Genomic DNA, 57671 nt, shown 5'->3' with positions numbered 1-57671 from the left:
CAGGATCGCCATCAATGCATGCATCACTTAGTACGGTTAATGAAAAGTCTTTATCTGCAGCTTCACGCAATGTTGATAGAACGACGCCGCTTGTAGAAATTCCGCTAAGAATAAGCGAATCGATTTGACGTGAGCGGAGGATCAATTCGAGCGTGCTGCCGGTGAACGCACTAAATCGGTACTTGGTTACAACGGGTTCATTTTCCTGGGGCTTAAACAATTCATGAATTTGCGTTGCTTTGTCCGAGGTGGTCATGCCTCCCTGATTGGCAATACTAGTAAACGCCTTATTTCGTGGGCTAACTTCAGGATAGCCTTCGCTAAATCCAACTCGTACAAAAATAACCGGAATATTGTGTTTGCGTGCACTTGCTAATGCCTTCTGAATGGGAAGTAGTACTTCCTTGTTTTCCGCAAAACGTGATACAATGCCGTTTTGCATATCCATGACTAATAATGCAGCTTTTTCAGTATGATTTTGCATGTGTTGAAAACCCCTTTTCCTTACGTTAGTATTAAGCGGAGAACTCTATCATTTATAGTAAACGGAGAAATCTCCGTTTGTCAATTTACTTATCTTAAAATGAAGGGGAGTGAAAATAATGAAGGACGGGAATATCATCTACAAACGGATAGAACGACGAGATGCTGCCGAGAATCGGCAGCGCATTTTAGATACGGCTTCTAGTCTATTTGAACAATTTGGTGTTGAACAAGTTAGTATGAATCAAATTGCCTCAGAAGCTCAAATCGGACCGGGGACGCTCTATCGCCGTTACAGAAATAAAGGAGAAATATGTTTAGATTTAATTAAAGATAATGTTGTTTTATGCTTTGAGGATATGGAAGCGTATTTGGAGGAAAACCAGAAAGAGCCGCCAAGTAAACGATTAAGAGGAATTCTTAGCATATTTATTCGTTTTAGGGAAAGCAAGTCACAATTGCTTAAAGGTGTAGAAGTATTCGAGTCTGCCAAACAATCGAAGTCGGGAACACCAGGCCCGTTATATCATGAGTTGCATCAATATTTTGTTGGTCTATTTGATGAGATGGCTGCAACAAAAGAAGGTAAACCGAATAATGTTTTTAGAGCAGATATGTTACTTGCCGCTATAAAAAGTGATTCCTATTTATTTCAAAGGGAAGTGCGGGGGTATTTACCTGAAGAGATTTTAGAACTGATTTGGGCAACATTTATTTGACATTAAGTGCGATTCTTTCATAACTAAGAATCGCATTTTCTTTTGGTGCTAATATGTAAAGTGTAAAAAAGAACAGAAAACGGTGTTGGAAAACCATATTCTGAATCATTTGCTTTTTTTAATTACAAAATCTATCAAAATGTGTCTGAGGAGACTAAGATATAGGTAGAAAAACAAGGGGTCACTTAAATTGGAAACGTTTACCTCGGTGGGATTATAAACATTGTTAAAACATCGCTACAATAAACTTTTATGGGGGAACATCAAATGTCAACTTTAAGAGATGCAGCATTAAAAATGCATAAGGAAAATCAAGGGAAGCTTGGGATTTATTCAAAAGTTTCCGTACAGAATGCAAACGATTTAAGTTTAGCCTATTCTCCTGGTGTGGCCGAGCCTTGCTTGGACATTCATGCAGATGAAACTAAGGTCTATGATTATACCTCAAAGGGGAATCTTGTTGCGGTAGTTTCAAATGGAACAGCGGTTCTCGGGCTTGGAAAAATCGGACCAAAAGCGGCAATGCCGGTAATGGAAGGAAAGGCCGTGCTATTCAAATCCTTTGCGGATGTGGACGCATTTCCTATTTGTCTAGCAACAACGGATACCGAAAAATTAGTGGAGACGGTTAAACTGCTTGAACCAACCTTTGGGGGAATCAACCTGGAGGATATTGCCGCACCGCAATGCTTTGAAATTGAGGACCGCCTGCGTAAAGTTTGTGATATTCCTGTTTTTCATGACGATCAACATGGGACTGCGATTGTAACAGTAGCAGGTTTAATTAATTCATTAAAGCTGGCAGATAAAAAAATTGGAGACATCCAAGTAGTTGTCAATGGTGCCGGTGCAGCCGGTGTAGCGATCGTGAAACTCTTATTACATATGGGAGTGAAGGATGTCATTTTATGTGATACAAAAGGGATTATCTATGAAGGCCGGACATTGGGAATGAATCCATTCAAGGAAGAAATGGCGCAAATAACTAATCGTGAGATAAAACAAGGAACATTAGCAGATGCCCTTGTGGGTGCTGACGTATTTATTGGTGTATCGGCAGCAGGGGCAGTAACGAAGGAAATGGTTCATTCGATGAAGCGTAATCCAATTATTTTTGCGATGGCCAATCCGGTACCGGAAATTATGCCGCATGAAGCAAAGGAAGCAGGAGCACTTGTAGTAGGAACAGGCCGTTCCGATTTTCCGAATCAAGTCAATAATGTGCTTGCTTTCCCAGGAATTTTCCGTGGAGCATTAGATGTTAGGGCAAAAGAAATTAATGAAGAAATGAAACTTGCGGCAATTTATGCGATCGCCGATTTAATTTCTGATATAGAACTTCATGCAGATTATGTGATTCCGGATCCATTTGATCCGAGGGTTGCAGCGCACGTAGCCGCAGCCGTTGCATCTGCTGCAATGGAAAGCGGGGTTGCTCAAAGAAATATCAATCCGGAAGAAATCAAGCATCGTTTATTAGAGCAGGTTAACGAAAAAGAACCAGTGCTTGTATAGTTTTTTTAGTGGACTATCTCACCTCTGCTGTGGGATAGTTTTTAAAATTATGATTGTAAAATGTTTTAGTATAATAGAAAAATGGTCTATCTTGGATTGATTGACACCAGGATCATAAGGTTGTAACACGCGGAGGGGAAAGAGTTGGCGATTGCGCTTACGATGTTTGGTTTAGGGGGTTTACTAGGATTTGTCGGGGCAGGAGGATCCGGCTTTATCATTGCGATCCTAACGGTTTTGTTTGGAGTTCCGATTCATACCGCTTTAGGTACATCGCTTGCAGCAATGGTATTTACAACATTGTCAGGAGCCTATAGTCATTTCCGTCAAGGGAATATTTCCGTAAAAACAGGACTTATAGTTGGATGTTTTGGGGCAGTGGCTTCCTATTTTGGTTCAAAGCTGGCCAGCTTAATTCCAGTACATTCCATGCATTGGTTAACAGCTGGGATGTTGTTTCTATCCGCCGTTATTCTTTTGGTACGTTTGTTTATGGTTCAAAAAATAACGGGTAATATCAAAAAGACTGTCCCAGATCATCTTCATATTAGGAAAGCCGCCTTTGTAGGAATTATTACTGGCTTGTTATCTGGTACATTTGGGATTGGTGCTGCACCCTTCATCCAAATTGGGCTTTTGGTCATCATGGGTCTCACGCTTAAACAATCTGTAGGTACAACCATGCTTGTGATTTTACCAATTGCATTGGCAGGAGGAGTTGGTTACTACTTCGAGGGGTTACTCGACTTCGGATTGTTACTGGAAGTGGTAGCAGGAACGATGATTGGTTCATATGCCGGGGCAAAGTTTACGGGACTAGCTCCACAACCGGTATTAAAAAGTGCGATGGTTCTTACACCCATTGTGGCAGGGGCCATTCTGCTAATAAAGTAAAGACGACCTAAAAGACTGCGAAGTAACTCCTAACAGGAAGCTTCGCGGCCTTTTTGTGTTTTCTAAGAGATTTACCGACATACTAGAATTAGTATGAAATGTTGGGGAAGCCTGCCAGATGCGATGGAGGGGAATATGAAAAAAGGAAGATGGAGCTTACAGTCGGTCATTATTGTTTTCGTATGTGTGGTGGTTGCACTTTCGCTTTTAATAACGGACATGCTTATTAGTTCGAGGGTGGCCTCAGGGACGAAGGAGAGTCAGGCAGAAAAAGCGGGAAATATAGCACGGATGGTTGCACATAGTCCACTTGTTATTGAGGCAATGAGTGGAAAACGGGATGAAAAGGAAATCCAAAAGTTTGCAAATGAAATGAGAAAGGTAACAAAAGTCTACTTTATTGTAGTGATGGATATGAATGGGATTCGTAAGTCTCATCCTGAATCTAAAATGGTAGGGAAACCCTTTAAAGGCGGGGATCAGGGGCCTGTTCTGAAAGGAAAAGAGTATACTTCTATTTCAAAAGGTTCCCTCAAACCGTCCTTACGCTATTTTACGCCAATAAAAGACGCAGCTGGGAGACAGGTTGGTGCGGTAGCTGTTGGGATTTCCTTGAATAATGTTCAAAAGGCCGTTCATAAGAGCCGAACAGGGGTCTACATCGGGACGGTGATAGGCATCTTAATTGGTATATTAGGGGCGGTTATTCTAGCTAGGTATATTAAAAAAATCCTACTAGGACTTGAGCCGTTTGCGATATCTAAGTTATTGGAAGAACGTAGTGCTATGCTGCAATCCGTACACGAGGGTATTGTCGCTGTTGATCAGGAGTCGAAGGTAACTCTCGTAAATCGGGCGGCTTTAAAGTTGTTTGAAAAAGCAGGCCTTCAAGGAAATCCAATTGGTAAAAGTATAGAGGAGTATATGTCCTCCCACCGCTTAAGCGATCTATTAAAAAAAGGTAAAACCGAGTTGGATGAAGAACAAAATTTAAATGGCATTACCCTATTAATCAATCGGGTCCCCGTTATTGTTGGCAATAAAGAAGTAGGAGCAATTGCGACCTTTCGTGATAAGACAGAAATGCAACTGCTTGCTGAACAATTGACAGGAGTGCGGATATACGCTGATGCACTTCGGGCCCAGGCACATGAGTTCATGAATAAGCTCCATGTAATTATGGGAATGGTCCATATGGGGTATTATGAAAAAGTCGTTGACTACATTAATGAAATGGTAGGTCACCGTAAAAGTGAATTCAGCTTTGTGACAAATAAGGTAAAGGATCCTGTGCTAGCCGGATTTATCATTGGAAAGTTGAGTTACGCTAGAGAGTCAGGCGTGGAATTATCAGTTTCCTGTGATCTCCCGCTTCCGCTGCCGGCGAATGCTAATGTTAGCCATGGACTGATTACCATTGTAGGAAATTTAGTCGATAATGCGATCCAAGCTGTAAATGATTGTCCAACCAAAAAAATAGCCGTAGACTTTGATTATGGAGATGATATTTTAACCATTGAAGTAAAAGATACGGGAAAAGGGATGGGTGAAGAGTTACAAAACCAAATTTTTCAAAAGGGCTTTTCCACCAATGGGGAAAATCGGGGGCTAGGACTGTATCTTGTCACACAAGCAATTAACAAGCTGGAAGGCGAATTAATTCTCTCATCTAAACGTGGAAAGGGAACCGTCTTTACCGTATATATACCGTATAAAGTAAGGGGGGAGCAGCAGAATGATCACCGTGATGATTGTTGAAGATGACCCTATGGTAGCGGAATTAAATAAACGATACCTTGAGCAAGTGGAGGGATTTAGATTAACCGCAATGGCACCATCAGTGAATGAGGCAATACCTTTATTGGAAAAACAAGAGATCGATCTGATTCTATTGGATATTTTTATGCCGGGCAAACAAGGTCTGGAACTGTTAACCTATCTTCGTGAAAAGGATAAAGAGACAGATGTTATAATCATATCGGCTGCATCGGATATGGAGCGGATCAAAAAGGCGCTAAGATATGGTGTTGTTGATTATTTAATTAAGCCTTTTGAATTTGAACGGTTTAACATGGCATTGTCATCTTATAAAGATCAAGTAACGGTTATTCAAACACAGCCTGTGGCCAACCAGGAGGTGCTTGATACACAGCTTTTGCACCGCGAGGATAGAACGCTGATTGAGGAACTTCCAAAAGGGATAACAAAAGATACTTTGAAACAAATTTGGGAAGCGATTGAGGAGCTAAAGGATGCACCATTTTCAACTGAGGATATTGTAAACCTTATTGGGATTTCTCGCGTATCCGTACGGAAATATTTAAATTTTTTAAAAGAAATCGGCATTCTGGATGTAAAAGTGATTTATGGTACTGTCGGCAGACCTGTTTATCAGCATGAATTTAACCGATTTAAAGAACATCTCATCAAAAACTATCTGTAAGCAGTATAAAGACTGCTTACTTTTTTTATATTTCCTGCGCAAGCGTCCAGCACCTCGAGGTTGTAGGGCCGTATCTGCATCATACCTATTTAGTCAACTAGATTGACTTCGAATAGCGGATTTTGTATAGTTGGTGGCGAAGATGATGATTGGAGTGAATCAATTGATTTCAAACTCTGAATTACAAAATTTGGATCTTATAGATTTAATCAGCGAGCGTCATAGTTTGGTTCGGAAAATCGCAGAGAAAGCATGGAACAATAAAAGTGAGATTTATATTTCAAATTCGGAATGGTATATCATGGCCAGGATTTATAAAAAGCGGCCTACCATTTCCTATGTTACAAAAAATGTAGAAATTTCGCGCCAGGCGATCCATAAGTTTATCAAAAATCTGTCTGCAAAAGGATTAGTCGAAATCAATAATGTCGAAAATAACAAGAAAGACAAGTGTATCCAGTTAACGCCTTTAGGGGAAGATTGCTACGAAAAAAATGAGTTTCTAAAAGCCCAACTTGAGAATAAAATTGCAGAAAAATTAGGTGTTGAGCAAGTAAAGATTCTTAAAGATTTATTAAAGTTAGATTGGGGCATCGAATAACAAAGGGTGTTGAAATAAGAAAAACCTCCTCTTTGTCAAGATGATTGACGAAGAGGAGGTTTTTTAGATGGTGAAAATTTTTTCCTGCTTATGTTCTTTAATCAACCTTATGACCATTTCATTTATTTCCTCAAAAGTGGTATTCAATGAAATTGCTAATTCTTTAAATAGTATATTTTGTGTATTGTTCAAAAGTTTACGATCTTGTTCATAAAGTTTTTTTCCATGAAGTTCAGCTTCGATTTTTTTCCCCATGAGTGTATTTACAACTTTAGCAATCTCTTTTCTATCACCTGTATTCACAGTATCGGAATATAAATTTAAACGTGTGCTAGGATTGTCAGCCCATTTTATACCTGGATATTTGAAAGATTCAAGGATTTCATTGGCTTCCTCTTGGCCTTTTTCAATTTTTGTCCTTCCAGCTACTTTGGAAGGACACTTTTACTGGCTTGCTTCTATTTTTGTCCTTCCAGCTGTCTTGGAAGGACATTTTTTTGGGGCTTGCTTCTATTTTTGTCCTTCCACCTGCTTTGGAAGGACATTTTTACTGGCTTGCTTCTATTTTTGTCCTTCCAGCTGTCTTGGAAGGACATTTTTTTTGGACTTGCTTCTATTTTTGTCCTTCCACCTGCTTTAGAAGGGCATTTTTACTGGACTTGCTTCTATTTTTGTCCTTCCACCTGCTTTGGAAGGACACTTTTACTGGGCTTGCTTCTATTTTTGTCCTTCCACCTGCTTTGGAAGGACATTTTTACTGATGGATAATTTCAAGCATAACCACTTTATCATCATTAACAGGAGTACTTATGATTAATTGATGATTATTCTCCATAGGATGTAACACATAATACGTTCTTGTAATACCCGAAACTGTTTTTTCACAAATATTATCAACTCGGCAAATGCCATGTCCGGAATAAATGATTAAATCTCCAATATTAAACATTTGCTCACTCCCTATATACATTGTTAACTAAGTTGATAATAACTGAATAAAAAAATATTGTCAACCTAATTGACCATTTTGAAAAATTTTTGATATAGTTAACAGGTCCGTTAGTATGTGGGGGTGTACTACGGAAATGGATACCCGCTGATAATCGAAATCACAAAAAATCTTTTCAGCAGAAATTTTTATTGAAGGAGTTTAATAAGTGAATACACAAATCAAAACAGAATCGATAGAGAAACATCAAATTCACAAAGTTCTAATCCCGAAACAAGAAATTAAAACAGGCCCGATCATGGCTGCTCTTTTAGTTGCAGGATTTGTTGGTCTTTTTAGTGAAACGGCATTAAATATTGCCTTAGGAGATTTAAGTCAAATATTCCATGTCAATGCAACGACGATTCAATGGCTGGCAACAGCTTATTTTCTTACATTAGGAATTTTAGTACCGGTCACGGGTATACTGATGCAAAAGTTTACAACACGTCAAATGTTTATTACAGCTGTAACTCTATTCATTATCGGTACGATTTTAGCGGCAGCGGCATCCGTATTTAGTTTTTTATTGTTGGGGCGTATCATACAAGCAGCAGGATTAGCGATTACTTTACCTTTAACACAAAATGTTATTTTTACGATCTCCCCTCCAAATAAAAGAGGTGCGGCCATGGGGGTCATGGGCTTAGTGATGTTAGCAGGCCCGGCGCTGGGTCCAACCTTAGCAGGACTAATATTGGATACATTATCATGGCATTGGATTTTCTGGGTTACCGTCCCATTCTTATTGTTCTCGCTTATTTTCGGGCTCGTGTATTTACCGAATGTAAATGAAATCCGTAAGGTTTCGATTGATGCAATATCTGTTATTCTTTCGACGATTGGTTTCGGTGGGATTGTTTACGGAGTAAGTGTATCTGGTGACCTCGGTTGGATAAGTTCAACGGTTATTGGATGCATCGTTATTGGATTTGCGTCACTCATTCTATTTGCGATTCGTCAAACGAAAATGGAAACTCCTATGCTGAACCTAAAAGCATTTCATTACCCACAATTCGTGCTTGGTATCGTTATGAGTTTTATAACATTCTTTAATATGTTGTCCATGCTGGTCATTCTACCAATGTATATGCAAATGGCGTTATTAATTGCTGCATTTACAACTGGTCTTATTCTTCTGCCAGGCAGCTTGCTTAACTGTATTTCAGCTCCAACCATTGGCCGTTTATTTGACAAATATGGTCCGAAAGCAATCATTACACCTGGAACCATTTTAGTTGCGATTGGTTATGTTTTCTATACACAATTCGATTTAGACAAGGCTTTATGGATGGTTGTGATAACACATATTGTTATGATGTTAGGTATAGGGGCGGTACTTGCGAATGTCCAAACAAACACGCTAAATTCTCTACCGAGACAGTATTATCCAGACGGAATTGCTTTAACTCAAACCATCCAACAAGTAGCCGGAGCAGTTGGTATTGCCGTAATGGTATCGATTTTCTCAGCTAAAGAGAATAGTTACTTAGTGGACATTGCGAATGAATCAACACAAGCAGCAGCAGCAGGGTCTTCACTGGTGTTTACAATCAGTTTAGTATTAGCAGTGCTGAATGCTGTACTGTCTTTATTCATCAAAAAGCCCAACTCTTTACATGCTGTTATCTAAGAGCTCTTTCGTAACCATTGTTACTAATGGTACAAGTTAAATGACAAACAAAGTTTTAGCTTATAAAACATTTAAAACAAGGTGCAAAATCGAATGTCACCTTGTTTTTTTGTTGTTTATAATTTGTTTTGCTGTTAATGCTTTCTGCTACCAGGCAAACTAAATTATTCTAGTGATCCCTTTATAATGGCGAGAGCTGGAGATATAATAGTAAGGATTGTATGAGGAGGTTTCATAATGAGTATGACAAATAATGATATCTTAATTCGATTAAGATATGCTCTAGATATTAAAAATACAGATATGGTAGAGATATTTAAACTTGGCGGCATTGAATTAACAAAGGAAGAAGTGCTAAAGGTCCTAACAAAATCAAAGGACGATTACAATGATGGAGATATAGAGGAAGATGAAAATACTATCAAATGCAATAATATCATGTTCGAATCATTTTTAAATGGACTTATAATCTTTAAAAGAGGAAAACAAGACCCAAAACCTGGACAGCCGGACAGACCAGCCATGACTATTAAAGATCATGGAAGTGTTAATAATGTATTGCTAAAGAAGTTAAAAATTGCACTATCGTTAACAAGTGAGGATATGATTGAAATATTAGAAGATGCAGGTGTTACGATTACAAAAGGAGAATTAAGCGCACTATTACGAAAAGAAGGACATAAAAATTACAAAGTGTGTGGGGATAAATTTGCTAGAAATTTCTTAAAGGGATTAGCAATTCAATACAGATAATAAGGTAAAGATCCTCACTAATTGGTGAGGCTTTTTTAATATCATCATATTTCTTTTACCTATAAAATGGAGTTTCCACTACATTTGTGTAACAAATATTTAAAAATTATAAATTATTTAAGTTGTCTTTAAGAGAATATTAAATCATGAACAAACCCCCCTTTTGCCAAAATAAATCTGTTAAGTTAAGGAGGTACTTTAAACTAATTTCCTAGGGAGTGTTGCAAATGGTAGTAGATTGGTTAAGACAAAACAAAATAGCATCGGGTTTCTTAACAGTTCTTCGTATATATATTGGTTCTGTATGGATTACTGCAGGTTGGCAAAAATTATTAAGTGGTGGTTTCGATGCTTCAGGATTCTTAAAAGGAGCGATTGCCAACCCGGTTAAAGGACCGGACGGGGCGGTTGTCTTTGGATGGTATGTTGACTTCTTAAAACATGTAGCGTTGACTAATGTTGATGTCTTTAATAAGGTTATTCCTGCAGGAGAGTTTTTAGTTGGTTTAGGATTAATCTTGGGCTGCTTAACAACTGCTGCTATGTTCTTCGGTCTTTTAATGAACTTCTCTTATCTGATTGCTGGAACCATTTCTTCTAATCCAATGGATATTTTACTAGGAGTTATCATCCTCTTTGCGGGATTTAACGCCGGAAAACTCGGTCTTGATCGCTGGGTGATTCCATTTATTCGCCAAATATCATTTAATAGAAATAAAACGCTGACAATATTAAAGTTGGAGAATGACTAAATTGTAAAACCATTTTATAGAACAAGTTTAATTTTGGAATTAAGCTAAAAAAATCCTCACCTAATTGGTGAGGATTTTTTTTTATTTTGCAGTCGAATATGCTGCTTTGTACGCCAATAAGTTCATTTTTTCATTTTCATCATGATAGGAGAAATAGCTGCCAGGGTTTTTCGTAAAGCCTACTATTTCCTTAATAAGGTTAGTGAGATGATGTTCATGCAATTCTTCTTCCAACAAGTTTAGTTGTAATGCCTTCGGGTTTGGCGTCGGATAGATTGTTTGAATTCTTTTCAATGATTTTGAATTCGCTTCATAAAAAACAGCATTCCCTATTATGTAAGAATTATCTTTTAGATACTTGGTTAAAATTTGAATCGGTGATTCCTTATAAATCAAGGAATACTGAGTAAGAGACAAACTATCGATGAAAAAATCGATCGAATGATGTGCTAGTGGTAGATGTAAATCACTATTGACAATGTATAATACCGATAAATCTGGATGAAGTTTTTCAATGCTTTGCTTTAATGTTTTAATCGTTTCAAGAGAGTAACACGTAAAAATATAGGATGTATTTTTAGAAAGGGAAGAAAGATATTTTGGCAACATCATCAAAATTTCAATATTTGTTTCTAGCACCATTTTATTTTCCATTTGATGTTGGGTTAATTCGTTGTACATCCATAATTTACTTTTTTCAATTAAACTTACAAAACTAGGATTCCATTTCTCGACATCAATCTCATAAATGGAATATTTAAAAGGGGACGACTGGAGGTTGTTTGTGAACAGAATGCCATCTTTGATTTCCGTTTGATAGCCACAGCTGCAATACAGATTCCCTTCAAAGATTTGATTCACAAGTATGGAGGCATTTTGCAAACTTAATCCACTTTGGCAATAGGGACAAGAAAGGACTGGAACAAAAAGTAATGGAACACCCTTTTTCTTATTATCTTGTTCGATATTCTCATTTGTCTCCGTATTAATTTTTGCATCAAGAGAATGAATTGCCCTCAATATTTGATCCTTCTCTTCAATTAGCTGTTTCTTTTTTTCAACGAGCAAGTTTCTAAAGTAGCTCATATCTTCATTATTCCCATTGTTTGTTAATCGTTTAAGAGATAAGATTTTATGAATTTCTTTTAACGAAAATCGATACAACTTAAGTTCATTAATCAATGCCATATCTTCAAGACAGATGGTGTTCATCTGATATTGTGTGTTTATTTTTTCGGGAATCAATAGTCCTTTGTCAATATAATGTCTTACTGTATCAATTGAAACATTAAAGTCTTTAGCGAACTGTCCAATCTTCATAGAGATTCCTCCTGCTCGATTCCGTTAAAACAAAAAATGGAGTTACTCCACTTTTTTATCATAAATTCATTAAAAATAGCGCTTGCAATTGTGTTAACCCTATTTATTAAACTAATTATACAGAAAAGTTAAAATAATTTAAAATGATGCTTTTAAAAAAATTTGAGGGGGTTAACTATGAAGAAAATCTGTATTTTGTTATCGATTATCCCATTTATTGGCTCGCTGACCGTTATTAATAAGGTAGAGCCCTATGTCTTAGGGATGCCCTTTGTCATGTTCTGGGCAACTCTATGGCTTGTTTTATCTGCCATAGGTATGGGGATTAGTAATTTACTTTACCCTATTGAAGAGGATGGTGAGGAATCATGAATGTTTCTCTACTTATTATTTTAGTTTTTCTCGCTTTTTCCATTTATATAGGAATTCGGGCAAAAAAGGGAAAAGAAATGAATCTAAATCAGTGGGCAGTAGGTGGCCGAGCCTTTGGAACGATTTTTGTGTTCCTGTTAATGGCCGGTGAAAACTTTACTACCTATACCTTCCTTGGGGGAAGTGGCGGGGCATATGGTCTTGGCGGCCCAATGATCTATGTATTTAGTTCGCTTTGCTACATTGTCATGTATTGGTTCTTTCCTCCAATTTGGAAATATGCAAAGAAAAACAATATTTTGACCCAATCTGATTTCTTTGTCAGCAAGTATAATAGCACAAAATTAGGTGTTCTTACGGCTGTTGTAGGAATTATTTCTCTTATTCCATACCTTGTTTTGCAATTTAAAGGGTTAGGGATTATTGTTTCAGAGGCTTCTTACGGGGCGATTTCACCGGCGGTTGCCATATGGATTGGAGCGGTTTCCGTTTCAATTTATGTAACGATTTCAGGGATACATGGTTCTGCGTGGACAGCGGTTGTAAAGGATATCTTGATGTTAGTTGTCATTTTAGTTATGTCTATTTACTTACCCTACCATTATTATGGTGGATTTACGCCCATGTTTGAAAAAATTAATGCTGCTAAACCTAACTTTTTAACTCTTCCTAATTCTGGTTACGGTTTGTCTTGGTATATTTCAACGTGCATCCTTTTTGCCCTTGGTGCATCGATGTGGCCGCATTTGTTTGCAGCTAGTTTAACGGCAAAAAATGCACATATTTTGCGACGTAATTCAGCATTAACGCCACTTTACCAGATTGTCCTAATTTTAGTTTTATTTATTGGCTTTGCTGCAGTTCTAGTAGTTCCCGGATTAAAAGATCCAGATTTAGCCCTATTTGAAATAGCTAAAAAATCATTTGACCCATGGTTTATCGGAATCATTGGAGGTGCCGGATTATTAACGGCGCTTGTACCAAGTTCAATGCTGTTAATGACTGCATCCACACTAGTAGCGAAAAATGTAGTTAAAGTTTTGAAACCGGATACATCGGATCAACAGATTGCCCGTATTGCCCGCACGTCTGTACCAATCCTTGCCCTATTGTCTGTTTATTTTACATTTAGAGGCGGGGAAATGATTTTCATGTTATTAATCATGGCCTATGGATTTGTAGCTCAGTTGTTTCCAGCTTTATTTTTCAGTTTATGGAAGAAGAACCCTGTTTCATTGCAAGGAGCATTTGCGGGAATCATCGCAGGTGCCGTAACAGTGGCTTTAATGACCATTACAAATTCTACTATTGCGACATTATTTCCTCACTGGCCACAAGTCATTAAGGACATTGACAGTGGAATCGTAGCGCTGGGAGTTAACCTGATTGTTACGATAGGAGTTAGCGCTATAACAAGAGTAAAAAATGTTTCAGAAAATCAACTTGAAAATGTGGATGTTAATTCTTAATCATGCTTCACAGTTTAGGTGAAAAGTTAAAGGAGAGAGATAAATTGATAGCCAAACAAATTACTATAAAAGATGAAGTGATTACATGGAGAAGGAATTTACATGAAAATCCAGAACTTTCTTTTAAGGAAGTTCAAACATCTGAATATGTTTATAATCTATTAAAATCTTTTACAGGATTAGAAGTAACAAGACCAACAAAAACAAGTGTTTTGGGAGTGTTAAAAGGCGGAAAACAATTGAGGGAAAAACAGCCGACTATTGCTTTTCGTGCAGATATGGATGCACTTCCAATTCAAGAGGAAGCGGATATTGAATTTCAATCAAAGAATCCTGGAGTCATGCATGCCTGTGGGCATGATGCACATACCGCTATGCTGTTAGGTGCAGCGAAAATTCTTTCCGAAAAGAGAGATGAAATAGCCGGCGAAATCAGATTTATTTTCCAACATGCTGAGGAAATGCCTCCAGGCGGAGCAATCGAGCTTGTTGAAAAAGGCGCTGTGGATGGTGTTGATTATGCTTTTGCCCTTCATGTCACACCATATGAACAATCCGGTTCGATCTGTATGAGGGAAGGTGTGCTTTGTGCGTCTAATGATGACTTCGAGATCAAGGTCATCGGTTATGGGGGACATGCATCCACACCTGAATTAACAGTGGACCCGATTGCGGTGGGGGTAGAAATTGCCTCCAACATTCAACATATTGTATCAAGGAAACTACCAGCTTTACATTCACCGGTTATTTCTATTACGGAATTCCATGGAGGGAGTGCACTCAATATTATCCCAGAGACGGCAGAGCTTGGTGGTACCATACGTGCAATCGACCCTGAGATCCGTATAAAGGCTAAAAACTATGTCAACCAAATTGTAAAAGGAATTACCGAAGCACACGGCGCTCAATATGAAATTGTTTGGCATGATGGCTATGAAAGTGTGGTAAATGATAAAAAGGCAGTTGAGATTACAAGAGAAGTAGCAGTAGATATTTTTGGAACAGAAAATGTAATCCATGCGAAGGAGCCTTTATTTGGCGGTGAAGATTTTTCAGCCATAGCCCAAAAAGTTCCTTCCTCAATGCAATTTATTGGTGTTCATCATGAAGATTTTGGTGAAGCCTATCCGCTTCATCATCCAAAATTTAAAATCGATGAGTCCGCATTACTATACGGGGTCGATTATTTTGTAGGGATTGCAACAAAATTATGTTCTAAAAATTTGTAGCTTGGCAATATACAAAATCGAGGCTAATAGGAGGTAGGAGTTTTCCTTCCAAATATTAGCCTCTTTGTCAATGTATTTAGGAAAAACCAAAAATACGTCCAACGAAGCACTGTAAATAAAAGAGGAAATGGTGGGAAAGGACAGAAACCTGGTCACCATTTTTAATAATACCTGAATGAACCATAAGATAAAGAAACTGTACCAAAAGGACTTCTTTTATACTTTACATTACAAGTGAAACCCTGATAATACTGATATAATAGTGAGGAAGATAACTGTAGTGATAGAATAGGAGCACCTCGGAATATGAATAAAACAATTGGAATTTTAGCACATGTGGATGCAGGAAAAACCACTTTTTCTGAGCAGCTGCTTTTTCATACAAAAAGTATTAAAAAACTTGGGCGGGTGGACCACCAAGACGCCTTTCTTGATAGTCATGAGATTGAAAAGCAGCGCGGCATTACCGTTTTTGCTGACCAAGGTATGTTTGAATACGGAAATTCAACCTATTATCTAATTGATACACCAGGGCACGTAGATTTTTCCCCAGAAATGGAGAGGGCCATCCAAGTGATGGATTTTGCAATTATCCTGATTAGTGCGGTTGAAGGCATTGAAGGTCATACAGAAACGGTTTGGAATCTACTAAAAAAACACCATGTGCCCACCTTCTTTTTTATCAATAAAATTGATCGTACCGGTGCAAATGTTGAAGAGGTACTTGAGGAGATTCGCAGTAATTTCACCAAGGATCTTTGTGATATATCAGCATCCTTATCAGATAGAACAATGTCAGAAGAATTGATGGAATTTATCGCCGAGAGGGACGAAGAAGTATTTGAGTATTATATGGAAAATGGGTATGAACCAGAATTATGGCTGGAAAAAATGCAATCCATGATTCAAGCCGCGGAAATTTATCCTTGTGCAAGCGGTTCAGCACTGCAGGATATCGGAGTGAAAAACTTCCTGGAAAAGTTTGATTTATTAACGGTTACAGACTTTGATAGCAATGCACCTTTTGCAGGCCGCGTTTATAAAATCCGTTATGATGAAACCGGCACAAGAGTCACTTTTATAAAAGCATTAAGCGGTACGTTAAAGGTACGCGATGGGATTGCATGTGGAAATGGTGGGATGGAGAAGGTAACGCAAATCCGTATGTATAATGGCAGTCAATACCGGCAAATCGACCAAGTTTCTGCAGGCGAGCTTTTTGCTGTTACCGGAATCACAAATGCTTCTGTTGGTGACGGGGTAGGCGCCCTAGAGGAAAAAGCCGTATATGATATGGTCCCAACACTAAAATCTAAGGTCGTATTTGACCCCGGAGTGAATCCAAAGGAAGCATTAAAATATTTTCTTATGCTGGATAGTGAGGACCCTTCGCTCTATGTAATTTGGGAGGAGCGCCTGCAGGAAATTCATCTTCATGTCATGGGCGCCATTCAATTAGAAGTACTTGAGCAAATCATATTCGAAAGATTTCATTTAAAGATCGCATTTGAACAGCCAGAGATTCTTTATAAGGAAACAATTGATAACGAAGTAATTGGGTACGGTCATTTTGAACCATTAAAGCATTATGCAGAAGTGCATTTAAAAATCGAACCTGGAAAACGAAACAGCGGAATTCTTTATGAAAGCAGCTGCCATACCGACGATTTATCCATTGGCCTGCAAAACCTGGTAGGACAGCACCTAGTTGAACGGGAACATCACGGTCTCTTAACCGGTTCACCGATTACTGATTTAAAAGTAACGCTTTTAACGGGAAGAGCACATAATAAGCATACTCATGGCGGAGATTTTCGGGAGGCAGTATTTCGTGCCTTGAGGCAGGGATTGGAAAAGGCAAATAACATCCTGCTCGAACCTTTTTACCACTTTAAAATTATCGTTACGAGTAATCAAATGGGACGTGTCTTATCAGATGTGCAGGCTGCCCATGGCCGGATTGACTCCCCAATGACTGATGGCGATAAAGCCATCTTAACTGGAATCGTTCCTGTTGCGACCTTTATGAACTACAGCATGGAACTAGCCTCTTTTACCCAAGGGAAAGGGCGAATGAGTCTAACCTTTGCTGGTTATCACCTCTGTCATAATGCAGAGGAGGTAATCGAACACATCGGATATGATAAAAATGCTGATCCAGACTATACTTCTTCCTCAATCTTTTGTTCAAAGGGACAAGGCTTTACCGTAAAATGGGATGAAGCCGAAGGAATGATGCATTGTTTATAAGCATTTCAATAAAAGGGGGCCTCCCATCGCGAAAATGGTGGAGGCTCCCTTCATGCGGCTAATCCCATGGAGATACGAAAAATAGATTCGATGATGAGAGATGGCATGGAATGTCAGCGGTTATCCGCTACTACGGATGATTCATCGGGTCTTTCCCCATTCTGCAAATCGGCAATTGTCAGTCCAAAGTCCATCTGCAGATGAGGATAATCTTTAAATTGAGCCCAATCTCCACCCCATTCAAAGCCTAATGACTTTGCCATATTGACTACCTCGTTCCAATCAGCCTTTCCATTTTTATTGCCATCGTATTGCCGATCCCAAATGAAATTTCCTGAAGAGTTCTTAAGTGCAAAATCAATTGCTAACCCATAATTATGATAGGATTCTCCTCCTTTTGCATTCGTGACAATATTCCCCTCAGTGGCCAGTCCCTGTTCATAAAGACGGTTTTGCTCCGCAACACTGCGAAAGCCATCTGTAATCACGACCACAATTCCTTTTTTTGCTGCCTGTTGGATTAAATTGTTGCTTTGTTCCTTAACTACCGGTTGGAGTTCAGTCGGTAAAGGAACCGCTTGATGAGTGACTTTTTTATTAGAAGGAGTGGAATCCTTAAATATAAAATGAGCAACCAGCCCTAGAGCAGTAAGAAAAAGTATTAGTTTAATTCATTTTTGCTTCATGGTGGAACCTCCCCTTGGATAATTAACTACCTTCCTTACATATACCGATAAAAAGACTCTCATTTTATACTAAAAAAACCCTAAATTATTCTTAATTTCTATAAAACGAGAACCTTTTGAATGCCGAAATCTTAATCTTTAAAAGTGAGAGTTATTATGTTTTGACCCATCGCCAAATTTTGGTATTTAATAGAAATGTGAAAAAGGTTTCGATTTCTTAAATCTTTTTTTAACTCAATTTCGTTACCTTATCGGAGGTGTAGAGATGACCGATTTAGAACTGATTGCTGAAGTGAAGAAGGGCAGCAGGTCTAGCCAGGAAATATTGGTGAGGCGACATTATAAGCTGGTCTATAGTTTTCTTTACCGAATGATGGGGGATAAGGAGCTGGCAAAAGATCTGACGCAAGAGACATTTATTAAACTCTTAAACAATATAACAAAATTTCAGCCATCCTCCGATTTTAAAAGCTGGCTTTTAACGGTAGCGAGTAATCATGCAAAGGACTTTTTAAAGAGCAAGGCTCATAAGGAAAGCCAAAATACCTATGAGTTGTATGAAAATGATGATACGAGAACTGTGAAAAGTGTTTCCTCTATATTTGAAAAAAATGAAAAGAGAAAAGAGATGAAGCGGGCACTTGAGACGCTTCCTGATTTCCAAAGAGAGGCGATCCTGCTTAAATACTACAATGAAATGAAGATTTCGGAGATTGCCGCAGTGACGAATACGAGCGTTCCAACCGTGAAATCTCGACTAAAGCAGGGTCTTAAGAAACTCGAACATTACTTGAAACGGGGTGACCTAGATGAACAACATCGAAATGGATAAGGAAATCAAGGAATTTCTCGATTCTTATAAAGTCGACTTCCCCAATGAGGAGGAAATGGAGGCATCGATTGAATATATCATGTCTAATGTTAAGCCGATTGAAACCAGGGCATTTGTTTTTCAAAAACGAGCAAGATCACTGATTGTTAACTGTACACGTGAAATGTTGAATTTCGGCTTGCTATTTTGGGGGCTTAATGGAATGTTTGTCCTGCTTGGCGTTATCAGCCTTATCCAGTTGAGGGCCAATCCATATATAACAGTATTTACTCTAGCTCCTTTGCCGTTTATTGTAGGGATATTCGAAATTCTGAAAAGTAAAGATGAAGGGTTAATCGAGCTTGAAATGACCTTAAAATACAATACTCAGCAAATCTTTGTTTCACGGCTTCTTGTGGTTGGGGGATTTAACTTACTGATTAATCTAACCATATCGTTCATTTCCTCCATTGTGAACCCGGATATTATTTATACAAGACTGCTTATGTCTTGGACGGTTCCTTTTGTTGCAGTATCAGGTCTTGCCTTTCTTTTTGCCATGAAAACAAAAGGGAATGTGGCAAGTGGAATTTTGCTTGCTGTTTGGTTTGCTGTTTGTTATGGAATGATGCAAGTTGAAGCGGTAAGGGAAATTCTTTTAAATATGAATATCCGGGAAATGATCGGAATTCTTCTAGTTGGAGTATTCCTTTGGGCATTCCAGATCATGAAAATAAAAAGAATGGAAATGAGAGGGGAAATCTATGAAACTTAAAATAAATAACCTATCCAAAGTATTTGGGGATAAACGAGCGGTAGATGGTGTCAGTGCAGAACTGACAAATGGAGTTTACGGATTTCTAGGAGCCAACGGGTCAGGTAAAACAACCTTGATGAGGATGCTCGCGACCGTATCGAGACCGACATCAGGAACGATTACATTTAACGGGGAAGATATCACAAAAATGGGTGACCGCTATCGTGATGTTCTTGGATATCTCCCGCAGCATATTGGTTATTACAGGAATTTTACCGTTGAAAAGTTTCTCTATTATATTGCCAGCCTAAAGGGAATTGAAAAAAATGAGGCGCAGCAAAGAGTAGCGGAGTTACTTGAGATTGTAAATCTGCATGATAAAAGAAAAGTGAAGATGGGGAAATTGTCTGGTGGGATGAAGCAGCGTGTCGGTATTGCCCAGGCGCTGCTAAATGACCCGAAAATATTGATTGTGGATGAACCGACGGCCGGGCTTGATCCGAAGGAAAGAATTCGTTTCCGCAATCTTCTAGCAAAAATCGCTAATGATCGGATTGTTCTTTTATCGACCCATATTGTGTCCGACATTGAGTACATTGCAAAGGAAATTCTGATTATGAAAAACGGACAGCTGATTAAAAAAGAAACGCCTCGAAATCTATTAGGTCAGATTCAGAATATCGTCTGGAGTGTTCCTGCAGAGGAGGCAGAAATACCATCCTTCCAGGAATCCTTTAAAGTGGGGAATATCGCAAGGAAACCAGAAGGAATTGAATTAAGAATTATTTCTGAGGAGAAACCGGCCGATGTCGCTGTCAATGTCCCTGTTAATCTAGAAGATCTATATCTCTATTATTTTGATGAGGGGGTGGGGGCATGAGTTTGCTTAAATGGGAGCTAATGAAGATTTTTAAACAAAAAAGTCTCTATATTATTGGGATTATTTTGTTTAGCTGGTTTACGATGATAGCCATGGATGTAGAGAATCCGAAAATGACACAGGAGGTCTATAAGAAGTGGGAGGGTCCGATTACAACCGAAAAGCTAGAAAAGGCGGAAAAGGTAAACCGTGAACTAACAGAATTTTTTTCGAAACAGCCTGCTCCTGATCAACGAAAATCTGCGGAATCTGCGGTTGTAGAAAATATCGTGTATAGCCAAAATATTAAAACAAGGATTAAGGAATGGAATCAGGATCTTAATAAATTAATCAAAGAGGCTCGTGAAAAAGGAAATACCTCCTTAGCTAACAAACTTGAACTTCAGAAAAAGATGTACAATGAAGTGAAATTAGACAGAATTTCTTATTCGGCTGCCCCGAGGGAAGCAATCGATTTTGTGAATGTTTTTGGGCTGATTATATCAGGGGTGTTCTTGTTAATTGGTTTATCCGGAATTTACTCGAATGAGCATTCTTCAGGAGTTGAAAATTATATCCTCAGCACAAAAAATGGCCGAGTGAAGACAATGAGGGCAAAGTTTTTGGCCGCATTTATTTTTGCTGCGGTGGTAGTTTTCAGCTGGGAGGGTTTTAATCTTATAATGAGAACCCTTATTTATGGAACAAAAGGTTGGGGCCTTCCAATTCAGTATTCGAATAAATACTTTACATCTCCTTGCAGCTTGACGTTTATGGAATATCACCTGATTCAAATTGGCATCCATTTACTTGCGGCCCTTGCTTTTGCAGGAGTGATGGTGCTTGTATCGACTCTATCAAAATCAACGGTTATTTCCTTTTTCGTCTCTGGATTCCTTTTCGGTGTACCACTTCTTACACAAAGTATAATGGATGTTGACTCGATATGGCTTAACAAGGTATTGATGTTCACCCTTACCAACATTATGAAGGTAGAAGATATGTATATGAATTTTGTTTCGGTGAACATTTTCGGGTTCCCTGTACTTGCTCCATATATCGGAATTATGGTGTCGGCCCTAACTCTTTCTCTATCCATCTTCCTCGCAAGATCTTTGATAAGGAAGAAGCAGATTGCATAATGGGGTCTCTGTTAAGGGGTCTGACCCCCATCGTTTTAACTGGTGGAGAGTTTTTCCGTTCGCATGCTGCCCATTTTTATTCTGTTTTTCATAATCGCCATATCATTTGCTCATACTACTATGGGTGATGGATATGCCATGTCAATCAAGTGACGAATTAAAGCTATTGGTAAAAGAAGCAAAAGTATGTACAAATTACGGTAAGGTTGCAGACTATATACCTGAGCTAGGAAAAGCGAACCCTAACGATTTGTCCATTGCGATTAACTATCCTGACGGAAGATGTATCTCAGCTGGAGATATAGATAAAAAGTTTACATTGCAAAGTATCTCGAAGGTTATTAGCCTAGCACTTGTTCTAATGGAAAGAGGCTCTCCTTATGTGTTTGAGCGGGTGGGGATGGAACCAACCGGAGACCCGTTCAATTCAATTGCAAAATTGGAGACGATGGCCCCAGCCAAACCGTTAAACCCAATGATCAACGCTGGGGCCCTTGTCGTGACACATATGATTAAAGGGGATACTGTAGAGGAGAGGTTTCATCGGCTATTAACATTTATCCGCGAATTGATCGGGGACGATACTATTGGCTATTGTGAGAGAGTAGCCCGTTCCGAATTTGAAACAGCTAATTTAAATCGTGCATTATGTTATTTCTTAAAGCAGCATAAAATCATTCAAGAGGATGTCGAGACATTACTCGATTTATACACAAAGCAGTGTGCCGTTGAAATGAACTGTTTGGATTTAGCAAGGATTGGAATGATTTTTGCGATGGATGGTGTCGATCCACTTACAGGGAAAAGGATTATGCCAGATGATGTTGCCCGTATTTGTAAAACCTTTATGGTAACGTGCGGAATGTATAATGCTTCAGGTGAATTCGCTATAAAAATTGGGATTCCCGCAAAAAGTGGTGTTTCCGGTGGGATCATGGGAGCTGTTCCAGGAAAATTTGGAATCGGAATTTTTGGTCCTGCATTGGATGAAAAAGGAAACAGCATTGCAGGGATCAGACTATTAGAACTTTTATCAAAAAATTATCGGTTGAGTATGTTTTAACAAAGGCATGGTGTAACCATGCCTTTGTTACTATCATATCCTAAGTATTTTTCAATACTGTAATAAACCCATCAAGAATTTGATGACTGATTTTGAAGCCTTTATTCTGGTAGAATTTTAAGGCATTGTCGTTTCCATTTGATACGAAGATAAACAAATCAGTGATGGAAGGAAAGGAATGCAACCAATCCATCGATTTTTTGAATAAAACGGAACCAATGCCCATATTCCGGTAGTCTTCTTTTATATAAAACTGTGAGAGACAGCCTACATCCTCATCTTTTATAGAATCAAGGTCAAAAAAGGTAGCAAAATCATTCGAATATGTTTCCTTTCGTGAAATATTGCAGTATACATATCCTACAATTTTCTCATCATCTTTAGCTGCCACAATATAGTTTGCTTTTGCATTTTTAACTGATGGGACCATCCTTGTTTCAAAATTCATACTATCAAACAGCTCAGTATGAATATAAGATTTAGATTTTTGAAAAGTCATTAATTCATTGCATAAATGTTTAATGCAACTAATATTATCTTCAGAAATAACTTCATAATGGATACCCATATTCATCTTCCTTTACTAATAATCTCTTGATCATTTTATCATATCCAAAGTCACAACATTGGAAAATGGTGGGGATGTTAGAAACAGAATATAGAGAGCCTTGAATTAAAATATGTTACTATGGAGGAGTGACTATTTATTTTAGCTTCGATTTTAATGTTAATTTCTTCCAACACTTACTAGAGGACGGTTTTAAATGAACACTATTTTAGCGAAAGAACGAAATACTTCTACTTTGTTTGCGGATTTAAGGTTGATTATAAAGGCACCGGTGTTAATCGCAAATGTACTTCCTGTTTTTACTGGGTTTTGGCTGGCACTTTATTTTACCAATGAATCATTAACCAATCATTGGGGGTTATTTTTACTAACCATGATTGGCAGCACATTGGTAATGGCCGGAGCGCTTATTATCAATAACTGGTATGATGTTGATATTGATTCTGTAATGGACAGAACGAAAAATCGTCCAACCGTAACGGGGCATTTTTCACTGAAAGCGGTACTGGCAATGGGAATCATTTTAACCGTACTTGGTTTAGCTCTTTTACTTTTTACCTCCATTGAAGCAGCTATTTGGGCATTTATCGGTTGGTTTACTTATGTTATCTTGTATACGATGTGGTCAAAACGGAAATATACGCTTAATACTGTAATTGGTGCTATTTCAGGTGCCGTTTCTCCAGTAATCGGCTGGACAACGATTGAAACTAGTTATCATATCGTACCGATTATTTTATTTCTGATTTTATTTATTTTTCAAATGCCGCATACCTTTGCAATTGCAATGAAGAAATATAATGAATATAAAGCAGCAGGCGTTGCGATGCTTCCTGTGGTTCGTGGATTTGAAATGACGAAGCGGCAAATTTTTGTTTATAGTGCCTGTTTGTTGCCATTGCCATTTTATTTAGGGTCGCTTGGCGTATCCTTTATTGTGATTGCCACACTGCTTAATTTAGGGTGGCTTGGTGTGAGTATTTCCGGGTTTTTCACTAAAAATGACCATAAATGGGCTCATTTCGTATTTCTTTATTCAGTCAATTATATAACGATCATGTATCTCTTAATGATTATTGTGACATTGCCGATATTTAAGTAAAGAAAAGGTCTTATCAATTTATATTGATAGGGCCTTTTTGTTGTGAGATGGAAAGTTAGTGGTTTAATTGCCCTGCGGATAGGAATATTCACTTATACGGGAATCAAGAGCAGTCCTCGGTGCCCGTGGATGCTTAAATTTCACAGACATGGGAATCAAGAGTTTTTCTTGATGCCCGTGACCTCTTAAATTTCACTAACATGGGAATCAAGAGCCGTCCTCGGTGCCCGTGGAAGCTTGAATTTCACAGACATGGGAATCAAGAGTCTTTCTAGATGCCCGAGACCTCTTAAATTTCACTAACATGGGAATCAAGAGCCGCCCCCTGTGATCAGGACAAAAAACGTGTTAAAAAAGTCCTCCAACGATCTTCAAAATTATTGTTCATCAATTTGTCAATTTTGCAAACGAGAACCAATTTACTTTTCTTTTAATAATATTATCACCTTAAAAAGTCTTAAAAACGTGTAATAACGCGGCTTTGGTCTACCCCGGTTAAAGAGAATAAATATCCTCGAAAATTAAAAAATCCCCTCATTTTTCCAAGCTAGCTGAGAATTACAATCAATGTGTGATTCAACTCATATCTGTAAAATGAATTCCAAACTAAGATGTATGTAAGAAAACAAAAAGGGGTTGATTTTAGGTGGGAGTTAAAAAAGTTAACCAGAAAAAAGAGCAGGAGGCACCACTAAAAGGAACATGGATTTCCGTTGGTGTCGTTGGAGTGGTCATTCTTGCAACTTATTTACTATTATATGGGCTCTATATGTCCAGAGTATAAGGGGTGAAAAAAATGAAGATGCATCTTGATGAAAAAATATGGCTTACCTTAAGCTTCGGAATGATAATGATTTTTATGTTAATTACCGGATATCAAGCATTTGCCTTGGAAATGGGACCACCAAGTAATATGGAAACGATTGACCCTCAAAAAGTAGATCAAACAGCGCCATTCGATAAACCGGGTATTAAGCAAATAGGCGAAAAAGAATACGAAGTCGTAATGACGTTACAAGCTTTTAGCTTTAATTCTGGAAATATCGAAGTACCTGCTGGATCTACTGTACATTTTACCCTAACCTCAAAAGATGTGGTTCACGGATTCGAAGTGGCAGAAACAAACTTAAACACAATGATTGTACCGGGACATATTCAAAAAATCTCACAAAAATTTGAAAAACCGGGTACCTATTTAGTTTTATGTAATGAGTATTGTGGAGCCGGCCACCAAATGATGAGTACAACGATTAAGGTGAAATAAAGGAGGGAAGTAAAGTGGAAACAGGGATACCGCAAACTGGATATTCAAAAACAGTAAATGGAAAAATTAACAAAGTAATGGGGATTAGCCTTGAGGATGCAAGGCTGTCAAAATCATATATATTTGTCGCGTTTGCTGCAATACTTCTCGGTGGTATTTTAGGACTTGTACAAGGACTGAATCGTGCAGGACTACTGGAATTGCCATCATGGGTGAACTATTATCAAGTTTTAACCGCACATGGATTATTATTAGTAGTTGTTTTAACAGCATTCTTTACCATTGGCTATTTCTATGCAGCACTATCACATAACTTAGGCGGGCTTCTGCCGAAAGTAAGAATGATGGCCTGGATTGGCTTTGGATTGAAAATTATTGGATTTGTTTTAGCTGTTATTCCGATCATCATGGGCGATGCATCTGTCATGTACACCTTCTATCCTCCAATGGCGGCTGCACCAATGTTTTATATTGGATTAGCATTAATTGTTGTAGGCGTTTGGACGTGCGCATTTGGAGCCTTTATCCAAGTGGCTAATTGGAGAAAGAATCACAAAGGACAGCATGTTCCCATTCTTTCATACTTTGCAACGGGAGTTTTCGTTCTTTTATTCTTTGGTACCCTGCCAGTAGCGATCGAAGTAATCGTCATGATTATCCCTTGGTCATTCGGATGGGTTAAGACGATTAACGTTATGGTGGCTCGTACACTCTTCTGGGCATTTGGACACACATTGGTGAACATCTGGTATTTAACTGCAACTTCTGCATGGTATGTCTGTGTTCCGAAAATTATCGGCGGTAAACGCTGGAGTGACGTATTAACCCGTGTTGTTATAATTGCATTAGTCATCATGAATATTACCGGTGGATTCCACCATCAAATTGTTGACCCTGGTATTAAAGAATCCATTAAATTCATGCACGTATTTATGAGTTTAGCAATTGGATTCCCATCTTTAATGACTGCATTCGCATTGTTTGCGGTATTTGAACGTACTGCAAGAAAGAAAGGCGGAAAAGGACTAGTTGGCTGGTATAAAATGATGCCTTGGAAAGATGTTCGCTTCCTTGCTCCATTTATCGCGATGGTTGCCTTTATTCCAGCTGGTGCTGGGGGAATTGCCCAAAGCACAAACCAGTTAGACCAAGTAGTTCATAATACAATGTGGATCGTAGGACACTTCCACTTAACTCTCGGAATGTCTGTTGTCATGACTTTCTTTGGCATTAGTTATTGGTTAGTTCCATATATCTCAAAACGTGTTCTAACTCCGCAAATCAATCGATTAGGCTTGATCCAAACTTGGGTTTGGACCATTGGAATGGTTTGTATGTCAGGAGCCATGCACTGGGTAGGTTTACTCGGTTCTCCACGGAGAACTTCTTTTACGACCTATGGTGACAATGCAACAGCATTAAGCTGGAGCCCGTATCTGCTTTTCTTGGCAATTGGCGGAACATTGTTAATGATTGGTGTTATTCTCCAAGTAGTTGCCGTATTTAATATGATGTTCTTGGCGCCAAAAGGTGAAACTGAATTTCCAATTGCCGAAGAGGAAGAAAACGCAACTAAAACCCCTTATATAACAGAGCGTTGGGGACTATGGATTGTCATCATGCTAATTGTTGTTGCGATGGCCTATGTCATCCCGTTAACTGAATTTATTGTAAACGCACCTCCGGGTTCACCACCATTTAGAACTTGGTAAAAAGCAGGTTGAAAAAGAGATAGCTCGAGGGTTGGGCTATCTCTTTCTACTCTATCGGAAAAAGCACAAAGGTAAAAACAAAAGGTTTGGGAAGTGATCTCCGTGATCAAGCATTGGCATAGTAAAGTAGCAGTTTCTATTGTTATCATATTTGGTTTTGTTTTGTTCTACGCAGGTACAGATGGGTTTCATGCATTTACTGCCGAAACAGCAAGAATAAATAAACTAATCGAAAATAAACCGAAATTCCCCAATGTTACCTTAGAGGATAGCAATGGAAGGAAATATTCAATTTCTGAATTTGAAGGAAAATATGTATTTATTACATTTTTATATACATCATGTACGAGTGTTTGTCCGCAATTAGAAATGAACATGTCTCAGGTTTATCAAAAGCTGCCGAAGAAATATATCGGTCGGGACATTGTTTTCTTAAGTATCAGTTTTGATCCAACAAGGGATGACCCTGCTGCCTTGGACAGATATAAGAACGCCTTTCATAGTGATGGGGAAACATGGAGGATGGCGAGAATTCCAAACAAGGCGGAGCTGGATGCCTTGTTAAAAGAGTTTGGAGTGATTGTCATTCCTGATGGAAAGGGGAATTTTACTCATAATACTGCATTTTACTTAGTGGATCCGAAGGGCAGTTTAGTCAATGTAATGGATTTTAAAAAAATTAATGAAGCAGCAAGAACACTTGAAAACATACTTGAAAATAAAACGGGGGAGTAATCAATGAAACAGTTTATTTATGGTTTGCTTTTATATATAACCTTAATGATTCCCCCTGTTGCTCATTTTTTAGAGTCGATTATGATTGTCCATATGCATATGCAAATGCCGCTTTTGGTCTTTTCAGGATTTTTAATGGCACGATTATTTCAAATAAAATTCCCTCGTTTTTTTGAAAAGTGGAATGGCAATGGTATTCCGGGAATTATGTTATTTTTAATCGTTGCTGTTTATTGGACGATCCCGAAAACCATGGATGAAACCTTAACAATCCAGAGCGCTGAAATATTTAAATTTATCAGTTTGCCATTCATTGGAGGAATCTCGCTTCGTGATAGTTGGAAAAAACTTAGTGTGATGGGAAAAAACACTGTTATTATCATTTTTACTGTTAAATATTTTGGCATGGGTTTGTTATATATTGAAACACCCGTGCAAGTATGTAATAACTATTTGATTATTGATCAGTTAACTCTTGGCTGGGGATTTTTGACAACGGCCATTTGCTTAGTCATCTATTTAATCTACACCGCTGTGATTGATCGTTCGAAATATGAGTAAAATAGGGAGAAGAATTTAATTTCTCACGTATTTATGGAGTGTGTCTGCTCTTTTTTCTTTTTCCAAAAACTATTAATTTTAGTTTGATTTATTTTTTAACACGAAATGAATTAAATGTTGTAAAATAGTCATAAGATTATCATTATTATGTAAATATAATTCATGATAAAAGATTAATGGTAGGATAGGAACCTGGATAGGAGATAGGAAGATGAAAGAATTACAAATTGAAGTTACACTTAGTTCAACAAGAAAACAAAAACCAGACTTTGACAACCTTGTGTTTGGAACGGTCTTTACGGACCATATGTTTGTCTGGGACTACACAGAGGGAACGGGCTGGCATGATCCGCAAATTATTCCTTATCAACCAATCACTCTCGATCCTGCGGCAATGGTTTTTCATTATGGTCAAACAGTTTTTGAAGGACTAAAAGCCTATTTAACAAAAGATGAGCAGGTTTTGTTATTCAGACCTGATGAAAATATGAAAAGGTTAAATCGTTCAAATGACCGATTATGCATGCCGTCAATTGATGAGGAATTGGCATTAAGCGCATTAAAGCAATTGATCAGCATTGACCGGGAGTGGATTCCTGGGGTTGAAGGCACATCCCTTTATGTTCGTCCATTTATGATTGCAATAGAACCACATCTTGGGGTTTCACCTTCCAAAAATTACCGATTTATGATTATTCTTTCACCAGTAGGTGCTTATTATAAAGAAGGAATTAACCCGGTTAAAATTGCGGTTGAAAGTGAGTATGTTCGTGCAGTAAAAGGTGGAACAGGGAATGCGAAAACAGCTGGTAACTATGCAAGCAGTTTAAAGGCTGGAGAAATTGCTTATCAGAATGGATACTCCCAGGTGCTTTGGCTGGACGGGAAAGAACAGCGCTACATTGAAGAAGTCGGAAGTATGAATATCTTCTTTAAAATCAATGGAGAGGTTGTTACCCCTGAATTAAATGGCAGCATTTTAGAAGGAATCACTAGAAAATCAATTATTGAGCTTTTAAAATATTGGAATGTACCGGTGGTTGAACGGAAAATTTCAATCGAGGAAATTCAGCAGGCATGTCATGAAGGTACTCTAGAGGAAGCTTTCGGGACAGGAACAGCAGCTGTTATTTCACCAATTGGGGAACTACTATGGAAAAACGAAAAAATGATTGTTAATAATGGTGAAATCGGTACATTATCTCAAAAACTATATGATTCCTTAACCGGAATTCAAAATGGAACTGAACCTGACCCATTTGGCTGGACAGTTAGAGTATAAGCGTAATTATTTCTAAATTTAAAGAAAGGCATCCGCGGTAAATTTGCGGATGCCTTTTGAGTATATCGATGTAAGCAAATGTGGTAAACGAATAAGTGGAACTAGCGCTTTTTTCTAACCATTCCCACGACCAGCAATAATAGCGGAATAAAAAGACCAAAAGGGAGGGAAAATGCTGTCCACCATTCAGCTTGCTGATCTGACTCAACAATATTCTTATTGACAATAAGGGAGAGAATAAGCGTGATGAACCCTAGTGGAAAAGTTAAACATTTAAATTCTTTAAGTTTTAAAATTTGACCCATACATAAAACCGATGCATAAAAATAAAGTGTGATTTTAATATAAGTTGTCGTGAACCATATGAATGCCATAACTGCTTCAATACGCTGCCAAATGCCGCCAATATTGATTTTTAGTGCTAGGACATAACTTACAAATTGCTGACTTTCAGAAAAATAAGTTCCAAGGCACAAAATACTAACCATTGTAACCAGTGACAACACACTTCCACCTATTACTGTTCCAAGCATAAAGGACTTTTTTGCGATTGTTGTTTGGTTTACAGCAGGGAAGACCATTAAAAACAACACTAATTGCAAATAAGGTGTTCCAAGGGATTTAATTGCTGTTCCTATTACAGGCTTCATTCCATTTCCTAATATTGGCTGTAATTGCTGGAATTGAAACATCGGGAAAATTGAAATGATGAAGATAATAAAAAGTAACAAAATAAATGGAAAGAAAATTTCAAAAGCGCGTGAAAAAGGTTCAAGTCCATAACGGACGCCCATTATAATAATGATGATAAAAAGAAAATGAATCGCAAGAATAGGGGTATCCGGCAGGATCTGTATGATAACGAAATCACCGATCTGTCGAACAAAATTGGCAGTACTAAGAAAAAAATAAGTAAAATAGAGAAGAGAAATGATTTTTCCAAGCGGTTTTCCAAATATTTTTTCGCTATACTCAGCAAGGTTCATCGTTGGAAAACGACTTCCTAGTGTATTGAATAGTAATACCAGTAATAGTCCCAAACCGACCGCAAGAATATTTGCTAGCCATGCATCTTGTTTCGCACTATGTATAAGCCCGGATGGGACATACAAAATACTGCCGCCGACGATAAATGATGCAACCATTATTGTAAATTGATGAGGTGAAATTTTACCCTTCTCAAGCATACTTGTTCCTCACTTTTCCATCGGGGTAGAACCCTTTAAGACCTATTTATTTTCCATTTTATTAAGAGGAGAATTATTGATTGTACCAGTTTGCCGGATCGTCATATCAACTTTGACGGTTACAGGCATCTGTGAAAACGTTTGGTCCCAATCCTTTTTATATTTTGCCCAATCATTCGGTGAAGAACGATTGAGCGCTTCACCGAATCCGAAAATATCCGATTGATAGTCTTTTTGAAGATGGTGTATTGCCTTTTCAATGATTTTAGTAAGCTCTTTTTCTGATTCTTTTTCTATATAGGAAATTGATTTTGGATTGGTTAAATCTAAGCCCTGACATTCAACTTCGGCAACATTTCCTTGTATTTTAGCCTGTACAAACCCATGTGGCTCTCCCTTAATCATCTCTGTCTTTAGTTTGGATTTTGTGTGAACCACCTCAATTACTACTTTTCCACCTTGTGGGCATTTTATATATCCAACGCTGCTCTTCACTTTTCCTAAGGCGAAATGGACGGCTCTACCTTCTCTTTCATTCATCCATCCAATCAGTTTATCATGTTTAAATACCGCCATTCCTTTATATTGTAGAATGCTTTTTGGTTTTGTCTGATCTAAATTAGTATTCATTTCACCTTCATGTACGTTTCCTTTTATTTGTATACCAGTTAATACAGGGTTAATCCCTTCGCTTACCATGTTAGAGGTTAGCTTATCTAATGTAATCCCCTCGGTTGGAGCCCATGAGTTCGCTGATGTCTGGAGAGAAGCAAATAAACTATTCGCTGGAATTTTTTCTAATGGGGTTAATATTTTTAAAACATCTGCTGCCTTAGAATTCTTGGATACGGTAATATAAAAATCATTTCGTATTTCTGAATTTCTTAAAAGAAAGTCTATCATTTCGCCAATCCCTTCTTTTGCTAATTCTTCTCCGAAGACAAGAATTCGTAAGTGGGCAAAATAAAGCTTTCTCGGGGCAACAGTTGTCACTTTTCTTACTGCTTCAAATAATGTTTCTCCCTTGCCTTGATAAACGACCACTGGAGCTTTTCCGCTGCCGCCTTGTTTAGATGCAATTTCACTTGGATTCACTACTTGAGCCGTTATAATATATTGCTCATTATCTTTATCAATTCCCAATCCTAATAAAATGGAAAGTTCATTTAATTCTCTGCGGTTCCAACAACCAGTAAGGAGGATAAAAGAGCAGAAAAAAATGGTCATAAGGATTTTTCGTTCCATATAAATCCTCCAATCTCAATCAAAGATTCATAAGCAAATCATTCATATAAAGTAGCAGGTTTGTCCTTAATTTTATTTAGAGGAGAGTTTTTAATCATTCCTATGTCATGTAATTTTACCGTTACTTCTATCTCGACAGGCATGGTTTCAAAGATTTGTATCCAATCATTTTTGATTAAATGCCAGTAATCCGGGTTGGAACGACGGGCGGCTTCACCAAAACCAAATGGATCTATTTTATATTTCTTTTGTGAAGCATTTAAAGCCTTTTGAATGTTTTGTTGAATTCTTTTCTCTGTATTTATTTCTAAATGACTGATTGTCTCTGGTTTGGTTAAATCCAGTGTCTTACACTGTACATTCCCAACATAACCTTCTGCCTTTATCTTTATCATTCCATATGGCTTGTGGTCTAAAGTCTTTGTTTTTAAATCAGCTTTTGTACGAATTAATTCAATGTCTGCCTTCCCTTTTTGGGGACAGGGTATGGTTACAACAGTATCTTTAACATTCCCTAAAGCATAGTTAAGGCCTTTGCTTTCGTTATCATTTAACCAGCCAATTAATTTATCCTTGCGGAATACACCAATCGCATCATATTGCAAAAATGCAGCTGGTTTAGATTGTTGTGTATTCTCTAATTTTTCTCCTGTTTGAACATTTCCTTTAAGCATAATTCCAGTTAACTTAGCATTCATGCCTTCACTTAATATATCGTAAATCAATTGATCCAGCGTGATTGGCAGGGTTGGTGCCCATTCTTTTTCCGATGTAAGAAGCGATTCAAATAATTGTTGGACTGGTATTTTTTCCATGGTAGTTACGATTTTTAAGATATCGCCTGCTTTATTATTTTTAGCTACTGCAATATAAAAATCTGTTCGCATCTCTGGATCCCTTGATAAAAAGTCTAATGTTTTCCCGATCCCTTTTTTTGCCAATTCCTCTCCAAACACGAGAAGCCGAAGATGGGAAAAATATAGTTTTCTTGGTGAAACTGTAGTTATTCTCCTAATTGCCTCGAACAATGTATTCCCCTTTTCTTGATAAACAACTACGGGTGAGTTTCCACTTTTGCCTTGTGATTCAGCAATTTCTCCAGGATTAACGACTTGTGCAGTCACGATAAATTTACCATCTTCTATATCAATCCCCATTCCAAACACAATGGCTAGTTCATTTAATTCTTTTCGGTTCCAACATGAAGTAAGGACAAGAAGAGAGCAGATGGATAGGATGATAAAAAAGAAGTTTCGGTTCATGCCCATACTCCTTTAGGCTTTTAAGGCTAGTTATATACTCCCCAAAAAATGGCTGTTTAAGCAATTGAAAATAGTAATAATTTTTGTGCTTCGACAAACCGTCTAAAATAGATTAGAACAATTTGTTAAGTATTCGAATAGTAAAGAATGGTTCAGTAAAGAATTGGATATTTTAATAAGAATATTGGGAAGATCCAGTGATGGAATTTAAATAGAAGGAGTCCTCCGAATGCTAGGTGTTGCAGGAACAATAGTGGCAGCGATTATGATGATTGCTTTTGAACTTCCTAACTTGAGAAAAAACAAGTTAACGAAAGAATTATGGGTATTTTCTATTTTAATGCTGATTGCTGTTGGATTAGGTATAGCACAAAGTTTAGATTTACACATTCCGAATCCACTTATTGGAATTACGTATATTTTTAAACCATTTAGTGATTTTATATACGGATTTCTGAAATAGGTATAGTAAAGAATATGGTGACCAATCTTAAAATTAGTGTACGGCAATTTAGAATATTAGTAATTTTATTTTCTATAGGCACTACCATCTTTGTGATGCCTGGTAGTCTTGCACAAGAGGTCAAACAAGATGCTTGGATTGCTGCTATAATCGGTACAGCGATTGGTTTTTTGACGGTGGCTTTATATATCGCTATTGGGAGAATGTTCCCGACGATGACTCTAGTTGAAATCATTGAAAAACTTCTCGGCAAATGGTTAGGTAAGGCCATTTCTCTTATGTTTGTTATCTTTTCATTTATCAACGCCGCAGATTTATTGTATTATGCTGGAACTTTCTTAACGACTCAGATTATCCCAGAGACGCCACACGTGTCAATCCATATTTTATTCGCATGCATCTTAATCATGGGCATTCGACTAGGCCTTGAAACGTTGGCTCGTTCTGCAGAATTGTTCTTTCCTTTATTTATGTTTTTATTCGTATTATTAGTGGTTTCATTAATATTAACGCCTGATTTATGGGAGTTTAAAAACATTCAACCTATATTGAAAACAGGAATAAAACCGATGATCCGTGCTGTATTTCTTTTTATAAGTATTTTCTCTTTACCTTTGATTGTATTATTGATGATTTTCCCTATTTCAGTGAATCAACAAAAGAAAGCTGAAAAAAACTTTTATATTGCACTATTCATAGCAGGAGTCTGTTTAATTATCCTTACAACATTAACGATTTTAGTTTTAGGTCCTGAAAATAGTTCGAGACAAATGTTCCCCAGTTATTCTTTAGCTAGGAGGATAAATGTAGGGGATTTTTTGCAAAGGATTGAAGCCATATTAGCGATTATGTGGTTAATAACGATTTTTTTTAAGATGACGATTTATTTCTACGCATCTATTATAGGTTTTGTTCAAATATTGAACATCAAAGATTATCGGCCATTTACGTTACCCTTAGGGATGATTTTGGTTGTGATGTCCTTGTTTTTATATCCTAATGTTACCCGCTACGCCGCATTTGGCAATTATATTTGGCCGCTATATGCCTCAACGTACGGATTGGTTCTTCCTTTACTCTTATTAACAATAAATGCAATAAGGAAGTTAATAAATCTGGATAAAAAATGATAAAGCTGCCTTTTCGGAGAAAAGGCAGCTTTATCATTTTATGACCATCTACTTAATTTGAGTCAGGTTTAGGTGCAGGGGTATCTTCACGTCTTATATTGGTTTGACTTATTAATTTAGGCCGTTTTGACATTGCCCATCTTGGGAAGCGGAAAATGGCATCCTTTTGATCGTCTTTAATGAAGGGACCGAACGGTGCCATATAAGGTATTCCAAAAGAACGTAAACTGCACATATGAAGAACCAAGGCAATCAATCCTACTATGATTCCAAATAAACCAAATGATGCAGCGAGTCCCATGAAAGGGAAGCGTAACATTCTGATTGCAATAGCTAATTCATAATTACTAACAATAAAGCTGGATATGGCCGTAATGGCGACAACAATTACCATGGCAGCAGACACAAATCCTGCTTCAACAGCTGCCGAACCAATGACAAGTGTTCCGACGATGGATACTGCTTGGCCGATCGCTTTCGGCATTCTTAGCCCTGCTTCACGTAATATTTCAAAGCTGACCTCCATTGCGAGTGCTTCAATAAAGGCTGGAAAGGGGACACCTTCCCGCTGGGCAGCAAGAGTAATGAGTAATTGCGTTGGCAGCATTTCTTGATGAAAGGTGGTAATAGCAATATAAAAGGAAGGTGCTAATAATGCGATAAAAAAACCGACATAACGAAGGATCCTAAGAAGTGTAGTAATATCCGCCCGGTTATAATAATCCTCAGGTGACTGTAAAAACTGTGCGAACATGACAGGAACTGTCATCACAAAAGGTGTGCCATCAACTAGAATGGCAATACGACCCTCTAACAGATCGGCGGCGATGGCATCAGGTCGTTCTGAATGGTACATGGTAGGAAAAGGTGACCATTTCGCATCCTGAATTAATTCTTCAATATAGCCGGTCTCTAAAATACTATCGATCTTAATTCGATCAAGCCGTCTGCGGACTTCCTCGACAATTTTTTCATTTACAATTCCTTTTATATACATGATGGATAGGTTTGTTTTTGATACTTTTCCAATTTTTCTGGATTCAATCCATAGATTGTGGTCTCTAATTTTCCGTCGTAATAATGAAGTGTTAACCCGTATATTTTCTGTAAATCCTTCCCGGGGTCCTCTGATTGTCGTTTCTGTCGTAGGTTCCTCAACTGACCGTTCTTTTCCCCCTTTCATTTCAATTGCGAACCCTTGGGTATATCCATTAAATAAAAGAATGACTTTACCATTTAAAAGCGAATCCAGCAGATTCGTAAAATCATCTATATCTTGAATGTCTCCGACTGTTAAAACCATTTCTTTTAAATAGGTTAAAAGGTTTTCTTCAGTGAAGGGTTCTGATTGTCTATCTGTTGTTCGCAAATCAATCATTAACGATTCCATAATGAAATTTTGAATGGATTGACTATCAATCAAACCGTCTGTAAAAACGATGCAAGCACGAATCTTTCCTTCCTTACCAATTCTGATTTCCCTCATAATAATATCGTCACTGTTTCCAAACAATTCTTTAATTCTTCGGATGTTATCCAATAAACCAGGCTCTAAAGGTTTTTCTTCAGGTTGTTTAGGTTGAATTTTTTGTTCTGTTGCTTTTTTCTGTAAATCTTTCCACTTGTCCTTAAACGACTTTTTGCCTTTCATTTTTAAATAATTCAAAGTTTTTTCCCTCATATTTCTGCTATATTTAAGGTTATTATTTCCACTTGAATGAGGCATATTCTATTTATAAAAGGATAATTTGGATTCCATATTTATAAAAATATGAAGGAATGAAGAGGTTTAATTTACCAGGGAATAGTTGAAAATAATAAATGTAAATTGGTTGCACGAGTAGGGAAGGATTTAACCATATGGAAAATGCGAAGATTGATTCAAAGCAATTGTTTTCTCTCATGTTTTTATTTCAATTAGGAACGGGAATTGTTACAAGAATGGGGATGCAAGCGAAACAAGATGCTTGGATATCAATCTTTATTGGCATGTTCGGAGCACTCATTCTATTTTTCTTGGTATACCTACAGATATTTAAACAGTATCCTACTCTTCCTTTTACAGGAATTTTAGTAAAAGTATTTAGTAAATATATTGGGATTCCTTTAAGTTTGGTTTATATTAGCTATTTTTTCTTTGTAGCCTCAGTTAATGCGCGGCATTTAGGGGATACAATGGGAACTTATATATTACCGGATACCCCGGTTCCTGTTATTGTTTTCATCAGTCTCGTCCTGGTTTCTTATGCCTGCTATTTAGGAATTGAAGTTATAGGGAGAACGGCGGAGATATTATTTGCTGCAATGGTTGTTTTTGGCTTAACTGGTAATTTTACTGTGGTGGCTTCCAGTATTATAAAACTTAAGAACTTGCAGCCCATTTTAGAATTCGGCTGGCTGCCAGTTCTAAAGCACTCAGTCACATTAATGATTTTTTTCCCATTTGGGGAAATTTTCCTCTTCCTTATGTTTTTCCCTTATTTAAATAAGCCTGATTTGGTGAAAAGATCTGGTTTATTGTCTATTTTTTTAAGTGGTTTAGGTCTTTCTTGGACCTTTCTCCTGATCATTAGTGTAATAGGTATTGGAGCACAAGCTGTTGAAATCCCGTTGCTTAGTGCAGTTGAAAAGATTAATGTTGGTCATATTATCCAGAGGATGGACTCCATCGTGGTTGGGACATTTGCTGTCGGATTTTTCATTAAAATCATTCTCTATGTTTACGCAGTAGTGATTGGGTTAACAGATATTTTTAAATTTAAACGATATCAGCCCTTGATTTTTCCCGTAGTTTCCCTCATCTTTATTTACTCTTTGGTATGGGCGAACAATAAAGTTACTTATCAAGGATTTTTTTATAATAAAATGCCTTACTTAATTGGGTTCCCTCTTTTAGTTGGAATGCCCGTCATTGTACTGATAATGATAGTAGTTCGTAACTATTTTGGTACATCACGAGCTAATATACCAAAGTAGCATAAATGTAAGTTAAAAAGGATAGATAAATGATGTCGATTAATTGGTTGAGTTATTGGCGGCTTCAGTGTTTGGATCTATCTTAACATGATGGCTGATTCCCAAAAACGGGAATCAGCCGTTTTTCATTCTTGAGATCTTGTAGTAAGGAACTTCTACTCTCCCTGAATAGAGTTTAGAAAAGCCTGGATGACATTAGAATCTGGGTCAACAAGAAAAATTGGAAGACAAACAAGGACGAATAATAAAAGGACATTGGAACCGACTACAATTTGAACCATTTTTTTTGCGTTCATTTTATTTTCCCTTCCCTTTTTAAATTTTTAACCGCCATTTTTACTTTCCAATTTTTAATTATTGACTTTCACCTCCATGAAAGAATGCTTTCCCAAAATAGGCTTGAAGTTATCTCTTTCTAGCTAGTACCACTATTTTACTCTATTTTGCAAATCTATAAAATGAAAATTTTGAATTCTCGGAAATTATATAAAGATGGGGAATTATTATCTTTAAAAATTTCAAGTCTTTATTTTTTGCTTTTGATATAATATCTTAAAAGTAGGTAATTTAATAATTATCTATGTTTGATTAGTGTTTTGGATAATTTTGAAAGCGTTTATTAAGGTAAAAATATTATTTTTATATCATTAAATTTCAGAAATTAATAAAAATTAAATAATTAAATTTATTCATCAGGAGGGGAATTGTGTGGCAAATAAAGAGTTGAAAAGGGGACTAGAGGCACGTCATATTGAAATGATTGCATTAGGCGGCACCATCGGCGTCGGCTTATTTATGGGATCAGCGAGTACGATTAAATGGACAGGTCCATCTGTCATGCTGGCTTATGCGATTGCCGGAATCTTTATTTTTTTCATTATGCGCGCAATGGGTGAAATGCTCTATTCAGAGCCAACCACCGGATCCTTTGCAACTTTTGCCCATAAATATATTCATCCATTAGCTGGTTATATGACAGCATGGAGTTATTGGTTTCAATGGGTTCTTGTTGGAATGGCAGAAATTACTGCGATAGGAATGTATATGAATTATTGGTTTCCGAATCTTCCTCAATGGCTGCCAGGAATCATTGCGATGGTCATCTTAGGACTTGCGAATCTAGTTTCAGTTAAGTTTTATGGAGAATTTGAATTTTGGTTTTCTCTTATTAAAGTAGTAACGATTGTCCTCATGATTATTGCAGGTCTTGGTTTAATATTTTTTGGATTAGGGAACCATGGACATGCCATCGGGTTATCGAATATTTGGAAACATGGCGGCTTTTTCACAGGCGGCTTTAAAGGATTCTTCTTTGCATTATCTCTTGTAGTAGCTGCCTATCAGGGAGTGGAACTCATCGGTATCACGGCAGGGGAAGCAAAAAATCCGACTAAAACCTTAAAAAAGGCAATTAATAATATCATTTGGCGAATTTTAATTTTCTATATTGGTGCAATTTTTATCATTGTTACTGTGTATCCTTGGAATCAATTAGGGACAATTGGCAGCCCGTTTGTTTCGACCTTTGCTAAGGTAGGAATTACAGCTGCTGCGGGTATTATTAACTTTGTTGTCATCACAGCAGCTTTATCCGGTTCAAATAGTGGAATTTATAGTGCAGGTCGAATGCTTTATACTTTAGCCATAAACGGCCAAGCACCAAAAAGTTTTGCTAAAATCTCAAAAAGTGGGGTTCCGGCAAACTGCATTTACGCAACACTGATCGGCTTATTTATTGGGGTAATTTTGAACTATATTGCTCCAAAAGGTCTCTTCCTTTATGTTTATAGTGCCAGTGTTCTCCCAGGAATGGTGCCTTGGGTTGTCATAATCATTAGTGAGCTTAAATTTAGAAAAGAAAAAGCTGCTGAAATGTCCAGCCATTCTTTCAAGATGCCATTTTCTCCAATCAGCAATTATTTGACGATTGTATTTTTACTATTCGTCCTTGTGGGAATGTGGATCAATACTGATACTCGTGTTTCGTTAATTGTAGGTCTGGTATTCCTTGCCATTGTTGCGGGCAGCTTTTATCTTTTTAAAATGGGTAAACGTGTTCCGTTAGAGGATTCAAATAAAAAGCAAAATATTGCTTAATAAAAAGGGCTGATGGTGAAGTAATAACAACGCCATCAGCCCTTTTATTATGAGAATCCGACGCTCCCGCATAGGACCAGATGATAAAATATATTTTTGGAATGCAACTTATTCATCATAAAGAAAAACATCCATCAGAAAGCTCCTACCGTACCCTCCCCTCACCAGCAAATATCGCATAGACAATTTCTTTCGAAGTTTTCACATGCATTGAATAAAAATCAGTCCTTAAAGGTTAAATACATAAATAAAGGAAAGCATAAATTTTTCCAATACAGAGCAAATTATAAAGAATTCAACTCATGTCAAGGAGGATTTGGATGAATATCGCGGATGTCTTCACGATTATTGGATTTATCGTTTTTGTTGTTATTATTATTGGACTTTTGATTTTACTTGTCTATTTGTTAAGGTTGGATCGAAATCAAAAGATGCATTCCATTTTAAGGAATTATCCGGTATTAGGAAGGATGCGTTATTTTTTAGAAAAAGTCGGTCCGGAGTTTCGCCAATATTGGTTCAACAGCGATACAGAGGGAAAGCCCTTTTCGAGGGATGAATATGAACATATCGTAAAAAGTGCCAAGTACAAACGGGATGTTGTTGCCTTTGGGTCGAAACGTGATTTTGAGGAAGAAGGGCTTTTTGTCCGTAATGATATGTTTCCAAAATTGGCGGAAGAAGAGAAAATGGATCGGGAAACAAAGGTGAACACAAAAAGGTATCTATTACTGCGAGATCCGCTTTTTTCACAAAGAAAGGAAAAATGGGAGGATGAAGAGGCACTTGCCTATTTATTGCACGATGATGATGCCGTAGTGGTAGGTCCTAATTGTAAGCACCCTTTTGTATTAAAGGGGTTAATCGGTATGTCTGCGATGAGCTATGGTGCTCTTGGAAAAAATGCAGTTACCGCCCTTTCTAAAGGCCTGGCCTTAGCAAAAGGGACCTGGATGAATACAGGTGAAGGCGGCTTATCCCCATACCATTTAGAGGGCGGAGTAGATATTATTATGCAGATTGGCCCTGGTCTTTTTGGAGTACGTGATAAAGATGGGGGCGTGGATTGGAATGAGTTGAAACGCAAGAGTGAGATTCCGCAGGTAAAAGCATTTGAACTTAAACTTGCCCAAGGAGCGAAAACGCGGGGCGGTCATATTGACGGAGAAAAAGTCACCCCTGAAATTGCCGAAATTCGGAAGGTTGAACCGTATAAATCGGTAGATAGCCCGAACCGTTTCCATCAGTTCAGTGATGTTCCTTCAATGTGTGAGTTTATTGAAAAAATCCGCGATACAACAGGAAAACCAGTCGGAATGAAGATTGTTGTCGGTGGGAATGACAGTGTAGAACAATTAGCAAGATATATGAAAGAAACCGGAAAAGGCCCGGACTTTATTACGGTAGATGGCGGTGAAGGTGGCACAGGAGCATCCTACCAGGAACTGATTGATAGCGTTGGATTACCACTAAAGTCAGCTCTTCCAATTTTGGTCTCCACGCTTCATAAATATGGGGTACGCGACCGGGTGAAAATCATCGCATCAGGGAAACTGTTTACCCCTGACCGCATTGCGATTGCGCTTGCCATGGGAGCAGATTTGGTGAATATTGCCCGTGGTTTTATGATAACGGTTGGATGTATTCAGACCTTAAAATGTAATTCCAATACCTGTCCAGTTGGGGTTACAACAACTGATCCCGACCTGCAAAAGGCACTTGTAATCGATGAAAAGAAATACCGTGTTGTGAACTATCTTGTCACACTACGTAAGGGTTTATTTCGGGTTGCAGCCGCAGCCGGTATTGACTCACCCGTACATTTTAAGCCTAGACATATTAGTTACAAGGATGAAAAGGGTGTTGTAACTTCTCTTGAGAGTATTTTAAATGAAATCGAGCAGCATATTGGTGCAAGTTAATTGAGTCTTGTCCCCTTAGAAGTGAGTTTCTGAGGGGGCAAATTTTTTTATAAGTTGATTTTGAGTAAAGTATGTACCAATATATTATTTGAAAAGTCATAAAACTAAGAGGAGATGTGGCACGATGAAACTGCTTCAATTTAAGAAAAACGATGAGATTTGTTTAGGGGTGAAAACAGATTTTGGGATTTTAGATATTAAAGAAGCAGCCCAAGCCTTCGAGCAGTCCGTTCCAGTTACCTTAAAAGAGGTAATCTCTCATTCTGAGGAAGGGCTGGCTAAACTTACAAGTTTAGTAGAACGGTCTATATCACACAGAAATGATGAATTATTTATTTCGGACGATGCTGTAACCTACGCACCAGTTGTGACGAATCCGGAAAAAATTATTTGTGTCGGCTTAAACTATATTAATCATGCCAAAGAGTCTAATATGGATATTCCAACTTCACCGATTTTATTCAGTAAATTTAATAATACTTTAGCGGCCCACCAAGAGCCTGTTATTATTCCAGAAGGTGTTGGAAAAATGGATTATGAGGCGGAGCTTGTTCTTGTAGTCGGCAAAACAGTCAAAAATGTTTCAGAGGAAGAAGCATTGTCCTATGTCTTTGGTTATACAGCTGGTAATGATGTTTCTGCGAGAGATTGGCAATTCAAAACTGGACAATGGCTTCTTGGAAAAACTCCGGACGGGTTCGCTCCTATTGGCCCATATGTTGTGACAAGTGATGAAATCAATCCCAACCATTTAACGATTGAATGCCGAGTGAATGGAGAAGTTCGCCAAAAAGCGAATACAAAGGATATGATTTTTAACTGCGCAACTTTGGTGAGTTATATTTCGCAGCATATGACTTTAAAGCCTGGAGATCTTATTTTTACAGGGACCCCTGATGGTGTCATCCTGGGATATCCAGAGGAAAAACAAAACTGGTTAAAATCCGGTGATGAAATGGTTGTTTCAATTGAATCTATTGGGGAGTTAAAAAGTATTCTACAATAATAAACAAAACCTGTTCCAGTGACAATACTGGAACAAGCTTTGTTCTATAAATTTACTGCTCAATTAAGTGTAAACAAAATTCCAAATCGGCTTGTATAACCGACAGGGATTACCATAAAATCACATTAAGAAAAACATATTTAAATACTTACGGGTACGTTATACATAATAGAAACGGTTTTAATATTTATTTAATAATAAAGTCAACTATGCATTTACGCAAAGATTATTCTATAATTGGAGGGGCTGAAAAATAGTATTTTTGAACGGCCAAAGAAAATAATAGTTGATATGGTTTGAATTGAACAAGATCGTTTAAGGTGAGTGAAAAAAATGTTGGAAGAGATATTGCAGCAAGTTCAGACGGGTAAATTAAGTGTTTCAGAGGCGAAAGAAAAGTTAGCCACATATGAGGATTTAGGATTTGCAAAAGTCGACCACCACCGGAAGAATCGTCAAGGGTTCCCAGAGGTGATTTATGGGGAAGGGAAAACGAAAGAACAAATCCATTCCATTATAAAAGCAATCAGATCAAAAGATCAAAATATATTAGTTACACGAATTTCAAAAGAAAAAGCTGATTATATCCTTCGTGAACATCCTGAATTTATTTATAATGAAACCGCACAGATTCTCTACTGGAAAAAAAACATAAATGGAAAGGAATCTTATCAAGGATATATTGCAATTGTTTGTGCTGGTACATCAGATCTAAGAGTAGCAGAAGAGGCTGCAATTACAGCTGAAGCATTAGGAAGTGAAGTTCGTCGTTTTTATGATGTTGGGGTCGCTGGGATTCATCGCTTATTTGATAATATTGAACAAATTCAACAGGCGACTGTTTCAATTGTGGTAGCAGGAATGGAAGGCGCTCTTCCAAGTGTCGTTGGGGGTCTCGTAACACATCCGCTCATTGCAGTTCCAACAAGCGTTGGTTATGGTGCCAATTTTAATGGTTTGTCCGCGTTGCTGACCATGTTGAATTCATGCGCTTCTGGTATTAGCGTTGTGAATATCGACAATGGGTTTGGTGCTGCCTACAACGCTGTACTAATTGATAACATAGCAAAAAAAGGAGCAAAAAAGGGATGAAAACTCTATATATCGATTGTTTTTCAGGGATCAGCGGTGATATGTTTATTGGAGCTCTTTTAGATGCAGGGGCAGATCCGGCTATTTTAGTGGAAGAATTTAAAAAGCTTCATTTTGAAGATGAATATCAATTGACTTGGAAGAAAATCTTGAAGAACGGGATCACCAGTACTAAGTTTAATGTAGTGTTAACACAACCTGACCACGATCATGAACATCACCATCATGAGCATGACCACCATCATGAACATCATCATGAACATAAGCATGACCACGATCATGTACATCACCATCACGAGCATGATCACCATCATGAACATGACCATCATCACCACCACCGTTCATACAATGATATTGTAAAAATGATTGAATCATCAGACTTGGCAACTGAAGTGAAAGAGACTTCCTTAAAAATCTTTCGGAAAATAGGTGAAGCGGAAGGGCATATTCATGGTTTGCCATTAGAAAAAGTTCATTTTCATGAAGTTGGTGCAGTAGATTCGATCATTGATATTGTCGGAGCTGCCATTTTAATTCATCAGTTGGGCATAAAGATAATAAAATCTTCACCCGTTCCTGTCGGCGCAGGGAAAATACATATTGATCACGGGATTTATCCAGTTCCTGCTCCAGCGACACTCGAAGTACTAAAGGGTGTACCGATTGAACAAAGCAATGTACGATTTGAACTTACAACCCCAACAGGTGCAGCCATAGCTGCTGTGCTGGCAGAAGAATATTGCCCGATTCCCTCTATGAAAGTAGAATCAATTGGATATGGTGCTGGAACAAAAACCTTTAAAGACCATCCCAATGTACTTCGTGTTATCATTGGGGAATAGACCATAGGAGGAGTAAAAATGGTTTCTCATCCTCATAACAACGAACATATTGATGATGAAATGATTAAAATAGAAGTAAATCTTGATGATATACCAGGTGAATGGCTCGGTTATGTCATGGATTTACTTTTTGAAGCTGGGGCCAATGATGTATTTTATACACCTATTTATATGAAAAAAAATCGACCGGGAGTTTTGCTTCAGCTCCTGTCATCTCGTCATAAACTAGATAAAATGAAAGAGATTTTATTTAAAGAAACAACAACATTGGGTATACGCTATTATCCCTTAACGGTCCACAGGCTAGAAAGACAGTTTAAATGTGTAGAAACAGTGTGGGGACCTGTCACCGTGAAGGAGGGATATTACGAAGGCAAGCTTGTGCAAAGAGCTCCAGAGTATGAGGAATGCAAAGAATTGGCAAAGCTTCATACCATCCCGTTGAAACATGTGTATGAACATATATGGAAAACAATAGATCAAGATTAATGCGGATAAAGGCTTACGCCTTTTATCCGCATTTTTTTTTGAGTGAAAAAAGCCGTATTGCCTTGGAACTTTTTTGGAGAGAATAGAAACGAAACTCTCTAGTGTCCTTGCAAACAAGACATCTTTGACTCTTTTATTGCCATATTAAATGGCAATCTAACAGTGAATTAAGATATATGTTGAAAAAAGAGACAAAAAATAATCCTCCCTGTCCTATTGACAAGATTATTCATAGATTATAAAATGAAAACGTTCACATGTGATGCGATAAACAACAAGTTTTTTAGAATCGATATCCTTTTGGGTAGATTGTGTTGCAATTTTGTTCTTCTGCTAAGAAAATGAAATTGGTTAAGTAAGAAACATTATATGTAAAGACCATCCATACGTCATGTGTAATAGCAATTATCAGCATTTTTATATTAAAAATTAAACAAGGAAGTTGGGGGGAATCAATTATGCCTTTAGTAATAATTGCAATAGGGGTACTATTATTACTTATTTTAATTATGCGCTTTAAATTGAACACATTTGTATCCTTGATTATTGTTTCATTTATCGTTGCCTTATTATTGGGAATTCCAATGAAGGATGTTGTTAAATCAATTGAAACCGGTTTAGGCGGAACACTTGGTCATATTGGAATCATATTTGGTCTTGGGGCAATGCTTGGCCGATTAATCGCTGATTCCGGTGGTGCAAATCGTATTGCGACCACGCTAATCAACCGATTTGGGGAAAAACGAATCCAATGGGCTGTATTAATTGCTTCGTTCATTTGTGGTATCGCTTTATTCCTTGAAGTTACGATTGTATTATTAATTCCAATTATCTTCTCTATCGCAAAGGAATTAAAAGTTTCTATTGTAAAATTAGGTCTTCCGATGGTTACCGCTGCTCTTGTGGCACATGCGTTCTTGCCACCGCATCCAGGCCCTATCGCAGTTGCAGCAGAGTATCATGCAAATGTTGGATTAATGTTACTTTATGGAATCATTGTTGCAATTCCAACTGTTATCATTGCTGGCATTTGGTATCCAAAGATTGCTCAAAAAATTGTCCCAACAGCATTCACTAGAGAGGGCAGTGCCTCTTTTGGTGTTGCAAAATCTTTTAAATTAGAAGAAACACCTGGATTTGGAATCAGCGTATTTACAGCTTTATTCCCAGTTATCTTAATGGCTATTGGTGCCGTTGTCGATATGGTAGGATTTAAAGAAAATACGTTCATCACAATTATTCGCTTTATCACAAACTCTGACACGGCTATGATTCTTTCTGTTTTATTCGCCATTTACACAATGGGATTGCGCAGAAGAACTCCAATGAAGACGTTGATGGATTCCTGTGGTTCAGCAGTAAATGCATTGGGAATGCTGCTATTAATTATCGGCGGCGGCGGTGCCTTAAAGCAGGTTATTGTTGATGGCGGCGTTGGTGATTATGTTGCTAAATTATTCGAAGGTTCTCATATGTCACCGGTTCTGTTTGCTTGGATTGTGGCAGCTTTACTGCGTGTCTGTCTGGGATCCGGAACTGTTGCAACCTTAACAACTCCTGGTTTAGTGCTTCCATTGCTTGCTACTATGCCTGATGTTAACTTAGAGCTAGTTGCACTTGCAACAGGTGCAGGCAGTGCCATCGCATCACACGTTAACGACGCAGGATTCTGGATGGTTAAGGAATCGCTAGGTATGAGTTTGAAGGAAGCATTCGGAACCTATACAGTTCTTTCCACAATCGTTGGTGTATGCGGATTAGTATTTACTTTAATATTAGATATGTTCTTATAAAAAACAGAAGGGGGCCGTTTTATAGAGATTCTATGAAATGGCCCTTTTTTTATTAAAAATATATTCTTGAAATCGCTTTAGTAATTTCTTTTACTTTAGAAGAAATTTGCTTATAATTAAAATGTGTTGCAAAATGCAAAGAATAAAAACGTTTTTTAAACAGCTTGTTTTGGATCAATAAAATATATATGAAAAATATAGATAGGTGGAAATCTGCATGAACGAGAAATACGAGCGTTTGAAAGATATCTTAAATGAGATGGGCAATGTGGTCGTTGCTTTTTCTGGCGGTGTCGACAGTACGTTTTTATTAAAAGTAGCAGTTGATGTTTTAGGTGTTGAAAACGTTTTGGCAGTGACGGCTGATTCGGAAACATACCCTTCAAGTGAACTAGAAGAAGCGAAAAAGCTTGCCAAACTGATTGGCGCCACACATAAAGTGATTGAAACCTCCGAACTTGATATCCCTGGCTACGCAGAAAATGACCGAAACCGCTGCTATTTTTGTAAAAATGGGTTGTTCGAAGAAATCGTACCGATTATGCACCAGAAGGGATTTCAAAACGTGGTCTATGGTTTAATTGCCGATGACATGAGTGAACATCGTCCTGGCGTCCGCGCAGCGAGAGAGCATGGCGTGCGCGGGCCGCTTCAGGAGGCGAATCTTTTTAAAGAAGAGATTCGTGAGCTTTCAAAGCAATTAAACCTGCCTACTTGGGAAAAACCATCCTTTGCCTGCCTATCATCCCGTATTGCCTATGGTGAAAGAATTACCAAGGAAAAATTAACTAAGGTAGAAAAGTCCGAGGCTTATCTGAAATTACTAGGGATTCGACAAGTGCGCGTCCGGACTCATGAAGAGATTGCCAGGATTGAAGTGGAACCTCAAGATATGCAGTTAATTTTAGCAAACCATCAAGAAATCCAAGAAAATTTGCAGCGTTTCGGCTATAAATATGTCACACTTGATCTTCAAGGCTATGTGAGCGGCAGCATGAATAAAGTGCTAACACCAAGCTTTATTAAAGGTGAGTCCTTGATGGAAAATAAAAAAATAGAGGATATTTAGTAGGTGAGGGGATATGATTAAAGCGTTGGTTATTGTCCCGTATGAGGGGCTATACGAAATGATGAAAGAGATACAGCAGGAAGTGAAAGATTTCCAACTTGATATTGAATTAGGGAACCTGTATGAAGGTGTCGCTGTTGCAAAGGAAGCCGAAAATAATGGCTACCATGTCATCATCAGCCGCGGTGGTACAGCGTCCTTGATTCAGGAGGCCGTATCGATACCCGTGATTGACATTCAGGTGACCGGCTATGATGTTTTACGTATCATCACTCTTGTAAAAGGGTTTTCTCGAAAATCAGCGATTGTTGGATTTTCGAATATTACCCAAGGTGCTGCAACAATCTGTAAGATTCTTGATTTGGATATTAAAACACTAACGATTTCAAAAGATACTGAGGTTAAAGAAATTTTAACGAATTTAAAGAAGGATGGCTATGAAGTGATTATCGGTGACGTGGTCACGGTACAAGCTGCCAAGCAGTTGGGACTGACGGGCGTGCTGATCACTTCCGGCAAGGAAGCGATTATGGAAGCATTGGAAGAAGCGAAAAGATCCCATCGCATCTTCTCGCAGCTGCAGCAGGACGTTTCATTATTTCAATCCATTCTCGATGGTAACGAACAACCAATCGGTGTTTTTAACAGAGAGGAGAAACTCGTTTACGGGAATGAACGTTTCAATCGCGAATTTCATTGGATGATTGTTGAAAATTCCAACGATATAAAAAAGCTGATTCAAGAAACGGCGTTAATGAAGGAAAAGCAAACAAGAGCCATTCACATTAATCAGTCATTTTGGAATATCACTGCTTGTCCGCAAAATGGTGCGATTGCTTTATTTTTCGAAAAAAATATTCCGAACCAAGCTGCCGTGCAGGATGGGGAGAGAAAAACGAAAAATGCCATCGAATTCCATACGTCTGCTACGTATGTCCTTTTTTCCGGAAAAAGCGAGCCGATTCAGAAGGTGTTAAAACAAATTGATCAATACTGTGCAAACGATGAAACTGTGTGGATTTCAGGCGAAAAGGGTAATGGAAAGCAATTAGCAGCCCACACGATTTATGTGAAAAGGAATAACGCGTACGCCCCATTTATTGTGCTCCATGGTGATATTTTAAGGTCAGAGCAGCTGAAGGACTTCATGAATGACTTTTTTGAAAAATATGCTCATGGAGTCATTTATTTAAAAAACATTGACCAATTGAGCGAGGATATGCAAAAAGAGCTATACCACTTCGTCAAGAATGGCCATCATACAAAAGTAAAGTGGCTAGTGTCATCCGGGAACAATATGGAAGAAAAGGTCAAAACTGGCACGTTTGATCGTGACCTGTACTATACACTGGGTCAACAAAAAATTTACATCCCGCCACTTCGGGAGCGCCGGGAGGATATAGAGGATTTAGTTCATGTTTTTATATCTGATCTTCATCCGAAATATGGGAATGCTATCGTCGGAATTCGCAATGATGCTTTGGACGAGCTTGCCTGTTATGATTGGCCGGGCAATGTGGAGCAGCTAAAGCAAGTAATCGAACAATTGTTTAAACAAACAAGTTCTTATTATATTGAAAAAGAAGATGTGGCGGCGGTTTTAGCAAAATGTGAGCAGCCTGAGAAAAAGGATGAAGCATTAACTCCTATCGATTTATCCGGCACATTAGAAGAAATCGAAAAACAAGTCATTACCAAAGTTTTGGAAGAGGAAGGGCTAAACCAATCAAAAGCAGCCAAACGTCTAGGTATTAACCGTTCCACACTGTGGCGCAAGCTAAAATAACAGCTTGCGTTTTTTTATGCACTTAAATGATGCAAAAAGAAACACAAAAAACTTCTTGTAGTATTTTTTCTATATGTATTGCCAAATGCAACATTTTGTTTTAATATTAATATTACTGAAAGCGTTTTAAGATAAAAAATTGGTGTGTTGCAGAATTTATCATACCAATAAGAATAGGCGATTTAAATCGGATGAAAATAATAGAACTCGATACAAGACAAACTAGAAATAGCATAAAAGGGGGGCGGGATGCAGGTGAAACTAGCGGTTATAGCAGACGATTTAACAGGTGCCAATGATACGGGCGTCCAATTTGCTAAACAAGGATTAAACACGGCAGTGCTATTTTCCGAGACGCAATTACAGCCGGCACATTTAGGTGCAGATGTGATTGTCTTAAATTCTGATAGCCGTGCCTTAACGTCTGAGAAGGCTTATGAAGCGGTTTTTAATTTAGCCGCACAATTGAATAAATTGTCTGTTTCAAAAGTCTTCAAGAAGATTGATTCTACTATGCGGGGGAATATTGGTCCGGAAATTGATGCCGTCATGGATGCATTTAAGTTAAAAACCTCGTTTGTGGTTCCGGCTTTTCCAAATAGCAATCGAGTGACCATAAATGGAAATCATTATGTGAATGGTGTCCTTTTAGAGGAAACACCCATTGCACAGGATCCTGTCTGCCCGGTAACAGAAAGCTACCTGCCCAAGTTGCTGCAAGAGCAAAGTAATCGGGAAGTCGCATTAATTTCCATTTCGGATGTGCGAAAAGGAAAAAGCCATTTATCAGAAAAAATAAATGAGCTATCCTCAGGAGACATTTCAAAAATTATCATCGTTGATGCTACGACTGATGAAGAACTAAAAATGATAGTAGAGGCTGCGGAATTTTTAGAAGAGAATTTCCTTTGGGTAGGTTCAGCCGGAATTGCTTATCATCTGTTTAACACTGGCCAGCGTGAAAGCCCATTGCATCATCAACAGTCGGGTCAACGGCTTCCAGTGCTTGTCGTAGCGGGCAGTGTGAATCCTGTTATTGACCGGCAAATTCAAGTCCTAAGAGACAAATTTCAAGTCGAGGAAATTGTCATTTCTCCGGAAGAATTCTTTTATAAGGACAGGAGAAAGTGTGAAATTGAACGGATTGTGAAAGCTGGCCAAGCATTGCTTGGAAAAAGCGATTTAGTGATCACGACCAATCGCGAGCGCGAGGCCATCAATCGGGTGAAGGACCTGCAGAAGAAACTTCGATTATCGAACTTTGATGTAGGTTACACCATTGCTGAATCGATGGGCGTTATCGCTGGCGAATTGATTGAAAGTAGGCCTATTTGCGGGGCGGTTTTAACAGGCGGAGATATCGCAGGAGCCGCCTGTAAGGTATTGAACGGTGAAGGAATTCGCGTCATTGGTGAGGTGGAAGCCGGTATTCCTTATGGGAAATTATTCGGAGGGACCTATGACGGTATGCCGATTGTGACAAAAGCGGGTGCCTTTGGAACGGACCAGGCCCTTGCCAAAGCTTTACAGACCATTACGGATGTAAATGCTCATGTTAAAAACTGCGATTGGCGCCATACTGATACTTCTTATGTATGCAGCTAAACATTATATTGGCTGAAGAAATAGTATTAACTAGGAACATCCCAAACATATGTCATATGGAACCTTTGATTTGTCATTCGATATATGCTTGGTGAAATAAGATGTGATAACAGGAGGAAACAAAGATGGCAGCAAATAAACCAATTATTGCAATAACAATGGGAGACCCCTCAGGTGTCGGACCGGAAATTATCGTTAAGTCATTAAATGACAAAAACATCTACGAAAATTGCCGTCCATTTGTAGTTGGCGATCTAAAAATTTTAAAAAGAGCTTTAGGGGTTACAAATATTGGCCTTCAATTAAACACCATTTCAAATCCTGAAGATGCCAAGTTCGAATACGGTACAATCGATATTATCGATTTAGATTTGGTATCAGAAGATTTACCATGGGGTCAAGTTTCTGCTGATGCTGGAAATGCGGCATTTCGATACTTAGAAAAGTCTATTTCTTTTGCGAATGAACAAAGAATTCACGGCATTTGTACTGCTCCTTTAAATAAAGAAGCGCTTCACAAAGCCGGCCATATGTACCCTGGTCACACTGAAATCTTGGCGGAATTGACCAATACAAAAGAATTCGCGATGATGCTGTCAGCGCCCGGACTGCGCGTCATTCATGTTACAACCCATATTGGACTTCTTGACGCGATTAATAAAATTAATGTTGACCGTCAATATACTGTTATCAAACTTGCTCATGAAACATTGAAAAAAGCAGGAATTCAATCTCCGCGCATTGCCGTTTGCGGAATCAATCCTCATGCCGGCGAAAATGGCTTATTTGGACATGGCGAAGAGGAAGAAAAGATTATTCCGGCCGTCGAAAAAGCACAAGCTGAAGGCATTAATGTACAAGGACCGCTTCCGGCTGATACATTATTCTTCAGAGCCAGACGCGGCGATTTTGATATTGTTGTCGCACAATATCATGACCAGGGCCATGGACCAATTAAGGTATTAGGTCTTGAAGCAGGAGTAAATATCACAGTCGGTCTACCAACAATCCGTACAAGCGTAGACCACGGAACTGCTTTTGATATTGCTGGAAAAAATATTGCGGATGAGCAATCGTTAAAAGAAGCAATCCGTATGGCGATTGAATTGGCTCCTGAGAAATTGGAAAAATAAAATGAATGTTTGTTTTCAAGCAAGAGGTCTCTATTAAAATGATCTCTTGCTGCATTTGTATGTAAGAGTTTTTATTTTTTGAAAGGGGAGTAGTACGATGTCTTTTCCGAAAATAGCAAAAATAAGACAAAAATTTCAAGTGGAAAGTTTAACGGATATCCCTGGAACGATTTCAGAGCAATTTCAACTTGTCAATGCCGATGAAAAAATCAAGCCTGGCATGGAGATTGCCATAACCGTTGGTAGCCGAGGGATTAACAATATCCCTTTAATCGTGAAAAGTGTTGCCGTTGAAATTAAGAAGAGAGGCGCAACTCCATTTATCATTCCGGCAATGGGAAGCCACGGCGGCGCTACAGCCGAAGGGCAAAAAGAAATGGTGGAAAGTTTGGGTGTAACGGAAGAATATACTGGCTGCGAAATTCGTTCCTCCATGGACGTCGTTGAAGTTGGCATCACGTCGGAGGGGATCCCTGTTTATGTTGATAAGATTGCTTATAATGCAGATGGCATCATCGTAATGGGCCGTGTGAAGCCGCATACAGATTTTAAAAATAAAATTGAAAGCGGCGTCTTAAAAATGGCTTCCATTGGTATGGGTAAGCACAAACAAGCCTTAGCTTTACATACTTACGGCATTAAGGGAATCAGCGAAATGATGCCTGAAGTAGGGAAAGTGGCGATTAAGAATTCCAACACCTTATTTGGTATTGCCATTGTGGAAAACGCTCATGAGGAAACCGCCATCATTGAAGCCATCGAACCAGATCAAATTGAAGACCGCGAAAGAGAATTATTGAAAAAAGCATTTGCTTTAATGCCGTGCCTTCCAGTCGATGATATGGATATTTTGGTCGTCGATGAAATCGGCAAAAACTACAGCGGAACTGGTATGGATACAAACATCATCGGCCGTATCCGTGTATTGGGCGTAGAAGAGCCGAAAAAACCAACTATCAAATATGTCATTGCCTCCAATTTAAGTGAGGTCAGCCACGGCAATGCGCTGGGAATTGGCTTAGCTGATTTAACAACAAAGCGTTTATTTGAAAGTATCGATTTAAAAGTAATGAACGAAAATGTTGTAACAAGTACATTTTTAGCACGGGCAAGCATTCCAATTGTCCTTGATAATGACCAGGAAGCACTAAAAGCTGCACTAAGGGCTAACTGGGGAATTGCTTGGGAAGAGGCAAGAATTGTAAGGATCCCAAATACTCTTCATATTGGGGAGTTATTTGTATCTGAAGTAATTTTTAATGAGTTGAAAGACAAAGGAAACATCGAGGTATTAGAGAATCCACATGAAATGAAGTTTGATGAAGAAGGCTATTTCTTTCCGATGTAATATATGCTAATTTTATATCTGCTTTAGCGGGAACAGCTTATAAACTTACAATTTTAATAGGAAATAATAGGGAAACAAGGCATTGCTCTTAGTAATGCCTTGTTTTATGGTTTATTTATGATTTTTAGGAGGTATCGAAATGGATGTAAGCTTTTTATCCATTCTAGCATTAGGATTTGTGTTAGGAATTAAACATGCAATTGAACCGGATCATGTCATAGCTGTATCTACTATTGCTAGTCAAAGTAAAAAGTTATTCCGTTCTTCTCTGGCTGGAGTGTTTTGGGGAATCGGTCATACTGCAACATTATTAATAGTTGGAATTATATTACTGATTTTGAAAGGCCGAATACCAGAAAAATGGGCTATGTCATTTGAATTCTTGGTAGGTATAATGCTTGTTTATCTTGGTATATCGACTATCACTTCATTAAAAAAGATACACGTTCATCAACATGAACATGATAGTGATACTCGTAATAAACATGGGAACCAACAAAGGAATCTATCCTATATAAAATCCATGGTAATTGGTCTCGTTCATGGTCTTGCCGGAAGTGGTGCAATGGTGCTTTTAACGATGAGTACCGTTAAGAGTGTTTTGGAAGCAGCTGTTTATATCGTTATCTTTGGCTTTGGGACTGTGTTTGGTATGCTTTTCTTTACAACGATTCTTGGAATTCCGTTTATTTTTAGTGCCAAACGATTAAGATTGAATAAAACTCTTACACAAATTACTGGAGTAATCAGTACAGTGTTCGGTATCTATTACATGTATAATTTAGGGATAGCAGAAGGGTTGTTTAAAATGTGGTTATAATAGTTGAACAAGTAAAATTATTTGTTTAGAAAAAATTTTAAAAAGGATATTGATTTTTCAAAAAATCCATATTAAGATATGTAAAAGTAATCATATAAGATTAATCGGAATTGGAATCAAACAAAGACTGTGACCGATCAGACGAACTGAAGGACACTTATCTCATCATCGGATAAGTGCCCTTTTTTTTAACCTTCAAAGGGGAACTGCAATGATTGACCAAATTAAAAAGAGAGGAATGATATTTTGATGGTAAAAGGGCGTTTTAATCAGGAAGTGATGGAAAAAATAGTTAGCTTATTAGAAGGATTGGAGTTTGGGTCTATTCAAATAACGGTCCATGATTCGCAAATCACCCAAATTGATCGATTAGAAAAATATCGATTTCAGCTGCAAAGCAAAAAAAGCACACAGATTATAACAGGTAAACAAGTAGGTAATTAATTATATGATGCCGATCGGACGCCCGAAGGCCCTTTAGTTTTACGTGATAATGTACGTAACTAATGGGGCTTTTTTATTTTAAGAAAGCCCGTAATAAAACATATTGGCTTTTTTAGCCTAAAAGGAGAGAAAATGAACATGAAAAAAACATGGATTGCTTTATTAACATTCCTTCTTCTTATAGGGACTGTCGGGTGCTCCAACCAAACGGCAACCAAAGAGAACCATGGAAAAGGTGCCAAAAAGGACATTGAACTATTAAATGTATCCTATGACCCGACACGAGAGCTTTATGAACAATACAATAAAAGCTTTGCTGCTCAATGGAAGAAACAAACTGGACAAAAAGTAACCATTAAACAGTCTCATGGCGGTTCTGGAGCGCAGTCGCGTTCTGTTATCGATGGCCTTGAGGCAGACGTTGTAACATTAGCGCTAGCATATGATATCGATGCAATTGCGGATAGCGGAAAAATTTCAGCGGACTGGCAAAAACGATTAGACTCCAATAGTTCGCCTTATACCTCCACCATCGTGTTTCTTGTCCGCAAAGGCAATCCAAAAGGGATAAAGGATTGGAATGACTTGGTGAAAAAAGGCGTTTCGGTTATTACGCCTAATCCGAAAACCTCTGGAGGGGCAAGGTGGAATTTCCTGGCTGCATGGGGATATGCCTTAAAGCAAAACAACGGTAATCCTGAAAAGGCAAAGGAATTTGTTGCAAAACTATATAAAAACGTACCTGTATTGGATTCAGGTGCAAGAGGTTCAACCACTACCTTTGTGGAAAAAGGAATCGGTGATGTGTTGATTGCATGGGAAAATGAGGCCTATCTTGCTATTAATCAACTAGGGAAGGATAAATTTGAAATCGTTAATCCATCCGTAAGTATTTTAGCAGAACCACCTGTCTCTGTTGTAGATAAAGTAGCGAAAAAACACGGGACTGAAAAAGTGGCACAGGCTTATTTAGACTATCTCTATTCAGATGAAGGCCAGGAAATTGCCGCAAAAAATTATTACCGACCACGGTCACAAAAAGTTGCTGAAAAGTATGCTGCCCAATTTCCGAAAATCAACCTATTTACTATTGATGATCTTTTTGGCGGTTGGAAAAAGGCACAAAAAACCTATTTTGATGATGGCGGGGTTTTTGATCAAATCTATAAACCATAAAGGAGATCATGTTCATGGCTAAGAAATTCAAACAGAAACAGGTATTGCCGGGGTTTGGTCTTTCTATGGGATATACGTTGATTTATTTAAGCTTAATCATCCTGATTCCACTCGCGGTTCTTTTTTTAAAGGCGTCAACACTTAGTATAAAGGAATTTTGGGACACTGTAACAGATGCGAGAGTAGTAGCTTCCTATAAACTGACCATCTATACATCCTTTATCGCGGCCTTGATAAATGCTGTTTTTGGAACCTTGATTGCCTGGGTTCTAGTACGATATGAATTTATTGGTCATCGGATTATAGATGCAGCGGTTGACCTGCCATTTGCCTTACCCACTGCAGTGGCGGGAATTGCTCTTACGACTATTTACGCACCAAATGGATGGATTGGACATTATTTTGCTGCGATTGGGATGAAGGTTGCCTATACCCCGCTTGGAATTATGATTGCACTGACTTTTATCGGATTGCCATTTGTTGTCCGATCTGTCCAGCCGATATTGCTGGATTTGGATTATCAATATGAGGAGGCAGCTGCATCACTTGGTGCTAATCCTATACAGCTTTTTTTCAAAATAATCTTTCCTGCTATCTTCCCTGCCATCCTTACGGGTTTTGCCCTTGCCTTTGCAAGGGCATTAGGGGAATATGGATCAGTTGTCTTCATTTCCGGTAACATGCCGATGAAAACGGAAATTGTTCCCTTGTTGATTATTACGAAACTGGAGCAATTTAATTATGCAGGCGCAGCGGCCATTGCCAGTGTCATGCTTGTCTTTTCGTTTATTCTATTATTCTTAATTAATTTTTGGCAGTGGAA

The 57671-nt window shown here is 38.1% G+C and carries 53 protein-coding genes and 1 pseudogene (2 of these 54 cut by a window edge); 43 read left to right on the top strand and 11 right to left on the bottom strand.

The window, feature by feature from the left end:
* A protein-coding gene (locus E2K98_RS20820) for a cysteine hydrolase family protein (protein ID WP_133337525.1) crosses the window boundary here: on the bottom strand, nt 1–484 show its 5' portion. Its footprint begins 86 nt before the window's first position; 484 of the gene's 570 nt are visible here — the first part of the coding sequence; it begins with the start codon at nt 482–484; its stop codon lies beyond the left edge, outside the window.
* 118 nt (nt 485–602) lie between these two features.
* On the opposite strand from E2K98_RS20820, the gene E2K98_RS20815 reads away from it, so the two are divergent.
* The 6 genes from E2K98_RS20815 to E2K98_RS20790 all read left to right on the top strand — a co-directional run bounded on the left by E2K98_RS20815 (nt 603) and on the right by E2K98_RS20790 (nt 6655).
* Nucleotides 603–1202 carry a TetR/AcrR family transcriptional regulator gene (locus tag E2K98_RS20815; RefSeq protein ID WP_133337523.1) on the top strand — a complete coding sequence of 200 codons (600 nt, stop codon included), beginning with the start codon at nt 603–605 and terminating at the stop codon, nt 1200–1202.
* A gap of 267 nt (nt 1203–1469) precedes the next feature.
* Nucleotides 1470–2717: an NAD(P)-dependent malic enzyme gene (locus E2K98_RS20810; RefSeq protein WP_133337521.1), complete on the top strand. Its 1248-nt coding sequence runs from the start codon at nt 1470–1472 to the stop codon at nt 2715–2717.
* A gap of 144 nt (nt 2718–2861) precedes the next feature.
* A complete protein-coding gene (locus E2K98_RS20805; protein WP_372512592.1) occupies nt 2862–3611 on the top strand; it encodes a sulfite exporter TauE/SafE family protein in 750 nt (249 codons plus the stop codon).
* Between the two features lie 135 nt (nt 3612–3746).
* The gene (dcuS, locus tag E2K98_RS20800; RefSeq protein ID WP_133337519.1) at nt 3747–5369 is read left to right on the top strand and encodes a DcuS/MalK family sensor histidine kinase; all 1623 of its coding nucleotides are present in this window, start codon (nt 3747–3749) and stop codon (nt 5367–5369) included.
* Nucleotides 5347–6054, top strand: a complete 708-nt coding sequence (locus E2K98_RS20795; RefSeq protein ID WP_133337517.1) for a response regulator — start codon at nt 5347–5349, stop codon at nt 6052–6054. The genes dcuS and E2K98_RS20795 overlap by 23 nt, the downstream gene beginning before the upstream one ends.
* A 145-nt stretch (nt 6055–6199) precedes the next feature.
* Entirely contained in the window at nt 6200–6655 is a 456-nt protein-coding gene (locus E2K98_RS20790) for a MarR family winged helix-turn-helix transcriptional regulator (protein ID WP_133337635.1), read from the top strand.
* A 63-nt stretch (nt 6656–6718) separates the two neighbouring features.
* Here E2K98_RS20790 and E2K98_RS20785 read toward each other — a convergent pair whose 3' ends face one another.
* Together E2K98_RS20785 and E2K98_RS20780 are read right to left on the bottom strand one after the other, a co-directional pair.
* The gene (locus tag E2K98_RS20785) at nt 6719–7036 is read right to left on the bottom strand and encodes a hypothetical protein (RefSeq protein ID WP_328591989.1); all 318 of its coding nucleotides are present in this window, start codon (nt 7034–7036) and stop codon (nt 6719–6721) included.
* 373 nt (nt 7037–7409) lie between these two features.
* Entirely contained in the window at nt 7410–7604 is a 195-nt protein-coding gene (locus E2K98_RS20780; protein WP_235824888.1) for a CarD family transcriptional regulator, read from the bottom strand.
* A 298-nt stretch (nt 7605–7902) separates the two neighbouring features.
* Between E2K98_RS20780 and E2K98_RS20775 the strand changes: the two genes are divergently transcribed.
* From E2K98_RS20775 to E2K98_RS20765, 3 genes are all read left to right on the top strand, one after another.
* On the top strand, nt 7903–9276 hold the full coding sequence (locus tag E2K98_RS20775) for a DHA2 family efflux MFS transporter permease subunit (RefSeq protein WP_133337633.1): 1374 nt from the start codon (nt 7903–7905) through the stop codon (nt 9274–9276).
* A 237-nt stretch (nt 9277–9513) separates the two neighbouring features.
* The gene (locus tag E2K98_RS20770) at nt 9514–10029 is read left to right on the top strand and encodes a YehS family protein (protein WP_133337515.1); all 516 of its coding nucleotides are present in this window, start codon (nt 9514–9516) and stop codon (nt 10027–10029) included.
* 227 nt (nt 10030–10256) lie between these two features.
* Nucleotides 10257–10781 (top strand): DoxX family membrane protein, encoded by a 525-nt coding sequence (locus E2K98_RS20765; RefSeq protein ID WP_133337513.1) that lies wholly within the window; start codon nt 10257–10259, stop codon nt 10779–10781.
* Between the two features lie 81 nt (nt 10782–10862).
* On the opposite strand, the gene E2K98_RS20760 is transcribed toward E2K98_RS20765, so the two are convergent.
* Nucleotides 10863–12101, bottom strand: coding sequence for a MerR family transcriptional regulator (locus E2K98_RS20760; RefSeq protein WP_133337511.1), 1239 nt, complete (start codon nt 12099–12101; stop codon nt 10863–10865).
* A 177-nt stretch (nt 12102–12278) separates the two neighbouring features.
* On the opposite strand from E2K98_RS20760, the gene E2K98_RS20755 reads away from it, so the two are divergent.
* The 4 genes from E2K98_RS20755 (at nt 12279) to E2K98_RS20740 (ending at nt 17421) form a co-directional block, all read left to right on the top strand.
* Nucleotides 12279–12473 (top strand): DUF3311 domain-containing protein, encoded by a 195-nt coding sequence (locus tag E2K98_RS20755; RefSeq protein ID WP_026573395.1) that lies wholly within the window; start codon nt 12279–12281, stop codon nt 12471–12473.
* Nucleotides 12470–13942, top strand: a complete 1473-nt coding sequence (locus tag E2K98_RS20750) for a sodium:solute symporter family protein (protein WP_133337509.1) — start codon at nt 12470–12472, stop codon at nt 13940–13942. The genes E2K98_RS20755 and E2K98_RS20750 overlap by 4 nt, the downstream gene beginning before the upstream one ends.
* A 44-nt stretch (nt 13943–13986) precedes the next feature.
* Nucleotides 13987–15171 carry a M20 metallopeptidase family protein gene (locus E2K98_RS20745; RefSeq protein WP_308913021.1) on the top strand — a complete coding sequence of 395 codons (1185 nt, stop codon included), beginning with the start codon at nt 13987–13989 and terminating at the stop codon, nt 15169–15171.
* A gap of 306 nt (nt 15172–15477) precedes the next feature.
* Nucleotides 15478–17421 (top strand): GTP-binding protein, encoded by a 1944-nt coding sequence (locus tag E2K98_RS20740; protein WP_133337505.1) that lies wholly within the window; start codon nt 15478–15480, stop codon nt 17419–17421.
* A 113-nt stretch (nt 17422–17534) separates the two neighbouring features.
* On the opposite strand, the gene E2K98_RS20735 is transcribed toward E2K98_RS20740, so the two are convergent.
* Nucleotides 17535–18044, bottom strand: coding sequence for a M15 family metallopeptidase (locus E2K98_RS20735; RefSeq protein WP_308914253.1), 510 nt, complete (start codon nt 18042–18044; stop codon nt 17535–17537).
* A gap of 328 nt (nt 18045–18372) precedes the next feature.
* Between E2K98_RS20735 and E2K98_RS20730 the strand changes: the two genes are divergently transcribed.
* The 5 genes from E2K98_RS20730 (at nt 18373) to glsA (ending at nt 22739) form a co-directional block, all read left to right on the top strand.
* Nucleotides 18373–18939: an RNA polymerase sigma factor gene (locus E2K98_RS20730; RefSeq protein ID WP_133337501.1), complete on the top strand. Its 567-nt coding sequence runs from the start codon at nt 18373–18375 to the stop codon at nt 18937–18939.
* Complete coding sequence (locus tag E2K98_RS20725; RefSeq protein WP_133337499.1) at nt 18917–19693, top strand: hypothetical protein; 777 nt, start codon at nt 18917–18919, stop codon at nt 19691–19693. The genes E2K98_RS20730 and E2K98_RS20725 overlap by 23 nt, the downstream gene beginning before the upstream one ends.
* Nucleotides 19683–20555 carry an ABC transporter ATP-binding protein gene (locus E2K98_RS20720; RefSeq protein WP_133337497.1) on the top strand — a complete coding sequence of 291 codons (873 nt, stop codon included), beginning with the start codon at nt 19683–19685 and terminating at the stop codon, nt 20553–20555. The genes E2K98_RS20725 and E2K98_RS20720 overlap by 11 nt, the downstream gene beginning before the upstream one ends.
* The gene (locus E2K98_RS20715) at nt 20552–21676 is read left to right on the top strand and encodes a hypothetical protein (protein WP_133337495.1); all 1125 of its coding nucleotides are present in this window, start codon (nt 20552–20554) and stop codon (nt 21674–21676) included. Before E2K98_RS20720 ends, E2K98_RS20715 begins: the two co-directional genes overlap by 4 nt.
* Nucleotides 21677–21809: 133 nt before the next feature.
* Nucleotides 21810–22739 (top strand): glutaminase A, encoded by a 930-nt coding sequence (gene glsA, locus E2K98_RS20710; protein WP_133337493.1) that lies wholly within the window; start codon nt 21810–21812, stop codon nt 22737–22739.
* 40 nt (nt 22740–22779) lie between these two features.
* Here the strand turns inward: glsA and E2K98_RS20705 are convergent, their stop codons facing one another.
* Complete coding sequence (locus tag E2K98_RS20705; protein WP_133337491.1) at nt 22780–23307, bottom strand: GNAT family N-acetyltransferase; 528 nt, start codon at nt 23305–23307, stop codon at nt 22780–22782.
* A gap of 196 nt (nt 23308–23503) precedes the next feature.
* Here E2K98_RS20705 and cyoE point away from each other — a divergent pair, with 196 nt between their 5' ends.
* The 7 genes from cyoE (at nt 23504) to E2K98_RS20670 (ending at nt 29963) form a co-directional block, all read left to right on the top strand.
* On the top strand, nt 23504–24409 hold the full coding sequence (cyoE, locus tag E2K98_RS20700; RefSeq protein WP_133337489.1) for a heme o synthase: 906 nt from the start codon (nt 23504–23506) through the stop codon (nt 24407–24409).
* 646 nt (nt 24410–25055) lie between these two features.
* Entirely contained in the window at nt 25056–25193 is a 138-nt protein-coding gene (locus E2K98_RS20695) for a cytochrome c oxidase subunit 2A (protein ID WP_133337487.1), read from the top strand.
* A gap of 12 nt (nt 25194–25205) precedes the next feature.
* Nucleotides 25206–25673 (top strand): cytochrome c oxidase subunit II, encoded by a 468-nt coding sequence (locus E2K98_RS20690; protein ID WP_133337485.1) that lies wholly within the window; start codon nt 25206–25208, stop codon nt 25671–25673.
* 14 nt (nt 25674–25687) lie between these two features.
* A complete protein-coding gene (locus E2K98_RS20685; protein ID WP_133337483.1) occupies nt 25688–27385 on the top strand; it encodes a cbb3-type cytochrome c oxidase subunit I in 1698 nt (565 codons plus the stop codon).
* Between the two features lie 102 nt (nt 27386–27487).
* Nucleotides 27488–28120, top strand: a complete 633-nt coding sequence (locus E2K98_RS20680; RefSeq protein ID WP_133337481.1) for an SCO family protein — start codon at nt 27488–27490, stop codon at nt 28118–28120.
* A 3-nt stretch (nt 28121–28123) separates the two neighbouring features.
* Nucleotides 28124–28681 carry a hypothetical protein gene (locus E2K98_RS20675; protein WP_133337479.1) on the top strand — a complete coding sequence of 186 codons (558 nt, stop codon included), beginning with the start codon at nt 28124–28126 and terminating at the stop codon, nt 28679–28681.
* A gap of 211 nt (nt 28682–28892) precedes the next feature.
* On the top strand, nt 28893–29963 hold the full coding sequence (locus E2K98_RS20670; protein WP_133337477.1) for a branched-chain amino acid aminotransferase: 1071 nt from the start codon (nt 28893–28895) through the stop codon (nt 29961–29963).
* Nucleotides 29964–30064: 101 nt separating this feature from the next.
* On the opposite strand, the gene E2K98_RS20665 is transcribed toward E2K98_RS20670, so the two are convergent.
* Genes E2K98_RS20665 through E2K98_RS20655 form a run of 3 tightly spaced genes read right to left on the bottom strand, consistent with a single transcriptional unit; the run spans nt 30065 to nt 33657 of the window.
* Complete coding sequence (locus E2K98_RS20665) at nt 30065–31150, bottom strand: GerAB/ArcD/ProY family transporter (protein ID WP_133337475.1); 1086 nt, start codon at nt 31148–31150, stop codon at nt 30065–30067.
* Nucleotides 31151–31192: 42 nt separating this feature from the next.
* Nucleotides 31193–32395, bottom strand: a complete 1203-nt coding sequence (locus tag E2K98_RS20660; RefSeq protein WP_133337473.1) for a Ger(x)C family spore germination protein — start codon at nt 32393–32395, stop codon at nt 31193–31195.
* 38 nt (nt 32396–32433) lie between these two features.
* Complete coding sequence (locus E2K98_RS20655; RefSeq protein WP_133337471.1) at nt 32434–33657, bottom strand: Ger(x)C family spore germination protein; 1224 nt, start codon at nt 33655–33657, stop codon at nt 32434–32436.
* Between the two features lie 229 nt (nt 33658–33886).
* Here E2K98_RS20655 and E2K98_RS20650 point away from each other — a divergent pair, with 229 nt between their 5' ends.
* On the top strand, nt 33887–34120 hold the full coding sequence (locus E2K98_RS20650) for a hypothetical protein (RefSeq protein WP_133337469.1): 234 nt from the start codon (nt 33887–33889) through the stop codon (nt 34118–34120).
* A 14-nt stretch (nt 34121–34134) separates the two neighbouring features.
* A complete protein-coding gene (locus E2K98_RS20645) occupies nt 34135–35250 on the top strand; it encodes a GerAB/ArcD/ProY family transporter (RefSeq protein ID WP_133337467.1) in 1116 nt (371 codons plus the stop codon).
* Nucleotides 35251–35302: 52 nt separating this feature from the next.
* On the opposite strand, the gene E2K98_RS20640 is transcribed toward E2K98_RS20645, so the two are convergent.
* Nucleotides 35303–36901, bottom strand: a complete 1599-nt coding sequence (locus tag E2K98_RS20640; RefSeq protein ID WP_133337631.1) for a spore germination protein — start codon at nt 36899–36901, stop codon at nt 35303–35305.
* 209 nt (nt 36902–37110) lie between these two features.
* On the opposite strand from E2K98_RS20640, the gene E2K98_RS20635 reads away from it, so the two are divergent.
* Nucleotides 37111–38226: a GerAB/ArcD/ProY family transporter gene (locus tag E2K98_RS20635; RefSeq protein ID WP_133337465.1), complete on the top strand. Its 1116-nt coding sequence runs from the start codon at nt 37111–37113 to the stop codon at nt 38224–38226.
* Between the two features lie 155 nt (nt 38227–38381).
* Here E2K98_RS20635 and E2K98_RS31100 read toward each other — a convergent pair whose 3' ends face one another.
* Complete coding sequence (locus E2K98_RS31100; protein ID WP_155925514.1) at nt 38382–38522, bottom strand: hypothetical protein; 141 nt, start codon at nt 38520–38522, stop codon at nt 38382–38384.
* 412 nt (nt 38523–38934) lie between these two features.
* On the opposite strand from E2K98_RS31100, the gene E2K98_RS20630 reads away from it, so the two are divergent.
* The 15 genes and pseudogenes from E2K98_RS20630 to cysT all read left to right on the top strand — a co-directional run.
* Nucleotides 38935–40323: an amino acid permease gene (locus E2K98_RS20630; protein ID WP_133337463.1), complete on the top strand. Its 1389-nt coding sequence runs from the start codon at nt 38935–38937 to the stop codon at nt 40321–40323.
* A 320-nt stretch (nt 40324–40643) separates the two neighbouring features.
* Nucleotides 40644–42245, top strand: coding sequence for an FMN-binding glutamate synthase family protein (locus tag E2K98_RS20625; protein WP_133337461.1), 1602 nt, complete (start codon nt 40644–40646; stop codon nt 42243–42245).
* Nucleotides 42246–42369: 124 nt separating this feature from the next.
* A complete protein-coding gene (locus E2K98_RS20620) occupies nt 42370–43251 on the top strand; it encodes a fumarylacetoacetate hydrolase family protein (RefSeq protein WP_133337459.1) in 882 nt (293 codons plus the stop codon).
* Between the two features lie 333 nt (nt 43252–43584).
* A complete protein-coding gene (gene larB / locus E2K98_RS20615) occupies nt 43585–44343 on the top strand; it encodes a nickel pincer cofactor biosynthesis protein LarB (protein WP_133337457.1) in 759 nt (252 codons plus the stop codon).
* A pseudogene (larC, locus tag E2K98_RS31775) lies at nt 44340–45674 on the top strand (nickel pincer cofactor biosynthesis protein LarC). The gene larB and the pseudogene larC overlap by 4 nt, the downstream one beginning before the upstream one ends.
* Nucleotides 45675–46132: 458 nt before the next feature.
* The gene (locus E2K98_RS20600) at nt 46133–47467 is read left to right on the top strand and encodes a gluconate:H+ symporter (RefSeq protein ID WP_133337451.1); all 1335 of its coding nucleotides are present in this window, start codon (nt 46133–46135) and stop codon (nt 47465–47467) included.
* Nucleotides 47468–47684: 217 nt separating this feature from the next.
* Nucleotides 47685–48536, top strand: a complete 852-nt coding sequence (gene larE, locus E2K98_RS20595; RefSeq protein ID WP_133337449.1) for an ATP-dependent sacrificial sulfur transferase LarE — start codon at nt 47685–47687, stop codon at nt 48534–48536.
* Nucleotides 48537–48549: 13 nt separating this feature from the next.
* Nucleotides 48550–50322: a PrpR N-terminal domain-containing protein gene (locus tag E2K98_RS20590; protein ID WP_133337447.1), complete on the top strand. Its 1773-nt coding sequence runs from the start codon at nt 48550–48552 to the stop codon at nt 50320–50322.
* Between the two features lie 249 nt (nt 50323–50571).
* The gene (locus E2K98_RS20585) at nt 50572–51927 is read left to right on the top strand and encodes a four-carbon acid sugar kinase family protein (protein WP_235824886.1); all 1356 of its coding nucleotides are present in this window, start codon (nt 50572–50574) and stop codon (nt 51925–51927) included.
* Nucleotides 51928–52052: 125 nt separating this feature from the next.
* Nucleotides 52053–53060, top strand: coding sequence for a 4-hydroxythreonine-4-phosphate dehydrogenase PdxA (gene pdxA / locus E2K98_RS20580; RefSeq protein ID WP_133337445.1), 1008 nt, complete (start codon nt 52053–52055; stop codon nt 53058–53060).
* Between the two features lie 97 nt (nt 53061–53157).
* Nucleotides 53158–54408: a nickel pincer cofactor-dependent isomerase, group 22 gene (locus E2K98_RS20575; RefSeq protein ID WP_133337443.1), complete on the top strand. Its 1251-nt coding sequence runs from the start codon at nt 53158–53160 to the stop codon at nt 54406–54408.
* A gap of 139 nt (nt 54409–54547) precedes the next feature.
* On the top strand, nt 54548–55228 hold the full coding sequence (locus E2K98_RS20570; RefSeq protein ID WP_133337441.1) for an urease accessory protein UreH domain-containing protein: 681 nt from the start codon (nt 54548–54550) through the stop codon (nt 55226–55228).
* A 249-nt stretch (nt 55229–55477) separates the two neighbouring features.
* A complete protein-coding gene (locus E2K98_RS20565) occupies nt 55478–55672 on the top strand; it encodes a YezD family protein (RefSeq protein WP_133337627.1) in 195 nt (64 codons plus the stop codon).
* Nucleotides 55673–55810: 138 nt separating this feature from the next.
* Complete coding sequence (locus tag E2K98_RS20560) at nt 55811–56848, top strand: sulfate ABC transporter substrate-binding protein (RefSeq protein ID WP_133337439.1); 1038 nt, start codon at nt 55811–55813, stop codon at nt 56846–56848.
* Between the two features lie 14 nt (nt 56849–56862).
* A protein-coding gene (gene cysT, locus E2K98_RS20555; protein WP_133337437.1) for a sulfate ABC transporter permease subunit CysT crosses the window boundary here: on the top strand, nt 56863–57671 show its 5' portion. It continues 28 nt past the right edge of the window; 809 of the gene's 837 nt are visible here — the first part of the coding sequence; it begins with the start codon at nt 56863–56865; its stop codon lies beyond the right edge, outside the window.

This window comes from Bacillus salipaludis (assembly GCF_004358205.1).
This window is presented reverse-complemented; position numbering and strand designations above follow the sequence as displayed.

Coding starts and splice junctions, on each gene's coding strand:
- E2K98_RS20625 (WP_133337461.1), top strand. CDS start 40,644: ATGAATATCGCGGATGTCTTCACGATTATTGGATTTATCGTTTTTGTT.
- E2K98_RS20665 (WP_133337475.1), bottom strand. CDS start 31,150: ATGCTTGAGAAGGGTAAAATTTCACCTCATCAATTTACAATAATGGTT.
- E2K98_RS20810 (WP_133337521.1), top strand. CDS start 1,470: ATGTCAACTTTAAGAGATGCAGCATTAAAAATGCATAAGGAAAATCAA.
- E2K98_RS20730 (WP_133337501.1), top strand. CDS start 18,373: ATGACCGATTTAGAACTGATTGCTGAAGTGAAGAAGGGCAGCAGGTCT.
- E2K98_RS20725 (WP_133337499.1), top strand. CDS start 18,917: ATGAACAACATCGAAATGGATAAGGAAATCAAGGAATTTCTCGATTCT.
- dcuS (WP_133337519.1), top strand. CDS start 3,747: ATGAAAAAAGGAAGATGGAGCTTACAGTCGGTCATTATTGTTTTCGTA.
- E2K98_RS20775 (WP_133337633.1), top strand. CDS start 7,903: ATGGCTGCTCTTTTAGTTGCAGGATTTGTTGGTCTTTTTAGTGAAACG.
- E2K98_RS20660 (WP_133337473.1), bottom strand. CDS start 32,395: ATGGAACGAAAAATCCTTATGACCATTTTTTTCTGCTCTTTTATCCTC.
- E2K98_RS20755 (WP_026573395.1), top strand. CDS start 12,279: ATGAAGAAAATCTGTATTTTGTTATCGATTATCCCATTTATTGGCTCG.
- E2K98_RS20740 (WP_133337505.1), top strand. CDS start 15,478: ATGAATAAAACAATTGGAATTTTAGCACATGTGGATGCAGGAAAAACC.
- E2K98_RS20750 (WP_133337509.1), top strand. CDS start 12,470: ATGAATGTTTCTCTACTTATTATTTTAGTTTTTCTCGCTTTTTCCATT.
- E2K98_RS20690 (WP_133337485.1), top strand. CDS start 25,206: ATGAAGATGCATCTTGATGAAAAAATATGGCTTACCTTAAGCTTCGGA.
- E2K98_RS20565 (WP_133337627.1), top strand. CDS start 55,478: ATGGTAAAAGGGCGTTTTAATCAGGAAGTGATGGAAAAAATAGTTAGC.
- E2K98_RS20645 (WP_133337467.1), top strand. CDS start 34,135: ATGGTGACCAATCTTAAAATTAGTGTACGGCAATTTAGAATATTAGTA.
- E2K98_RS20760 (WP_133337511.1), bottom strand. CDS start 12,101: ATGAAGATTGGACAGTTCGCTAAAGACTTTAATGTTTCAATTGATACA.
- glsA (WP_133337493.1), top strand. CDS start 21,810: ATGCCATGTCAATCAAGTGACGAATTAAAGCTATTGGTAAAAGAAGCA.
- E2K98_RS20620 (WP_133337459.1), top strand. CDS start 42,370: ATGAAACTGCTTCAATTTAAGAAAAACGATGAGATTTGTTTAGGGGTG.
- E2K98_RS20590 (WP_133337447.1), top strand. CDS start 48,550: ATGATTAAAGCGTTGGTTATTGTCCCGTATGAGGGGCTATACGAAATG.
- E2K98_RS20650 (WP_133337469.1), top strand. CDS start 33,887: ATGCTAGGTGTTGCAGGAACAATAGTGGCAGCGATTATGATGATTGCT.
- E2K98_RS20670 (WP_133337477.1), top strand. CDS start 28,893: ATGAAAGAATTACAAATTGAAGTTACACTTAGTTCAACAAGAAAACAA.
- E2K98_RS20585 (WP_235824886.1), top strand. CDS start 50,572: ATGCAGGTGAAACTAGCGGTTATAGCAGACGATTTAACAGGTGCCAAT.
- larB (WP_133337457.1), top strand. CDS start 43,585: ATGTTGGAAGAGATATTGCAGCAAGTTCAGACGGGTAAATTAAGTGTT.
- E2K98_RS20790 (WP_133337635.1), top strand. CDS start 6,200: ATGATTGGAGTGAATCAATTGATTTCAAACTCTGAATTACAAAATTTG.
- cyoE (WP_133337489.1), top strand. CDS start 23,504: ATGAACACTATTTTAGCGAAAGAACGAAATACTTCTACTTTGTTTGCG.
- E2K98_RS20570 (WP_133337441.1), top strand. CDS start 54,548: ATGGATGTAAGCTTTTTATCCATTCTAGCATTAGGATTTGTGTTAGGA.
- E2K98_RS20715 (WP_133337495.1), top strand. CDS start 20,552: ATGAGTTTGCTTAAATGGGAGCTAATGAAGATTTTTAAACAAAAAAGT.
- E2K98_RS20705 (WP_133337491.1), bottom strand. CDS start 23,307: ATGGGTATCCATTATGAAGTTATTTCTGAAGATAATATTAGTTGCATT.
- E2K98_RS20780 (WP_235824888.1), bottom strand. CDS start 7,604: ATGTTTAATATTGGAGATTTAATCATTTATTCCGGACATGGCATTTGC.
- E2K98_RS20795 (WP_133337517.1), top strand. CDS start 5,347: ATGATCACCGTGATGATTGTTGAAGATGACCCTATGGTAGCGGAATTA.
- E2K98_RS20720 (WP_133337497.1), top strand. CDS start 19,683: ATGAAACTTAAAATAAATAACCTATCCAAAGTATTTGGGGATAAACGA.
- E2K98_RS20675 (WP_133337479.1), top strand. CDS start 28,124: ATGAAACAGTTTATTTATGGTTTGCTTTTATATATAACCTTAATGATT.
- E2K98_RS20575 (WP_133337443.1), top strand. CDS start 53,158: ATGTCTTTTCCGAAAATAGCAAAAATAAGACAAAAATTTCAAGTGGAA.
- E2K98_RS20815 (WP_133337523.1), top strand. CDS start 603: ATGAAGGACGGGAATATCATCTACAAACGGATAGAACGACGAGATGCT.
- larE (WP_133337449.1), top strand. CDS start 47,685: ATGAACGAGAAATACGAGCGTTTGAAAGATATCTTAAATGAGATGGGC.
- E2K98_RS31100 (WP_155925514.1), bottom strand. CDS start 38,522: ATGAACGCAAAAAAAATGGTTCAAATTGTAGTCGGTTCCAATGTCCTT.
- E2K98_RS20765 (WP_133337513.1), top strand. CDS start 10,257: ATGGTAGTAGATTGGTTAAGACAAAACAAAATAGCATCGGGTTTCTTA.
- E2K98_RS20560 (WP_133337439.1), top strand. CDS start 55,811: ATGAAAAAAACATGGATTGCTTTATTAACATTCCTTCTTCTTATAGGG.
- E2K98_RS20655 (WP_133337471.1), bottom strand. CDS start 33,657: ATGAACCGAAACTTCTTTTTTATCATCCTATCCATCTGCTCTCTTCTT.
- E2K98_RS20770 (WP_133337515.1), top strand. CDS start 9,514: ATGAGTATGACAAATAATGATATCTTAATTCGATTAAGATATGCTCTA.
- pdxA (WP_133337445.1), top strand. CDS start 52,053: ATGGCAGCAAATAAACCAATTATTGCAATAACAATGGGAGACCCCTCA.
- E2K98_RS20635 (WP_133337465.1), top strand. CDS start 37,111: ATGGAAAATGCGAAGATTGATTCAAAGCAATTGTTTTCTCTCATGTTT.
- E2K98_RS20600 (WP_133337451.1), top strand. CDS start 46,133: ATGCCTTTAGTAATAATTGCAATAGGGGTACTATTATTACTTATTTTA.
- E2K98_RS20640 (WP_133337631.1), bottom strand. CDS start 36,901: ATGAAAGGCAAAAAGTCGTTTAAGGACAAGTGGAAAGATTTACAGAAA.